We start from the raw sequence: 54,795 nt of genomic DNA on the forward strand, positions 1-54,795 counted from the left end.
CAAACGCTACAACCGCCTCATCGCGCGCCGACGAGCCCAGGTTGAGACCACCTTCGCCACTCTCAAACGCCGCATGCGACTGACCTGCATCCGCTACGTTGGTCTGATGAAGGCAAGCGGGCAGGTCCTGCTCGCCTCGATCGCTTTCAACATGAGGCGGTGGGCCACGATCGCGGCCTGAACCGCCCGCCGAGGGCGAACACTAGAGACCTCGCTGGCAATTGCCGTGACCGCGCCCCTCTCTCCTCATGTCCTCAGCCTCCAAGACCGATAACGCAACAGGCCCCCTGTGGGAGAGGGTGGCTCGCCGCGAAGCGGCGAGACGGGTGAGGGGTCTCTTTCCGCGAGTCCAATTCTCATTTGAGTGCGCGGATGCAACCCCTCATCCGGCGCTTCGCGCCACCTTCTCCCGCAAGCAAGGGGAGAAGGAAGAAATTACGTCGCCTGCTTCCGCGACGCCACGAACACGCCCGACAGCACCAGCGCGAAGCCGATGAAGTGGAATGCCTGCGGGTGTTCGCCCAGGAACGCCATCGCCATGATCGAACCGAACACCGGCACGACGTGGAAGAACGGCGCGGCACGGTTGGCGCCGATCAGGCGGACGCCGCGATTGAAGCAGAGATAGGCCAGCGTCGAGGGAAACACCGCGACGTAGAACAGCGTCAAGAGGTTCGGCCCGTCGAGCTTCATGACTGGGCGCGCGGACAATTCCCAGATCTCCAGCGGAATGAGGCAGGCCGCGCCGGCCCCGAAGGTGAAGGCGAGGAACGACAGGCCGTGCATCGGCGGCCGTTTCAAGGTCAGCACCGAATACAGCGCGAAGATGACGAGCGCGACGATGAAGATGAGGTCGCCTTTGTTGAACTCGATGTTCGACAGCGTGGTGAAATCGCCGTGCAGCAGAATGGTCAGCACGCCGCACATCGACAGGAGCACGCCGAACGCCTGCGCGGCGGTGAGGCGGATGCCGAGGATGGCCAGCGACCACAGCGCCACGATTAGCGGCGCGGCCGACTGCAGCAGCAGCGTATTGAGTGCCTGGGTATGCTCCAGCGCCCAGTATTGCAGCGTGTTGAAGGCGCCGATGCCGGTGACCGAGAGCGTGATCATCAGGCCAAGCCTGCCGCGGATCGCGGGCCAGTCCTGGGTGAGATGTTTCCAGGCGAACGGCAGCACCAGCAGGAAGGCGAAGAACCAGCGCAGGAACGATAGCGTGACCGGCGGGATGTGGCCGGCGGCGAGCCGCCCGACGATGGCGTTGCCGGCCCAGCACAGCGCGGTGATGCTGAGCAGCAGATAAGGCTGGTTGGCGATCCAGCTGTGACCGGATGTCTCCGTGCTGGTGGTCTGGCCGGTGGCGGACATTGGGATTGGCGTGCCCCGCATGCGCCGAGGCTTCCAGCCCGGCGGGATCCGGGCCGGCTGATCGCCCGGCGCTGTCCAAAGACACGGAAATCGGGGCTGCATCAACGGGGGGCGGACGCATCGCGACCATGCAGCGGCGGATTGAGCCTCTCACGCTTTGGTCGAAGCCTCGCGCGCCCCCGCGAAGGTTTCTGGATTTTCCGGGGATATCAAAGGCTTGGAGTGGCCTCGAAGCCCTGAAAATGCCCCGTTCTTGCTTGCCTAGAGAGGCTGCTTCCTTTATCCGGTTGGGCTGCCTCGCGTGCGAACGGCCTCTGGCCGGGAATTTGGGCTGGGCGCAGGCATGATTCCGGAAAAGTGGGTACCAATTTTCCGTTCGGATCATGCCACCTACAGAGAAATCTTCGAAGGATTACCCGCGAATGGCCAATGTTGTCGTCGTCGGCGCCCAGTGGGGCGACGAAGGAAAGGGCAAGATCGTCGACTGGTTGTCGGAGCAGGCGGACATCGTCGTCCGCTTCCAGGGCGGTCATAACGCCGGCCACACGCTGGTGATCAACGGCAAGACCTATAAGCTCGCGCTGCTGCCCTCGGGCGTGCTGCGCGAGCAGAAGCTGTCGGTGATCGGCAACGGCGTGGTGTTCGATCCCGCCGCCTTCCTCGACGAGGTCTCCAAGCTGCGGGCGCAGGGCGTTGCGGTCTCGCCGGAGAACCTGCGTATCGCCGAGAACGTCACGCTGATCCTGCCGCTGCACCGCGAGCTCGATGCGCACCGCGAATCGGCCAGCGCCGCGACCGCGATCGGCACCACCCGCCGCGGCATCGGCCCGGCCTATGAGGACAAGGTCGGCCGCCGCGCCATCCGCCTGATGGACCTCGCCGACCTCGACACGCTCCCGCACAAGATCGACCGGCTGCTTGCCCACCACAACGCGCTGCGCCGCGGCCTCGGCCTGCCCGAATTCGACGGCAAGGTGATCCTGAAGGAGTTGAGCGCGCTGGCGCCGGAGCTGCTGCCCTACGCCGAGACGGTGTGGCGGCTGCTGGACATCAAGCGGCGCGAAGGCAAGCGCATGCTGTTCGAAGGCGCGCAGGGCGCGCTGCTCGACGTCGACCACGGCACCTATCCCTACGTCACCTCGTCCAACACGGTGGCGGCGCAAGCCGCGACCGGCGCCGGCCTCGGACCGGGTGCGGTCGGCTATGTGCTCGGCCTGTGCAAGGCCTACACCACCCGCGTCGGCCAGGGCCCGTTCCCGACCGAGCAGGACAACGAGACCGGCCGCCGGATCGGCGAGCGCGGCCGCGAGTTCGGCACCAACACCGGCCGTCCGCGCCGCTGCGGCTGGTTCGACGCCGTGCTGGTCCGCCAGGCGGTCCGGACCTGCGGCATCAACGGCCTGGCGCTGACCAAGCTCGACATCCTCGACGGCTTCGACACGATCGAGGTCTGCACCGGCTACAAGCTCGACGGCAAGGAGATCGACCACTTCCCAGCCGGCGAGGGTGCCCAGGCCCGGGTCGAGCCGATCTACGAGACCATCGAGGGCTGGAAGGAGCCGACCGCCAATGCGCGGTCCTGGGCCGACCTGCCGGCCCAGGCCATCAAATATGTCCGGCGGATCGAGGAATTGGTGGGGTGCCCGGTTGCGCTGCTTTCCACCAGCCCCGAACGCGAAGATACTATCCTGGTGCAAAATCCGTTTGAGGCTTAACGATATCTTACCGGGACGCGCGTATAGTTGAGTTGAAATGGCTGATTACTATCCGCTGATCGCCCGCGCTATTGCCGCCTTGGACCCGAACGCTCCCGGCGAAAGCCGTCGCGCGCTCTATGAGCGGGCGCGCACGGCGTTGATCGCACAGCTGCGCAGCGTGCAGCCGCCGCTCTCCGAATCCGAGATCACCCGCGAAAGGTTGTCGCTGGAGGAGGCCGTCCGCAAGGTCGAATCGGAAGCTGCCCAGCGCGCCCGCGAGGCCTCGCGCCCCGGCGGCGGCGCCCGCGGCGGCAGCAGCGGCGATGCCTTTCGCCGCGCCAGCACCCGAGCCGCCGAAGGCAGCCCGGCTGCGCCGGCCCCGCCGCGGACGCGTCCGGCGCCGCCGCCGCCGCGCGCCGACCGTCCATCCATCAATGTCGATGACCAAGGCGAGGCCCCGCGTCCGCCGCGCGCGCCCCGTTTCGACGCCCCGCGCCAACCGGGACCGTCCGCCCCGCCACCGATGCCGGAGCCGGCGGCCGGACGCGATCGCGCCGGTGCGCGCCGTCCTCCCGATGTCGGACCTCCGCCGCCGCTGCCGCCGGCACCGGGCGTGCGCGGCTTCCGCGACATCACCGCCGACGCCAACGATCTCGGCGGCGCTGCCGCGCAGGCCAGCCGCGCCGCGCGCCGCACCTATGCCAATGTGCCCTCGCCCTCGCCGGAATTCGACCGGCTCGAGCCGAGCCTGGAAAACCGCGCCGGCGAGCAGGACGCGCCTTATTCCTACGACGAGTCGGTCGAGGAGGCCGAGCGCTACGCGCCGCAGCCGCCGTCGCCGCGTCCGCGCATCGCGCCCGAGCGCGACGCCAAGAAACGCGCCCGCACGCGCTCCACCTTCCCGTTCAAGAGTGCGATCGCCGTCGGCATCGTGCTGATCCTGGTCGGTGCCGGCATCCTCTGGGGCAAGCAGCTGGTCCAGATCGCGACCAATTTGCTGAAGTCCTCGCCGACCCAGGTGGTGGAGGCGCCGAAGGATCCGTCCCAGCCGCAGAGCAAGCCCAAGATTCCGGATCGCGTCGGCCAGCCCTCGGCCAGCGACCAGCCGGTCGCGCCGGTGGCGCAGAAGGTCGTGCTCTATGACGAGGATCCGTCCGATCCGAAGGGCAAGCAATATGTCGGCTCGGTGGTGTGGCGGCTCGAGCCGATCAAGGCGTCTGGCAACCAGAAGGCCGACGTCGCCGTGCGCGCCGACATCGAGATCCCCGACCGCAAGTTCAAGATGACGATGTCGTTCCGCCGCAACACCGATTCCTCGCTGCCGGCGAGCCACACGGCGGAGCTGACCTTCATCCTGCCGCCGGATTTTCCGGGCGGCAGCGTCTCCAACGTGCCGGGCATCCTGATGAAGTCGAACGAGCAGGCGCGGGGCACGCCGCTCGCCGGCCTCGCGGTCAAGGTCACCGACGGCTTCTTCCTGGTGGGCCTGTCCAATGTCGACGCCGACCGCTCCCGCAACGTCCAGCTCCTGAAGGAGCGCTCGTGGTTCGACGTGCCGCTGGTCTATGCCAACCAGCGCCGCGCCATCATTGCCATCGAGAAGGGCGCCCCCGGTGAGCGCGCCTTCAACGACGCCTTCGCCCAGTGGGGCGATTAGGGGCTCAAGCTGCGACTGAGTCGATGCGAGCCGAGGGGATACCTCCCCCGCTTGCGGAAGGGCTATCGCGTTTGAGAGCTTTTCCCTGCAGCCATCCTTCGAGACGCCCGCTTAGGCGGGCTCCTCAGGATGAGGGCGGAGTGTGAGGCAGCAGTTTCAAGGGCACTGACGCCAATTAGCCTCATCCTGAGGAGGCGCGTAAGCGCCGTCTCGAAGGACGAGGCGCGCGCGCCGGCCGCCGCCAACAGTCACATGCGAGAACCTTGTCCGGCGGGAGGAGGCGAACCGGGCCTCAACGATCCAGCCGAACTCGACCCGACTACTGCGCCGCCGCTTCCCGCTTGCGCGATGCTGATGCCGCGGCTTCGCGGTCCATCACGGCGCGGCAGCCGGGGCTGACCTGGGCCTTGTTCCGCACCATGCAGGCCCTGACCCTGGGAATGTCGGGGATCTCACTGGAGCACAGACGCATCGCGTCACCCGTGCACATCTGCTGCGCTTCGGATGAGAAGGCGAGGCCGGGTGAAGTCTGGAGTGCGATGGCCGTGGTTGCGACGGCGAAGAGCGAAGCGGTGGTCTTAAGCAGCGAAGCGATGGTTTGATAGCGTGTCATGCAGAATGCGTCCCCGAGTTCCGTGGGCTTGAGCCACTTGGTTTTTGGGGCGCCGCACGTGGCTTGATCTGCCGCATGTCACAGCCTTCACGTCGGGAACTTTGGTCCCGCATGTGGTCGCTCGATTTCTTGAAGTTCGAATCGAAAGGTGCTGCGCCGCCCGAGCGAAGTATGCGCCATTGTCACGCGGCTGCAATGGCAGGTGCAAAGGAATTTGCAATTGTTGCGTGGACGTCACGCACAAAGCTTGCGCGCGCGATCAGATCATCCGATCAAAGGATGCGCTCGCTTGTTCCACGTCGCTCGCGCCGAGCGCGGCGGCGTGTTCCTCGACGGCGGTGACGCCCTTGGCGGTCAGCTCGAACAGATCGCCGTCCTTCATCACGTAGCCGTCGGCGATGAGCTCGCCGATCTTGCCGTGGCGGTCGTCGGCGAAGGCAACGGACTGGCTGATGTCCCGCAGGATCGAGAGCTGTTCGTCGCGCAACATGGCTTCACTCTCCGTTCGCTGGGGATGGTCGCGGTCCTCACATGCCGTGGCTCTGAAACACCTTGCTGCAAGAGCGCGACAGCTTGGCCCGGTTGGCCTGCAAGCAACCCTGCACGGCGCCGTCATTGCCGAGGTCCTTGCGACAGAAGCGCGAGGCGTCGCGTGAGCACGCCTGCTGTTCCTGCGGCGAGCCCATGTGGCCCTGCGCAAGAGCGGGTGCGTTCGACAGGCCACTCAGGGCTGCCAGCGTGATCGTCGCCAGGAGAAATTTGCGGGCCATCGGCGGCTCCAATCTGACAGGGATAATTCAGGTCCTGTCTGAACTCGTCGCCTTGCCACTTGTTCCCCCAATGGCCGAGCCCGCCCCGCTATTCAAGGTTCCCGCGGCGCTGCTATAAACATCGGCGAAGTGAAAGGGTGTTTGATGAAACGCTATCTGGTGTTTGCCCTGGTTGGCCCGTTCGTCGGCGGGTTCCTGCTGCTGCTGACGACGACCTATCAGTCCGGCTATTGGGCCCAGACCAGTCTCGGCGAGGTCGGCAAGCTGTTCGCGGTGTTCTTCAAGACCCTGCAGTACAGCTATCTGTTCGGCTTCCTGCCCTCGCTGATGATCGGCGCGGTCGATGACATCCTGACCCATGTCAGGCGGATCGGCCCGGGCTTGCGGATGCTCCTGGTCGGCCTGTTCGCCTTCGTGCTGGCCTCGCTCACCTACAGCTCGCGCGGGCCGGATTCGGGCGCGGTGCAGTTCATCCTGTATGGCCTCGTCGGGTTCGTGCCGGCGGTGATTTCGTCCTGGCTCGTGCATAGATACATCAAGGAGCCGCAAGCAGTGGCGGCGCCGACCTGAGCGCGCGACGTTCGGGCGCGGCGCAGCAACCTCTGCCGTCCCAGCGCGTTCCCTGAAGGCCATGACCATGTCCGACGACGATATCCTTGCTCCACACAGATCCCGTACGGGGAGTTCGCGCGCGACCGCTTCCGGCCCGGAGGCACGCGGGCCGATCATCGACCAGGATGGTCGGGAAATCCGCCCTGAAACGCTGGAGCAGGGCTTTCGCGAGTTCGGTTTCGAGCTGGGCAAGGATCATCCGTTCGCCGGGACCCCGTTCGGCAATCTGACGCGCGAGCAGCGGATCGCGCGGATCGAGGCGATCGCAAAGCTGCTCGACGTCGCCTTCATCCTGCCCGGCACCAACATACGCTACGGCATCGACGGGTTGATCGGCCTGATCCCCGTCGTCGGCGACATCATCACCACGGCGATCTCGCTGTGGCTGGTGCGCGAGGCCCGGGCGCTGGGGGCGCCCTGGTACATCACCACCCGCATGCTCGGCAATGTCGCGCTCGACGGCGTGGTCGGCCTGGTCCCGTTCGCGGGCGACGCTTTCGATGTCATGTTCCGCGCCAACATGCGCAACGTGCGCCTCTTGCGCCGCTGGCTCGACAAGCAGCCACGGATCTGAAGCCTCCCTTCTTCGCCTCTCCCCGTAAGAACGGGGAGAGGGAGTAGAAACGCAAAAAGCGCGACGGCCTTTTGGCCATCGCGCTTTACGCGCACATCGTAAGGCTCAGCGAAAACTTATGCCGCGTCGGCGGCGTCGGTCTCGGCCGGCGCCGGCTTGGGACGGCGGGGCAACGGGAAGGCTTCACTCTCATAGAGCGAGCGGATGCCGTTCTGGTCGAAACGCGCTTCCTCGACCTGGAGATAGGCGCCGTTCAGCGAATCCGTCGGCAATTGCTCCATCGCGAACTGCACGGCTTCGGCCGCGGTGCCGAACCGGCGATAGGTGAAGCCTGCGCGCTTCTTCTTGCGGATCGCGGCGGGGAAGAGTTCGGCAGACGTGTTGAAGTTGAACGGACGCAGTGGACGCATGGTCAAAGACCTCGTGATCTCTCTGGGGCTTTAAGCGCGTGGGGTTTGGGAGGGCAGGGGCCGCAATCGAGCGGGCCCGCCGCACATGCCATTTTCGCCCACTAATATAGGCCGTTTTGACAAAAATGCGACCCCTGCGATGGGAGATGATGAATCCGCGCATGGCAGCTCCGCGGATCAAATTAATTGAATTACTTCAACGGCTTATATGGCTTACAATTTCCCAAGAAGCAGCAGGACGACGAGCACGACCAAGACAACGCCTCCGATGCCCATGCCGGAATGGCCCATGCCATAGCCGTAGCCGCCGACGCGGCCGGACAGGCCGCCGAGCAGATAGATGATCACCAGGATGATCAGGACGGTCCCGACTGACATGGCATCCTCCCCTGGCGGCCGCCAAATGCGATGATCGGCCGCATCGCCAGAGAAGAAAAGCACATCGCGCGGTCGGGTTCCATGAAGGAACCCGACCGCGGGCAACGTTATTTGGGCTCCAGCTTCAGCGCGGCCGAGTTGATGCAGTAGCGCAGGCCGGTCGGCCCGGGGCCGTCGGGGAAGACGTGGCCGAGATGGCCGCTGCATTTGGAGCAGAGCACCTCGGTGCGGATCATGCCGTGGCTGACGTCCCGCTCCTCGTCGACATGTCTCTCGACGGCCGGCTGGGTGAAGCTCGGCCAGCCGCAGCCCGAATCGAACTTGGCGTCGGATTCGAACAGCACATTGCCGCAGCCGGCGCAGACATAGGTACCGGCGCGGTGGTCGTGCTCATACTCGCCCGAGAAGGGACGCTCGGTCGCCTTCTCGCGCAGCACCGCGTACTGCATCGGCGACAATTCGCGCCGCCACTGCTCTTCGCTCTTGATGACCTTGTCGTCCGTGGTTTTCATTTTGGTGTCGGGCATGGGTCTCCCGTTCTTGAGATGATCTCGCGATCAGTTGGTGGCCTTGCTGGCGCTCACCAGCGTCGGCTTTTCAATGTAGTTATCCGCGAACAGCTTTTTCAGGTTCTCGACCTTGGGCAGGTCGTTATAGGCGATGTAGGGCTGGTTCGGGTGCAGCGTCAGATAGTCCTGGTGGTAGGCCTCCGCCGGGTAGAACGCCTCCAGCGCGCCGACCTTGGTCACGATCGGCTTGCTGAAGACCTTGGCGCCGTTGAGCTGGGCGATATAGGCCTCCACCACCTTCTTCTGCTCGTCGGAGGTGGTGAAGACGGCCGAGCGATATTGCGTGCCGACGTCGGGGCCCTGGCGGTTGAGCTGGGTCGGGTCGTGCGCCACCGAGAAGTAGATCTGGAGGATCTTTCCGTATGAGATCTTCTTCGGGTCGTACTTGATCTCGACCGCCTCGGCATGGCCAGTCCGGCCGCTCGAGACCGTCTGGTAGTCGGCGGTCGCCTTGGTGCCGCCGGCATAGCCGGAGACCGCGTTGACGACGCCCGCGGTGTGCTGGAAGACGCCTTGGACGCCCCAGAAGCAGCCGCCGGCGATCACGGCGGTCTGGATCCCGCTCGCAGGTGCCGCATCCATGGCCGGGGCGGGGATCACGACCGCGTCCTCCGCGGCCTGAGACGGCGCGGCAAAGGCCAGCGCGAAGGTTAGCGAAAGGGCGGTGGTTGCGGCGAGCAGGGAGGCGAGGGCAGGTCGGCGCATGGCGGATCCTCTTTCGAAAGGTCTGACAGTCTAGGGCGGTCGGGGCCGGACGAACAGTTGCCCGGCTGCGTTTTCGCACCATCCGAGGTACGGACGCGGCCGCCGGTTGTTACGGCGGGACGGACACGAGTCTGTGAAACGAGCCGCGCGGGATAGAAGGGCGCCGGCGGCTTGGCGAGACCGGGAACTCCGCGCTAGATGAACCGGTGCGATCGATGATCGACTTAAGAAGAATCCGGCTGGAGCAGGCCTGACCCATGCTGCGCGTCGTTTCCCTGAGCCTTGTCATCCTGACCGCCGGCCTGTTCAGCGCGGCGGCCGACCCGCAGGCCGACGATCTCACCCTCTGCCGGGACCGCCAGGCGGAGGCCCAGGCCCGCGCGAGCGCCTGCGAGAATCTGCTGAAGGCCGACAAGCTCACCGGCAAGGACAAGGCCATCGCGCTCTCCGTGCGCGGCAACACGCTGATCAGCAAGCGCGACTACGACCGCGCGATCGAGACCCTGTCCATCGCGATCGATCTCGATCCTGATTACGTCATTGCTCTCAACCTGCGCGGCCTCGCCTATGAGCGCAAGGGCCAGGATGACCTCGCCATGGCGGACTACAACCTCGCCCTCCAAAAGCGCCCCACCTACGGTGTCCCCTACAACAATCGGGGCGTCATCCACGCGCGCCGCGGCGCGTTGCAGAGCGCGCTCGACGATTTCAGCCTGTCGATCAAATACACGCCGAAATTCCTGCTCGGCTGGACCAATCGCGCCCGCGCGCGGACGCTGATGAAGGATTTCGACGGCGCGATCGCCGATTTCGCGGAGGCCGAGAAGATCGACCCGACCGCGCCGCAGATCGCCAGCAACCGCTGCATCACTTACGGCATGATGGGCAAGTACGCGCAGGCCCTTGCCGACTGCAACGGCCTGATCGAGCGGCAGCCGAAAAACGTGTTCGCGATCAACAACCGCGCTGATGTCAGCATGATGAAGGGCGACCTCGACGCCGCGCTGAAGGATTACAACACCGCCATCCAGATCAATCCGAACAACATCCGCGCGCATTCCGGCCGCGGCCAGATCTACGAGCGGAAGAAAGATCTCGCGCAGGCGCGCGCCGATTACCGTGCGGCCGCGTATTCGTTGACGAAGTTCGACGAGCCCGACGTCGCTCGCGCCCGTGCCGTCGCGCAGGAGCGGCTCGCCGCGCTGACGCTGCAGGCGCCGGCCGGAGCAACCGGGCGCCGCGTGGCGCTGGTGATCGGCAACGGCTCCTACAAGAACGTCCATGCGTTGCCCAATCCGCCGCGCGATTCCAAACTGATCGCGAGCGTGCTGCGCGACGTCGGCTTCCAGAGCGTGATTTCCGTCAATGACCTCACCCGCGACAAGTTCTTTGACGCGCTGAAGGCCTTTGCGGAGGAAGCGGAGAAGGCCGACTGGGCCGTAGTCTATTACGCCGGCCACGGCTTCGAGATCGGCGGGGTGAACTATCTCGTTCCCGTCGACGCCAAGCTCGCCGCCGACAAGGACGCCGAGACCCAGGCGGTCGCCCTCGAGCAGGTGATCGCCGCGGTCGGTGCCGCGCGGAAAATGCGCCTCGTGGTTCTGGATGCCTGCCGCGACAATCCGTTCGCGCCGAGCATGCAGCGCACGCTGTCGCTGAAGCTGGTCGACAAGGGCTTTTCCAACATCGAGCCCGGCGCCGGCTTCATGGTGGTCTACGCCGCCAAGCACGGCGAGACCGCGATGGACGGCGACGGCAGCGCCAACAGCCCGTTTGCCACCGCGCTGGCCCGCGAGATCAAGCAGCCGCGCATCGAGATCCGAAAACTGTTCGACATCATCCGCGACGACGTCTGGGCTGCGACGAAGCACGAGCAGCAGCCATTCACGTATGGGTCACCGCCGGGACGCGAGGATTTTTACTTTGTGGCGGGGAAGTAAGGGGCGCGATTCCGGCGCCCCATTCTCCGTGCCGTAGGGTGGGCAAAGCGACTTTGTCCGCCGTAGCTCGAAGAGCGAAGGTGGAAGCGTGCCCACGCGTTTATTTGCTTATGGAGAGAGATCGTGGGCACGGCGCTACGCGCCTTTGCCCACCCTACGGGACCGGAGTTTCAGACGACGATGCTGAGCCGTTTCGCTGCGCGCGTAATCCCCGTATACAGCCACCGCGCCCGCGAGTCCTGGAACGCAAAGCTCTCGTCGAACAGCACGACGTCGTCCCATTGCGAGCCCTGCGACTTGTGCACAGTGAGCACGTAGCCGTAATCGAACTCGTCATAGGGCTTGCGCTGCTCCCAGGCGATCTGCTCGACGCCGCCCTCGAAGCAATCGGCGCGCACCGAGACCTTGGTCACCTTGTGGCCGAAATCCTCGTCCGGCGACAGCCGCATCGAAAGGATGCGCGATTTCGAGCGCGACGTGTTGCGCGATTTCACGCGCCACAGCCCGCCGTTGAACAGGCCCTTCTTGCGGTTGTTGCGCAGGCATACCAGCTTGTCGCCCGCGACCGGGAAGACGTCCTCGATGTTCTGGCGCTGCCGCACCCGCATGTTGTAGGCGCGCCGCGTGTTGTTGCGGCCGACCAGCACCTGGTCGGCGCCCATCACGCGGTCGGGATCGAGCTCCTTGCGCGAGACCACCTCGCTCTCGCCGTAGCGGCCGATGTCGAGCTCGCGTCCTTCGCGCACGTCCATCGACATCCGCACGATCGGATCGTCCTGCGCCTGGCGGTGCACCTCGGTCAGCATCGCGTCGGGCTCGGTGTTGGTGAAGAAGCCGCCGCCCTGGATCGGCGGCAGCTGCGCGGGATCCCCGAGCACGAGCAGTGGGCAGTCGAACGACATCAGGTCGCGGCCCAATTCGGCGTCGACCATCGAGCATTCGTCGATCACGATCAGCTTCGCCTTCGAGGCCGGCGCGTCGTCCCACAATTCGAAGCTCGGCTGCTCCTCGCCGGATTCGCGGGCGCGGTAGATCAGGGAGTGGATGGTGGAGGCGTCGTCGCAACCCTTGTTGCGCATGACGAGGGCGGCCTTGCCGGTGAAGGCCGCGAATTTCACCTCGCCGTCGACGCCTTCGGCGATGTGCCGGGCCAGGGTCGTCTTGCCGGTGCCGGCAAAGCCGAACAGGCGGAAGATCGGCGGCGTGCCATTGCGGCCCGGCCTGGCCTTCAGCCAGTCGCCGACGGCCTTGAGAGCGGCATCCTGATGCGGTGTGAAACTGGCCATATCTGTCTTGAGGAAGGGCGAAACGAGGCGATTCGCCATCCCCCAAAACTAACCATTCGCCCCGCCGGTTCAAGCGGGGCGAAGCCGGTTGCCTTTTGGTCCTACTGCCAGCCGGGAACGCCGCGCATGTCGGGCAGCTGGTGGGCGATGCCCTTGTGGCAGTCGATGCAGGTCTTTTCCTTCGTGAACAGGAAGCGCTGGTGCGCCACCGAGGCCCGCGGCGACTGCTTGGTGATGTCCATGGAATCAGCACTATGGCAGTTGCGGCATTCCAGTGAATCGTTGGCCTTGAAGCGCGCCCATTCGTGCGCGGCGAGCTCGAGGCGATGATCCTGGAATTTCTCGCGGGTGTCGATCGTGCCAAAAATCTTGCCCCAGACCTCCTTGGATGCCTGCATCTTGCGCGCGATCTTGTCGGTCCAGTTGTGCGGGACGTGGCAATCCGGGCAGGTCGCGCGCACGCCGGAGCGGTTGCTGAAGTGGATGGTGGATTTCAGCTCGGCGTAGACGTTGTCCTTCATCTCGTGGCAGCCGGTGCAGAATTTTTCGGTGTTGGTCAATTCCAGCGCGGTGTTGAAGCCGCCCCAGAAGATAACGCCGGCGACGAAGCCCGCGAGCACCAGCGTGCCGAGCGCGAACACCGAGCTCGGCCGGGTCAGCACACGCCAGAGCTCCAGCGCAAAGTCCCAACTTCGCGCGATGAAGCCGCGCTTGGTTTTCAGTTCTGCATTGGGCTCGTCAGCAGTCGTCGTCATCGGCGGCCACCCGGGCTTGCACGCGAGAGCAGCGTGTCGATGTCGACGAAGTCGTTGCTCACGGGCGGATTGGCGGTGTTCTGCGGCACGTGGCATTCCGTGCAGAAGAAGCGCCGCGGCGAGATCGAGGCCAGGAACTGGCCGTCGCGGTCCATGAAATGCGTGATCGAGACCATCGGCGCCTGCGATTCCGCCGTGCGTGCCCGCGCATGGCAGGACAGGCATTTGTTGCCGTTGAGGTCGATCTGATAGCCGTCGATCGTGTGCGGGATGACCGGCGGCTGCTCCGGATAATTGCGCACCTCCTTCTCGGACGTGTTGCGGTTCGGCAGCATCGGCGGCGCCGGGCCCTCGTCATTGAGCGGGGCCGGACCGCGCAGGCCCGAGGTGACGGTCTGTGCGGTCAGCGAGCTCGAGGCCGCGGCGATCGCGAAGGCGAGCAAGGCGATTGCAGATCGTTTCATCATGACAGGCTCACCCGCTCGATGCGCACGGCGCATTTCTTGAAGTCGGTCTGCAGCGAAATCGGATCGGTCGCGTCCAGAGTCACCTTGTTGATCAGCTTGGACTCGTCGAACCACGGCACGAAGACGAGGCCCTTCGGCGGCCGGTCGCGACCGCGCGTTTCGACCCGGGCGCGGATGAAGCCGCGGCGGGAGACCACCTTCACCTCGTCCCCGCGACGGAGCTTGGCATCCGCCGCGTCGTCCGGATGCATGAAGCACACGGCTTCGGGGAAGGCCTTGTAGAGCTCGGGCACGCGGCGCGTCATGGTGCCGGAATGCCAGTGCTCCAGCACGCGGCCGGTCGAGAGCCAGTAGGGATATTCGTTGTCGGGCGATTCCGCGGGCGGCTCGTAGGGCAGCGCGAAGATGCGCGCCTTGCCGTCGGGATAGCCGTAGAACTGCACGTCGGTGCCCTGCTTGACGTAGGGATCACTGCCCTCGCGGAAACGCCACTTCGTCTCCTGGCCGTTGACGACGGGCCAGCGCAGGCCGCGCTCGCGGTGATAGGTGTCGAACGGCGCGAGGTCATGGCCATGTCCGCGGCCGAACTGGGCGTATTCCTCGAACAGGCCCTTGTGCACATAGAAGCCGAAGGCCTTGGACTCGTCGTTGAGATAGCCCGGCTCGATGTCGGTCACGGGGAATTTGTCGACCTGGCCGTTCTTGTAGAGCACGTCGAACAGCGTCTTGCCGCGAACCTCGGGCTTCTTGGCGATCAGCTCCTCGGGCCAGACCTCCTCGATCTTGAAGCGCTTGGAGAACTCCATGAGCTGCCAGAGATCGGATTTCGACTCGCCGGGCGCGGGGACGAGCTGGTGCCAGAACTGGGTGCGCCGCTCGGCATTGCCGTAGGCGCCTTCCTTCTCCACCCACATCGCGGTCGGCAGGATCAGATCGGCGGCCAGTGCCGTCACCGACGGATAGGCATCCGAGACCACGATGAAATTGTCGGGGTTGCGGAAGCCGGGATAGGTCTCCTCGTTGGCATTGGGGCCGGCCTGGAGGTTGTTGTTGACCTGCACCCAATAGGCGTTGATCAGGCCGTCCTTCAGCATCCGGCTTTGCAGCACGGCGTGCGCGCCGTTCTTGTCGGGAATGGTGCCTTCGGGCAGCTGCCAGATGTGCTCGGCGTGGTCGCGATGCGCCTTGTTGGTCACGACCATGTCGGCCGGCAGCCGGTGCGAGAAGGTGCCGACCTCGCGCGCGGTGCCGCAGGCCGAGGGCTGGCCGGTCAGCGAGAACGGGCTGTTGCCGGGCGAGGAGATCTTTCCGGTCAGAAGATGGATGTTGTAGACGAGGTTGTTGCACCAGACGCCGCGGGTGTGCTGGTTGAAGCCCATGGTCCAGAACGAGACCACTTTGGTCTTGGGATCGGCGTAGAGCTCGGCGAGCGCCTCCAGCCGGTTCAGCGGCACGCCGGACATCTCGGCTGCCTTTTCCAGCGTGTATTCCGACACGAACTTGACGTACTCGTCATAGCTCATGTCGGTGGAGTCGTTGGCCTTCGCTGCACCCGTTGCCTTTTTCTGAAGCGGATGCTCCGGCCTCAAACCGTAGCCGATATCGATCTGCCCCCGCCTGAAAATCGTATGCGCGGCGACGAAGTCCTTGTTGACCCGGCCGGTCTTGATGATGTGGTTGGCGATGGCGTTGAGGATGTAGAGGTCGGTCTGCGGCTTGAACACCATGCCAATGTCGGCGAGGTCGAACGAGCGGTGCTCGAACGTCGAGAGCACGGCGACGCGGACATGCGGCGCGGACAGCCGGCGGTCGGCGAGGCGCGTCCACAGGATGGGGTGCATCTCCGCCATGTTGGAGCCCCACAGCACGAAGGCGTCGGTCGCCTCGATGTCGTCGTAGCAGCCGGGCGGCTCGTCGATGCCGAAAGTGCGCATCATGCCGGCGACGGCGGAAGCCATGCAGTGCCGCGCATTGGGATCGATGTTGTTGGTGCGGAAGCCGGCCTTGAACAGCTTCGAGGCTGCATAGCCTTCCCAGATCGTCCACTGGCCGGAGCCGAACATGGCGACGCCGTTGGGGCCGCGCTTCTTGAACGCCTCCTTCCACTTCACCTCCATGATGTCGAAGGCTTCGGTCCAGGATACGGGCGTGAACTCGCCGTTCTTGTCGTATTTGCCGCCCGTCTTGCGCAGCATCGGCTGGGTCAGGCGGTCATGGCCGTACATGATCTTGGAGAGGAAGTAGCCCTTGACGCAGTTGAGGCCGCGGTTGACTTCGGCCTTGATGTCGCCGTGGGTGGCGACGACGCGATTGTCCTTGGTCGCGACCATCACCGAGCAGCCGGTGCCGCAGAAGCGGCAGGCGGCCTTGTCCCATTTCATTTCGCTGTTGTCGCGCTCGGTGATGAGATTGGCGGCGAGCGCCGGAGCCGGCATGCCTGCTGCGGCAGCCGCAATCGCGGCGGCCTCGAGCTTCAGCATCTGGCGGCGGTCGAGCTTTGGCGATGTCATGATGGCTCTTCCTGACTCAGGCGGTTTCAATGGCGTGGAAGACCAGCGCCGCGGAATAGACGTGTTGCAGCGACTGGATGGTGTTGAGCAGGGTGCCGAGGCTGCCGGCATCGGGCGCTTCGGTCACAACGACGAGTTTGCCGCGTGGGTCGCGGCCATGGATCTCGCAGCCGGGCAGGGCGGTGATCTCAGCTTCGAGTTCAGCGAGGCGCTCGGGGCGCGCCTGCACGATGATGCTGGCGATTTCGGCGCCCGGTGGCGGCACGATGCGGTCGGTGCTGAGCACGCGGCCGGTGATCAATGCGCGGCGGTTGAGTGAAGCTTGGGCCATGATGCCGGTCTTTCGCTTGGAGGAGATCAATGCGGGGAGGGCGGCGGGCCGGGAGGGCCAGCAAACATCTGGTAGATCCAGACGCCGAGCCCATAGGAGCCGACTGTTCCGACCGCGAGGACGGGCATCACGATCGCGGTCAGGAACAGGAAAGCGAAAATCTCCATGCGCTTGCGGCGCACGCGCGAAGTCGTGTCGTCAGGGGCCGACATATTCGGTCTCTTCGGGATGGTATGGGAAGCGGGACGGCATCCGGGCCGTTGCCTTGCAGCCCTTTTGCTGCAATCGGGCCGTGGTGGCGTTGATCTGGATCAACCTGTCGACTTGCGCGGATGTCGCAGCGGCGGCGCCGAGGCGGGTATGCCTCGCCATGCCAGGCTCGGGATCAGTCTCCCGCGCGGCGGAATTGCTGCTCCGTAGACAGCTCCGCCTCACACCTTAAGATGAGCTTAACAACAATAAAGCGGGAGCGCGACGCCATGAAGTTCGGCATCTTCTACGAGCTGCAACTGCCGCGGCCCTGGGTGGCCGGCGACGAGCTCCGGCTCTACCAGAATGCCCTCTCGCAGATGGAACTCGCCGACAAGCTCGGTTACGACCATGCCTGGGTGGTCGAGCATCACTTCCTCGAGGAATATTCGCACTCGCCCTCGCCGGAATCCTTTCTCGCCGCGGCCAGCCAGCGCACGAAAAACATCCGGCTTGGCCACGGCATCCTGCAGCTCACCACCAATCACCCGGCGCGCGTTGCCGAGCGTGTCGCGGTGCTCGATCTGCTCTCGAACGGGCGCTGCGAGTTCGGTATGGGCGAGAGCGCGTCCATCACCGAGCTCACGCCGTTCGGCCGCGACATGGAGACCAAGAAGGAGGTCTTCGAAGAAGCCGTGCAGGCGATCTTCCCGATGTTCAAGGACGCGGGCAGCGAACATCACGGCAAGTATTTCGACATTCCCCTGCGCAATGTCGTGCCAAAACCGGTGCAGAAGCCGCATCCGCCGCTGTGGATGGCGTGCTCGCAGCTGCCGACCATCGAGCGTGCCGGCCGTCACGGTTTTGGCGCGCTCGGTTTTCAGTTCGTCAGTGCGGATGCCGCGCATGCCTGGGTGCACGCCTATTACAACGCGATGACCAAGCGGCTGCATAAACTGGCGGACTACCAGATCAACCCGAACATGGCGCTGGTCTCGTTCTTCATGTGCGCCAAAACGGATGAGGAGGCGCGCGCCCGCGCCGACGGCGCCACCTTCTTCCAGTTCGCGCTGCGCTTCTACGGTGCCTCGCAGAACCGCCAGCGGCCCGCGCCCTACACCGTCAACATGTGGGACGAGTACAACAAGTGGAAGCGCGACAATCCGGAGGCGCAGGAGGCGGCCTTGCGCGGCGGCCTGATCGGCTCGCCGGAGACGATCCGCAGAAAGCTGAAGCGCTTTCAGTCCTCGCATATCGACCAGGTCATCCTGCTCAACCAGGCCGGTAAGAACAGCCACGAGCACATCTGCGAATCGCTGGAGCTGTTCGGCCGCGAGGTGATGCCGGAGTTCCAGAACGATCCGGCGCAGGCGGCCTGGAAGCAGGGCGTCATGAGCGGCGAGATCAAGCTGGAGGAGATCGACACCGAGGCGTTCACGGACCGCTACGGCAAGCTTGCGGTCAACGTGGCACCGGCGAAGGCGGCGGGGTAAGGACTCTGCATCCAGCATGGGCCCCGGCTCAGCAGCGCATCACTAAAGTGCTGCATTGCGTCCGGGGCACGAGACTGTCAATCGACGCAGCCGCTCTCGTGTCCCGGACAAGCCGCAACGCGCCAGCGTCGTGGCGCAGAGCCGGGACCCAGAAGCGGCATACGCAGGCGTTGCCGGCTTTCGGCGCCCGATCGTTGCTGCTATCCTTCCCCAAAACGGCGTCTGACGGAGGAAACCAATGCGGCCCCACGGCACGGCCTCGACTGCAGCGGCTGGCGACATCACGCCCGCGGTGCTCGCCATCGGCCGCTCCGATTTCCCCAAAGTCCTCATCGACACGCTGCGCCGCCACGCCGATGTCGGCCATTGCATGGTGTTCGCGCTGAGCCGTGCAGGTGCCGCGACCTGCCTGCTCGATGCCGGCAATATCCCGATCGGCGGCGATCTCGGCGCCGCCTATGCCGGCCAGTTCCACGAATCCGATCCCAACCGCGATGCGCTGTTCGAAGGCGAGGGCACTGCGCCGATCATGCTGCCGAGCTTCGCGCCCCGCATGTACGGCGCGCGCTACCGCAAGATCTTCTTCCACGATTCCGGCATCGTCGACAAATGCGCGACCGCGATCTGGACCGGCGACACCTGCTTTTACGTCAACTTCTATCGCATCACGACCCAGGGTCGCTTCAGCGCCGCGCAACGCGAGCGGCTCCAGGCGATCGCGCCCGCGATCGGCGCCAGCGTCGCACGTCATTTCCAGCAGGCCGCGACTCCTGATCAGAACCTCGCCACATTGTTCGCGACGCGCGCGCCACTCTCGGACCTGACACCGCGCGAGCAGGAAGTCTGCCGCCGCATCCTGCTCGGTTTCAGCTCCGAAGCAATCTCGCAAGGACTCGGCATCAGCCTGCATTCGACCCTGACCTACCGCAAGCGCGCCTATCAGCGGCTCGGCATCTCCTCGCAGAACGAATTGTTCGGAATCGTGCTGGGCCTGCTGGCAGGGCCACACGGCCTGAACTGAGGGGACTGGGAGTCCGCGATACCTGCTTCCGAAAGCAAAGCGGACACGCGGTCCACCTACGGGGATCGTCGCCTTTTGACCCGAAGCCGACGCCACTCCTCGCCTCCAATGTGCTAGACTGAGACCCGGTCAAATGCTCCCGGGATCCACATGAAGCGGCGCGAGTTCGTCACGCTGATTGCTGGCGCTGCGGCATTGCCGCTCAAAGCCCGCGCACAGCGGGCTGGCCAGCGGTACCGCGTTGCGGCATTGGGGCCGGTACCGCTCAGCTTCTTCGATGAACTGGGCAGAGCCGGCTTTGTCAGAGGCAAAAACCTTGAGATCGACAGCCGTGGCGAAAGGGTGGCTGCCGCGTCTTATGCCAGTGTGGCCATTGAACTGGTCGAGGCAAGTCCACATGTGCTGATGGCAGTCGGGGCCGAAGCAGGGCGCGCAGCACAGAAAGCAACGCAGCGTATTCCAATCGTGGTGATCGCGGACGACTTGCTTGGCAGCAAGCTTGTCGCCTCGATGCCGCATCCCGAAGGTAACACCACTGGTGTTGCCATCTTTGCGTTTCAGCTCGACGCCAAGCGATTGGAGCTGCTGCATGAAGCACTGCCAGCTATCCGGCGAATAGCCGCTCTCGCGGACCGCCTGCCGATACCAAACATGAGTACTCTCGAAAGCGCCGCCAAGAGGCTCGGCGTCGAGATCGTTCCGTTTGCCGCACGATCCGAGGAAGATCTCATCCGTGTGATTGACGCTTTGAAGGTCGAAGAGATCGGGGCCGTCAACCTGCTGGCCTCGCCGATCTTGGCATCGAAATTCCAGTACCTGATCCGCGATCGGCTGGCCCTCCGCCGCCTGCCCGCCATTCTGCAGTGGCCCGAGCAGGCGGAAGAAGGCGGACTGATGGGATACGGTCCCCGCCTCAGCGCGGTTTTCCACCAATGCGCGCGTCAGGTCGCAAGACTATTGCGAGGCGCAAAGGTAGCCGAGGTGCCTGTTGAGCAGCCGACAAAGTTCGAACTGGTCATCAATCTCAAGACAGCCAAAATGCTAGGTGTCGAAATGCCGCCGATGCTACTCTCTCGTGCCGACAGGACGGTCGAGTGAGTTCTCGGCTTCCGTTTCTGGCGCCTTAGCTGCCTTCTGTTTCTGGCCTCAGAATGTCGGCTGTCGGGCTGGGAGCAGTCAAGGTCGCAGCGTGTCCGCTCCGCCGGGCTATTCAGAGAAGCGCGTTGTCCGCATCGCCAGCTCACTATCAAGCGGTGCTCCCAATTTTGATATCGTCGAACAAGAGCCCGTCGTTAACCATCCCCGACGGTTCCCGCCTAGGCGGCATCGCTTCGAAGTTTCTTAAATTTTGCTGGGTACCTCTTCAGGGCACAGTGACCTGGGGAAAGAGTATGGGTAAGCGGGCCAAACGTAAAAAGGCAGAGGCCCTCGCAATACCCATGGCCGCGAGAGTTGCAATTGGCGCCGTGGCCGTCGCCGCGTTGGGGTACGGTTTGCTGTCCGGCCCGGCGAGCGTGCAGGCGATCCGGAAGCCGTCCGCACAGGAAGCCAAGGCATCGTCAAGTCCGGTTTACGTGGCGCCCCCGGTTCATGCAGCAGCGCCGGCTCCCGCTCCGGCTCCGATTCCGGCCCCGGCCCCGGCACCTTTGGTCGAACCACCAAAAGCCGACGCTGATGGTCCCGGAGCATTGGTCCGGCAGGTGGTTGACTACGCCAGCCGCCAGACGCCGGGCACCGTGATCATCGATACCAAGAACACATTCCTCTATTTGGTTCTGAACGACACCCAGGCGTTGCGCTACGGCATCGGTGTCGGCCGCGAAGGTTTCACATGGTCGGGTGAGCAGACTGTGGCCCGCAAGGCGGAATGGCCGGATTGGCATCCGCCTGCGGAGATGGTCTCACGTCAGCCTTATCTGCCGCGGTTCATGGCAGGCGGTCCCGGCAATCCGCTCGGCGCCCGCGCGATGTATCTCGGCGAGACGGAATATAGGATTCACGGCACCAACAAGCCCGATACGATCGGCAAGCGCGTGTCGTCCGGCTGCATCCGGCTGACCAATGACGACGTCACGGATCTCTATGAGCGGGTGAAGGTCGGCGCGAAAGTGATCGTGCTTCCGGCAACCGTTCGTCGTCCATCCCAGGGCGCGCCGGCCGACGCCGCGTTCCGGTTGCCGGACCCTGCATTGCCATCGAAGCGGCCCTTGGCAGCCAACGCGCAGATGCTGCCATTTGGAGCGAAGATCGCCGAGGCGCGGTAGCTCCAAGGATCTAGCTCCAAAGGTCTGGGCTCCAACGGTGAGCAGAGCGCCGCGCAGCATCGTCCGGCACGCGCTGCTGTGCAGAGCCGGGACCCGCGGTGTCAGCTGCCGCCCTCTGCCAGTTGCCCCGCTCCAATGACGTGCTTTCCTGGTTCGCCGGCAACAGCCGCCTCGACGAGCTGCCGGGCCACGTTGGTCACCGGGCTTACACGCGCAACCCGCGGCAACAGGGGGGACGCGAAGTTTAGGACGTTCCGCACTGCTCGCTGTACCGGCCTGCTTTCGGCACGCTCGCCATCCAGGAAGCCTGGCCGCAGGATCGTCAGGGACGGGAAAGCGAGCGCCCCGATCGCCTCTTCCACCTCGCCCTTCGTCCGCGTGTAGAGAAACAGGGATCGCGGGTCGGCGCCCAAGGACGATACCAGCGCGAAACGGCCGACTCGAGCGTCGCGCAGCCGCCGCGCGATCAGCAGCACAAGTTCGTAATCGACCGCTCGAAATGCTGCTGCCGACCCTGCCGCCGCTCGCGTCGTTCCGAGCGCGCAGATTGCGCCGTCGGCTCGCCATTCCTCACCGCCGGCACCAGCAATCAGATCATCGAGCCGAGGATTGGTTACCCGCTCCTCGGCTGGCAGCGCACGCCGCGTCGGCGCGATGATGCGCGTGATGCGAGGGTCCGCACGAGCAAGCGTCATCGCGCGGCCGCCAACCAGCCCCGTCGCGCCTACGATGAGCAATGTGGTCATGACCATCCCGTCTTGGCTTTGCAGGCCAAGTGTACAGGAACCGGCTGCCACGGCAAATTCGATGCCTGCGTCGCGACAATCTCCAAGTCCGGCACATATCGAAGTTGTGAGCCACGGGGAATTCCTTGCCGTTTTGTCCCGTCAACCGGACTTACACGTAAATGCTCTCCTGCCGTGTGTCCCCTTCGCTAGGGACAGACGCCGGCCGCGGAGTTCGCTAGTCTGGCCTCTAGGATACGACATCCGGAGAGGCAGCTTTGAGCACCGCGCCGCGCATCGACATCGACCCGCCCGCATTCTGGGCCGATCCCTATCCGATGCTTGCGAAAATGCGGAAAGAGGCGCCGATCGCGTTCGTGCCGCAGCTCGGCTCGACGCTGCTGACCAGGCGCGACGACATCTCGATCTCCGAGAAGCAGATCGATGTGTTCTCCTCGCACCAGCCTGCGGGCCTGATGAACCGGCTGATGGGCCACAACATGATGCGCAAGGACGGCGAAGCGCACCAGGTCGAGCGCCGCGCGATGTTCCCGACGGTGTCGCCGAAGACGGTGAAGGCGCACTGGACCGCGTTGTTCCAGGCCCATGCCGACCGCATCCTCGACGCGATCGCGCCGGGGCGGGTCGACTTCATGCGCGACTTCGCGCTGCCGTTCTCCGGCGAATGCCTGAAGTCGATCACTGGCCTCACCAATATCGGCTTTGGCGACATGGACGCGTGGTCGCAGGGCATGATCGAGGGCATCGCCAACTACGCCGGCGATCCCGCGGTCGAGGCGCGCTGCCACGCTGCGACGTCGGGCATCGACGCCGCAATCGACGACATCCTGCCGGTGATGCGCAAGCAGCCCGACCAGAGCATTTTGGGCGTGCTGCTCGCCTCCGGCATGCCGATGGAGAGCGTGCGCGCGAACGTCAAACTCGCGATCTCGGGCGGTCAGAACGAGCCGCGCAAGGCGATCGCCGGCACGGTGTGGGCGCTGCTGACCCATCCCGAGCAGCTCGATCTGGTGCGCAAGGGCGAGGTGACCTGGCTCGAGGCGTTCGAGGAATATGCCCGCTGGATCTCACCGATCGGCATGTCGCCGCGGCGTATCGCCAAGCCCTGGAGCATCCGCGACGTCGCCTTCGAGACGGACGAGCGCGTCTTCCTGATGTTCGGTTCCGCCAATCGCGACGAGAGGCATTTCGACCGCGCCGATCAGTTCGACGTGCGGCGTGATACGACCAAGAGCGTCGCCTTTGGCGCCGGCCCGCATTTTTGCGCCGGTGCCTGGGCCTCCCGCGCCATGATCGCCGACGTCGCGCTGCCGACCGTGTTCGCGCGGGCGAGGCAGCTCGAGATCGCCGACGACGAGAAGGTGCGGATCGGCGGCTGGGCGTTTCGCGGGCTGCAGAATTTGCCGGTGCGGTGGCATTAGCTTGCAAGCGTCCTGCGTGAGGCACGCGCCCACCACGGTTTCAGTGTCATCGCCCGGCTTGACCGGGCGATCCAGTACGCCGCGGCCGTCGTGTGAGGCACTGACGCCTCTGGAATACTGGATTCCCCGCCTTCGCGGGGAATGACAGCGGAGGTGGTGGAGGCGTTTTGCCGTCCCGCTCCCTGCGCGTCTCACATTCGCGTGCAGAAAAAATCCCTCTGCATCATCGCGGCCGCTTGAAAGATTAATCATGCGCGCTGCCGCGCGCGCAGTGCGCGCATCGCTATTTTTCCGGCCGTCTCGACACCTCCGACAACCCGCACCATCATTCCCGAACTGGAATGAATGACGGCCGCGCTCGGCCGGGAGTGTGGAATGCAGCGTCGTGACTTTCTCAAGCTCTCCATCGGAACTGCGGCCGCCGCTGCGTTCGCCTCGCCTGCGATCGCACAAGGCGCGGTGAAGGAAATTCGTATCGGCTATCAGAAGAACGGCGTGCTGGTCATCACGCGCCAGCAGGCCGCGCTGGAGAAACATTTCGTGCCCCTGGGCATCGAGGTGAAATGGGTCGAGTTCTCCTCGGGCCCGCCGATGATGGAAGCGATGAATGTCGGCAGCGTCGATTACGGCGCAGTCGGCGATTCTCCGCCGGTGTTCGCGCAGGCCGCGGGCGCCGCGATCGTCTATGCCGCGGGCCAGCCCATCACCACCGGCCAGGGCATTCTGGTGCCGAAGGATTCGCCGATCCGCGCCATCACTGAGCTGAAAGGCAAGCGCGTCGGCTTCACCAAGGGCTCCAGCGCGCACAACATCGTGGTGCAAACGCTGGAGAAGGCGGGCCTGACCTATGCCGACATCACACCGGTCTATCTGACGCCGCCTGACGCGGGCCCCGCCTTTGCCAATGGCAGCATCGAGGCCTGGGCGATCTGGGATCCGTATTTCGCGATCGGCGAGACCAGACAGAACGGCCGCATTCTGATCAATGCGCGCGAGGTCACCAAGACCAATTCCTTCTACATCGCCAACCGCGACTTCGCGAAGAACCACGGCGCAATCCTGCAGCAGATCGTCGACGTCACCACCGCGACCGCCAGATGGGCCGAGCAGCATCGCGACGAGGTCGCGAAGTCTCTCGCCGCGGTGACCGGCATTCCGCTGGAGATCCAGACCATCGCGGCGAACCGGTCGTCCTTCGTCGTCGGCCCCGTCACCGACGATATCGTCACGACGCAGCAGGGCGTCGCCGATCGCTTCTACAAGCTCGGCTTGATCCCGAGGCCGATCGCGATCCGCGACATCGTCTGGCGCAATCCGGCAGCCTGATCGTGCCGACCAACCTTCCCACACACAGGGGTTTGAACATGAGGCGTATCATCCAGCGTCTGATCGCGGCCGTGGTGCTGTCGATCGGCATCGTCGCCGCCGCGGTCGGCACGTCCTATGGTCAGGACAAGGTGGTCCGCATCGGCTACCAGAAATACGGCAAGCTGGTGCTGCTCAAGAGCAAGGGCACGCTGGAGCCGAAGCTGGCTGCCGATGGCTACAAGGTGGTGTGGACCGAATTCCCCTCCGGACCGCCGCTGCTCGAAGCACTCAATGTCGGCGCGATCGATTTCGGCAACACCGGCGAAGCCCCGCCGATCTTCGCGCAGGCCGCCGGCGCGCCGATCCAGTATGTCGCCTATGAGCCGCCGGCGCCAAAGGGCGAGGCGATCCTGGTGCCGAAGGACAGCCCGCTGAAATCGGTCGCTGACCTCAAGGGCAAGAAGGTCGCGCTCAACAAGGGCTCCAACGTCCACTATCTCCTGGTCAAGGCGCTGGAGAAGGCCGGCGTGAAATATTCTGAAGTTGAGCCCGTGTTCCTGGCGCCGGCCGATGCGCGCGCCGCCTTCGAGCGCGGTGCGGTCGATGCCTGGGTGATCTGGGATCCGTTCCAGGCCGCCGCGGAAGCGGCCACAGGCGCGCGCACGCTCGCAGACGGCTCCGGCATCGTCGCCAACTACCAGTTCTACTTTGCCTCGAAGAAATTCCTCGACGCCAATCCTGAGATCGTCGACGCCGTGCTCGCCGAGCTCAGCACGGTCGACGATTGGGCCAGGGGCGACATCCATGCGGTGGCTGAGCAGCTTGCTCCGGCAATCGGTCTGTCCGTGCCGGTCGTCGAGGTGGCATTGAAGCGGCAGTCCTACGGCATCAAACCGATCACGGATGCCGTCATCGCCGACCAGCAGCAGGTGGCCGATGCGTTCTTCGCGCTGGGCCTGATCCCCAAATCCATCAAGATTTCTGACGTCGCGCGGAAATCCGGTTCGTGAGCGCAAGTCATGACAAAGCAACCCAACGCCAACATCCTCTGGTTCCTGCCGACCCACGGTGACGGCCGTTATCTCGGCACCGGCATCGGCGGACGCGAGGTCAATTTCAACTATCTGCGCCAGATCGCGCAGGCCGCCGACCAGCTCGGCTATTTCGGCGTGCTGCTGCCGACCGGGCGATCTTGCGAGGATTCCTGGATCGTCGCCTCGTCAGTTGCGCCGTTCACCGAACGGCTGCGCTATCTCGTCGCCGTCCGGCCCGGCCTGCAATCGCCTGGTGTCGCCGCGCGCATGACGGCGACGCTCGATCGCGTCACGGGCGGCCGGCTGCTCGTCAACGTCGTCACCGGCGGCGATCCCGTCGAGAACAAGGGCGACGGCATCTTCCTCGGCCATGACGAGCGCTACGAGGTCACCCGCGAGTTCCTCAACGTCTATAGCGACCTGCTCGCCGGCAAGACCGTCAATGTCGAGGGCAAGCACATCCATGTCGAGGGCGGCAAGCTGCTGTTTCCGCCGGCGCAGTCGCCGCGTCCGCCGCTCTATTTCGGCGGCTCGTCCGATGCCGGCATCGATGTCGCCGTCGATGCCGTCGACAAATATCTCACCTGGGGCGAGCCGCCGGCGCTGGTGGCCGAAAAGATCGCGAAGGTGCGGGAGGTCGCTAGCGCGCGCGGCCGCAAGCTGTCCTTCGGCATCCGCCTTCATGTCATTGTTCGCGAGACCAACGAGGAAGCCTGGCGTGCCGCGAACGAGCTGATCCAGCATGTCAGCGACGACACCATCGCGCTGGCGCAGAAGAATTTTGCCCGCATGGACTCCGTCGGCCAGCAGCGCATGGCGCAGCTTCACGGCGGCAAGCGCGACAAGCTCGAGATCGCACCGAACCTCTGGGCCGGCGTAGGCCTCGTGCGCGGCGGTGCCGGGACGGCGCTGGTCGGCGATGCCGAGACCGTCGCGGCCCGCATCAGGGAGTATCAGGACATCGGCATCGATACCTTCATCATGTCGGGCTACCCGCATCTGGAGGAGGCCTATCGCTTTGCCGAGCTGGTCTTCCCGCTGCTCTCGCTCGAGCAGCCCTCCAACGTGACCAGGCTGCACTTCAACGGCGGTCCGTTCGGCGAGACGGTCGGCAGCGATTTCCGTCCGCAGCACAGGGTGTCGCAGTCGTGAGCGTGATCGACAGCGTTTCACTCCCGCGCAGCCTTCGTTTGCCGCGGATCGACGGCCTGATCCAGTGGATCGTGCCGCTCGCCATCATCGCGCTCTGGCAGGTCGCCAGCGTCACCGGCTTCGTGCCGACCCGGGTGCTGCCGGCCCCGAGCGACGTCCTGCTCGCCGGCTGGAAGCTGCTGCTCTCCGGCGAGCTCGTTCGCAACATCTGGGTTTCGTTCTGGCGCGCTTCGATCGGCTTTTTGATCGGCGGCAGCATCGGCTTCGCGTTCGGGCTCGCCAACGGCCTGTCGCAGCTCTCGGCAAAGCTCACCGACACCACGTTGCAGATGGTGCGCAACGTGCCGCATCTGGCGCTGATCCCGCTCGTCATCCTCTGGTTCGGCATCGACGAGAGCGCCAAGCTGTTCCTGGTAGCGCTGGGCGTGTTCTTCCCGATCTACCTCAACACGCTGCACGGCATCCGCACCGTCGATCCGCAGCTGATCGAGATGGGCCGCATCTACGGCATGACCGACGGCGAATTGTTCCGCCGCGTGATCTTCCCGGGTGCGCTGCCGTCGATCTTCGTCGGCATCCGCTTCGCGCTCGGCATCATGTGGCTGACGCTGATCGTCGCCGAGACCATCGCGGCCTCGTCGGGCCTCGGCTACATGGCGATGCAGGCGCGCGAGTTCATGCTGATCGACGTCGTCGTGCTCTCGATCCTGATCTACGCCCTGCTCGGCAAGTTCGCCGACAGCGCATCCCGCGTGCTGGAGCGTTTGACGCTCTCCTGGCACCCCGCCTTCCAGAAACGTTGAGCCATACTGGGAATCACATGCAGACAGCCGTTCGTACGTCCCTTCCCGAAACCGAGCTCGCCAGCCGCGTCAATTTTGCGCCTCACGCCCGCATAGTGCGCGAGGTGCAGACCAGCGGCCTGCCGCTCAGCATCCGGGGCTTGCGCAAATCCTTCGGCAGCAACGAGGTGCTGCGCGGTATCGATTTGCACATCCCCGCCGGCCAGTTCGTCGCCATCGTGGGAAAAAGCGGTTGCGGCAAGAGCACGCTGCTGCGCTTGATCGCGGGCCTCGACAAGATCGATGCCGGCAGCATCAGCTTCGGCCAGGACACTCAGCCAAAAGACATTCAGCCCGAAGACATCCGCGTCATGTTCCAAGAGCCGCGGCTGTTACCCTGGGCTCGCGTGCTGGCCAATGTCGAGGTCGGTCTCGGCCGCGATCGCGCTTCAGGCGATGCGCATGCGCGCGCCGAGAAGGCGTTGACCGAGGTTGGTCTCGCCGACAAGCGCGACCAGTGGCCCTCGGTGCTGTCAGGTGGCCAGAAGCAGCGCGTCGCGCTCGGCCGCGCGCTGGTCTCTCGTCCCCGCGTGCTGGCCTTCGACGAGCCGCTCGGCGCGCTGGATGCTCTGACCCGGATCTCGATGCAGCGCCTTTTGGAGCGCGTCTGGCGCGATCAGGGCTTTACCGCGATTTTGGTGACCCATGACGTCGCCGAAGCCGTGGCGCTGGCGGACCGGGTGCTGGTGATCGAAGAGGGCCGCATCGCTCATGATGTCGTGGTTCACGCGGGCCGGCCGCGCCAGCGCGGCTCGGCCGAGCTTGCGGGTCTGGAAGGCTCGATCCTGAGCCACCTGTTGTCGGCGGACGATCGTACCTAAATACAAGGGAACCCCACCTCGGGGACCATGCCATGAATGTAGTACCCCGCGATCTCATGACTGAAATCCCCGTCTCGTCCGCCGATTTCCGCGGAGCCATGCGCCATCTCACCGGCGGCGTCAGCGTCATCACGGCTGGGCGGGGCAAGGACGTCACCGGCATGACGGTGACCTCGGTCACCTCGCTGTCGGTCGAGCCGCCGACGCTGCTGGTCAGCATCAACCGCGATGCCTCCTCCTTCCCCTTGATCCGGCGGCACAGCGCCTTCGGGGTGAATATCCTCAATGCCGACCAGCTCGATGTCGCCGAACGCTTTGCCGGCAAGGGCGGGCTGAAGGGCGCCGATCGTTTCAAAGGTGCCAAATGGATGACGGCGGTCTCGGGTGTTCCGCTGCTCGTCGGCGCGCTGTCGGCCTTCGATTGCGAGGTTGAGGAGATCGTGGAGCGGCATTCGCACGGCATCGTCATCGGCCGTGTCAGGGACATCAGGAGCTCGGCGCGGACTGCGGCGCTGGCCTATTGGCACGGCCAGTACGTGGCGGTCGACCAGGACGAGGACGCCGCGAGGCTCGCGGAAGTGAGCGTTCCGGCGCACGGCCGGCGCGGCCTTTGATCGCGCGGGCCGGGGGGCCGGAAGGCTGGCCTTTTCCCCGTCATCGCTCTAGAAGCGCCCGAGCCTCCCGCCGGGACGGCAATGGAGCGGATCGATGAAGCGCGTCGCGACCTGGGCGTTCTATGCCATCGGCGCGCTGGCGATCGCCTATCTCGCGCTCTACGCCTACGCGATGTTCTCGGGCCAGCCCGTGATCATCCCCGGCGATCCCATCCACATCTTCCGCAAGCCGGACGCGCCGAGTTATTCGTAGGCGAACGCGCGCGGTCCCGTAGGTGGGCAAAGCGAAGCGTGCCCACGACTTCCATCCAGAGCAGGCAAATCGTGGGCACGGCGCAAGGGCGCCTTTGCCCACCCTACGGCCCCTGCCTTCACCCCCGCAAAATCGCCAGCGCCAGCGCCTGCGCGCGCGGCACGATGCTGTCGATATCGAGATATTCCTCCGGCGTGTGCGCGAGCCCGCCGACCGGGCCCAGGCCGCAGATCGTCGGCGTACCGACCGCGGCGGTGAAGCCGGAATCGGCGCAGCCTCCAGAGAACTCGCCCTGCAGCGTGGTGAGGCCGACCTGCCTTGCTGCGGCCTGATAGTTTTCGAACAGCGCCCTTGAATCCGCGCTCTGCACCACCGGCACGAACTCACCCTTGATGGTCAGCGTCGCACGCGTGCCCGGCACGTAAGATTTCGCGACGATGGTCTGGATCGCGTCCATCACCCGGGCACGATCGGCCGGATCGACGTAGCGCAGGTCGATCTGGCCCTCGGCGTAAGGCGCCGTGGTGTTGACGGACTGCCCGCCCGAGACCAGGCCGACATTGAGCGTGATGCCCTTGTCGAGATCCGTGAGTGCGTGGATCTGCACGATTTTGTGCGCGAGCTCGCCGATCGCGCTGACGCCGGCGGCGAAATTGGCGCCGGAATGCGCGGCTTTGCCGGTGGTGGCCAGATGCATGAAGATGCCGCCCTTGCGTCCCGTCACGACGTTGCCGGTGGGGCGGCCCGGCTCGGAATTGAACACGGCGCGGGCGGTGCGGCCTTCGCGCTCGATCACGGGCCGGGAGGAGGGCGAGCCGATCTCCTCGTCCGAGGTGATCAGCAGCTTGATCGGATGCGGGTTGCCGCCGAACTTATGGAAAGCGGTGGCGACGAAGATGTTCATCACGACGCCGGACTTCATGTCGGCGACGCCAGGGCCATAGGCGCGGCCGTCCCTGATCGTGAAGGGGCGCCGCTCCGCTTCGCCCTTGCCGAACACGGTGTCGCGATGGCCCATCAACAGCACCGGCTTCTCGTTGCTGCCGGGTTTTGCGACGTCGGCATGGATGGCGTCGCCGAAGGTGTCGTGGCTCTCGCGCCGGAACGGAATGCCGTGCTCGGCAAAATGCCGCTCGAACCGCGCACCGACCGCATCGACGCCTTCCTTGTCATAGGACCCGGAATCGATGTTCACGACATCGCGCAGCAGATCGATCATCGCCTGCTTCTGCGATGCAAGCCAATCCGTGATTTGAGCTTGAGACATGGAGTTCTCCGCGTTGGTTTTCATGCAGCTTATAGGGCGTTGTGGGGGCGCGACCTAGTCGGAGAATGCGATGCCGCCATGTCCACCGCCGTCGTCCCTGCGAACGCAGGGACCCATACCGCGGAATCTATCGGTTGACGGCGGTAGGAGTACCGAACGACGAGTCTTCGCCAAACGCCTTCCCGGGGTTATGGGTCCCTGCGTTCGCAGGGACGACAGCGGGTGCGCGGTGGGTTCGGTGCACAGACAAGAATGCCCGGGACCAGCCCGGGCATTCGCGATTATCTCAACCAGAGTGGGCGCCGCCCTACGCCCCTATCATCGGCATCCGCGGATACTCGCCCGGCGTTCCCGCGGGGGTGATCGGGATGCCGCCGTCGGAATATTCGTTGAGCTTGTTGCGCAGCGTGCGGATCGAGATGCCGAGGATGTTGGCGGCATGGGTCCGGTTGCCGAGGCAATGCTTTAGCGTTTCCAGGATCAGGTCGCGCTCGACGTCCGCAACCGTGCGCCCCACCAGCGCCCGCGTCACCTGTTCGGCGGCCATCGTGGCGTGCGCCACCGCCGGCGCGGTCTTGGCGAGGTCGAGGCGGTCGCCGTCCGGGGTGATGATGGCGTCGGGGCCGATCTCGTCGCCCTGCGCCATCAGCACCGCGCGGTGCATGGTGTTCTCGAGCTCGCGGACGTTGCCCTGCCAGCGGTTGGCCGAGAGCACGCGGCGCGCCTCCGCCGAAATCGGGCGCATCGGCACGCCGTTGGCCTCGGCATATTTCTTCACGAAATGCTGGGCGAGCTCCAGAATGTCGGCGGGGCGCTCGCGCAGCGGCGGGATCTTCAGGTTCACGACGTTGAGGCGGAACAGGAGGTCCTCGCGGAACGTGCCTTCACGCACCGCTTCCGCGAGGTTGCGGTTCGAGGTCGCGATGATGCGGATGTCGACCGGCACGGGCTTGGTGCCGCCGACGCGGTCGATCACGCGCTCCTGGATGGCGCGCAAGAGCTTGGATTGCAGGCGGACGTCCATCTCGGAGATTTCGTCGAGCAGCAGCGTGCCGCCGGTTGCCTCCTCGAACTTGCCGATGCGGCGCGCGACCGCGCCGGTGAAGGCGCCCTTCTCGTGGCCGAACAGCTCGGATTCCAGCAGATGCTCGGGGATCGCGGCGCAGTTGATCGAGATGAAGGGGCGCTTGGCGCGGGCCGAGCGGGTGTGGACGTAGCGGGCCAGCACTTCCTTGCCCGTTCCGGATTCGCCGGTGACCATCACCGAAGCGTCCGAGCCGGCGATCTGCTGTGCCAGCTTGATCACCTTCGCCATCGCCTCGTCGCGATAGACCAGCTCCCGGGAATCGTTGGCGACCGCGGCCAGCACCGCGGCGATCAGCTCCGGCTCCGGCGGCAGCGGGATGTATTCCTTGGCGCCGGCGTGGATCGCGGCGACCGCGGCGCGGGCGTCGTTGGTGATGCCGCAGGCGACGATCGGGGCGTGGATGTGCTCGGCCTCGAGTCGCATCACGAGGTCGCGAATGTCGAGGGCGACGTCGACCAGCAGGAGGTCGGCGCCCTTGCCGCCGCGCAGCACGCGCATGGCCTGCTCGTGGTCCTCGGCATGGGTCACGGTGGCGCCGTTGTCCATCGCGATCTTGGTGGCGGTGGTGAGCTGGCCCTTCAATGTGCCAACGATGAGAAGCCGCATGTCAGTCTCCTGTCCGTCTGGTCGCGCGCGCTATCAGCTGCGTTCGGTCTTGATGATTTCGGTCATGGTCACGCCGAGCTTGTCCTCGACCAGGACGACTTCGCCGCGGGCGACCAGCTTGTTGTTGACGTAGATGTCGATGGCCTCGCCGACGCGGCGGTCGAGCTCGAGCACGGTGCCGGGTCCGAGCTTCAACAGCTCACTGACGTCCATCTTCGAGCGGCCGAGCACAGCCGAGACCTGCACGGGAACGTCGAACACGGCCTCGAGGTCGGCGGCGGCACGTGCCGCGTATTCGTCCTCGTTGTAGCCGACGTCCGTGCCGGTGGGCGGCATCGGGCCGTTGAGATCGGGCAGCGGGACCTGTCCGTCGGTGTCGCTCATGGCTTAGCTCCCCCTGCGGGACGCGACATAGCGTCCAACCATTTCGTCGATCTTGGCCGCGATGGCACCGCGCTCCAGCACGACGCCGCCATCGGCCCATTCGATCCGGCAGTCGCCGGTCGCAATCTCCGGCTCGGCCAGGATCACCAGCCGCCCTTCGAAGCCGCTCTGCTTGGCGAGCCGCTCGATCTTCTCGCGTGCGCTGTCGTAGAGCGCGTCGTTGATGCGGACCACCAGATGCGGCGTCGCGACCAGATGCGAGAAGCAGTCCTTGACCAGTGCGACGATCTCGCCGAGCGGCTCGGCGGCGACCAGGTCGGCGCACAGCTTGCGCGCGACTGCCACCGCGACGTCGACCGCCTCGGTTTCCATCTTGGACTCGATGTTGCCGATGCCGGATGCGATGCCGCGGATGCCGATATTGATCTCTTCCATGGCAAGCGCGACGCGGCGGTCGCTCTCGGCCTTGGCCTCCTGCTGGCCGGCGGCAAAGCCGTCCTGATAGGCGCGCGCCTCGGCTTCGGCGACCTTCTGGGCGATCTCCGCGGCGGTCGCGGCCTTCTCGCGCGTCGTCCGCTCAGGCGCCGCGAAGTCGGTATCGAACAGGAATTTTGCCGGAGCGGCCATCAGTACACCAGCTCGTCGTCGGCGCGGTTCTTGGTCAGCATGATCTCGCCCTTGGCGGCGAGATCCTTGGCGAGGTTGACCAGCAGCGCCTGGGCCTCGTCGACGTCGCGCAGCCGGACCGGGCCCATTGCCGCCATGTCGTCCTGGAGCATCTTGGCCGCGCGCGAGGACATGTTGCCGAAGAAGAAGTTGCGGACGTCCTCGTTGGCGCTCTTGAGCGCGACGCCGAGCTTGTCCTTGTCGACGTTGCGCATCAACGTCTGGGCCGAGCCGGAATCCAGCTTCACGAGGTCGTCGAAGGTGAACATCAGCGCCTTGATGCGCTCGGCCGATTCGCGGTTGTCCTCTTCCAGCGAGGTGATGAAGCGGGTCTCGGTCTGCCGGTCGAAATTGTTGAAGATTTCCGCCATCACCTCGTGGGCGTCGCGGCGGCGGGTCTGCGACAGGTTGGACATGAATTCGGTGCGCAGGGTCTTCTCCACGCTCTCGATCACCTCCTTCTGCACCGCTTCCATCTTCAGCATGCGATTGACGACGTCGAGCGCAAGCTCCTCGGGGAAGATGCCGAGCACACGCGCGGCATGCTCCGGCTTCAGCTTCGACAGCACCACTGCGATGGTCTGCGGATATTCGTTCTTGAGATAGTTGGCGAGCACCTCTTCCTGCACGTTGGAGAGCTTCTCCCACATGTTGCGCCCCGCGGGGCCGCGGATCTCGTCCATGATGCCGTTGACGCGCTCCGGCGGCAGGTATTGCTGCAGCAGCCGTTCGGTGGCGTCGAAATTGCCCATCAGCGCGCCCGATGCCGACATGCGCGAGACGAATTCCAGCAACATGTCCTCGACCGTGTCGACCTCGACGGTGCCGAGCGTCGACATCTCCAGCGAAAGCTGGCGCACCTCGTCGTCGTCGAGCATCGACCAGATCTTGCCGCCATACTGCTCGCCCAGCGCGAGCATCAGGATCGCGGCGCGCTTGGGTCCTGTCACCGCCTCGGTCTGGGCGCCGGCGCGGTTGCCAGCACGCTGGCCGAGCGTGGAGATCACGCTCGTGATGTCGTTCGAGTTGGCGTTTTGCAGACTGGCGGCCATGTCAGATCACTTCTTGATTCACTTGGCTAGGATTACTTGGCTGGGATTACTTGGCTGGTTCGGTCAGCCACTGGCGGATGATGGCGACGGTTTCGTTGGGGTTGCGCTCGGCGAGCTCGCCGACGCGATGAACGGACTGGGCGTGGACCTGGCCCTGGATGGTGGCGACGTCGATCGCGCTGGCGGTACCGCTCGGCAGCAGTGCCTGGCCGGCCGGCGCGCTCTCTTCCGAGGCCGCCGGGCCGGCAAGAACGCCGGAGATGGCGGCGGCGACTTCGTCGGAGGCCAGGATGCGCTTGACCAGCGGGCGGATCACCAGGAACAGCACGATCAGGCCGAGCAGCATCATCACGCCGAGCTCGACGAAGTACATGACGTCGTCCTTGGTGAACTGGAGCATGCCGAGGAAGCCGCCGGGCTCGCCGATCGGGGCAGTGGAGGGCGCATCCGCAAAGCGCAGATTGACGACCTCGACCTGGTCGCCGCGCTTCTGGTCGAAGCCGATCGCCGAGCGCACCAGCGTGGCGATGCGGTCGAGCTGCTCCTTGGTACGGTCCTGGTAAGCCAGCTCGCCCTTGTCGTTCTTGGAGTAGATGCCGTCGACCAGCACCGCGACCGAGATGCGGTTGACCCGGCCGGCCTCGGTCACTTCGGTCTTGGTGGTGCGGGAGATCTCGTAATTGTTGGTCTCTTCGGACTTCTTGCTCTGGTCCTTGGCCGCGACGCCGTTGTTCTGCTGGTTGCCGGGCAGCTCGTTGTTGACGGTGACCTGGCCGTTGTTGTCGGCGGTCATGCTCTGCTCTTCGCGGGTCTGGCTCGAGCGCAGCACGCGGCCCTCGGGGTCGAACTTGTCCGAGGTCTGGGTGATCTTGTTGAAGTCGAAATCGGCGGAGAGCTGGACGCGGGCGCGGCCCGAGCCGACCACGGAGGAGACGATGTCCTCGACCTGCTTGCGCATCCGCTTCTCGAAGGAGATGCGGCGCTCGTCGCCGACCGCCTGCTCCGGATCGGTGGCGGCGCCGTCGGCGAGCAGCTGGCCGGCCTCGTCGACGATCGAGACGCGCTGCGGCTTCAGCCCGTTGACGGCGGAGGCGACGAGGTGGCGGATGGCGCGGATCTGCTGGGCTTCCAGCGAGCCGCGGACGCGGACCACGATCGAGGCCGACGGCTCCGGCGCCTCGCGCGCAAACAGCGGGCGCTCGGGCAGCACCAGATGGACGCGGGCGGCCTGGATGCGGTCGATGGCGCGGATGGTGCGGGCGAGCTCGCCTTCCAGCGCGCGGAGGTGATTGATGTTCTGGACGAAGGAGGTGGTGCCGAGCGCGTCCGACTTGTCGAACACCTCGTAGCCGACGCCGCCGCCCTTGGGCAGGCCGCCCTCGGCGAGCTTTATCCGCAGGCGGGTGACCTTGTCCTTGGGCACCATGATGATGCTGCCCTCGTTGCGGATCTCGAACTGGATGCCCTGGCGCTCCAGGTCCTTGATAATGCCGGAGGAATCCTCGACGCTGAGGTCGGTGAACAGCGTCGTCATCTGCGGCGTGGTGACGCGCATGATGACGAACGCGAAAAAGCCGATGAGCGCGGCGGTGACCGCGATCATCGCCCCGAACCGGGCGGCGCCGATACTCTTCAAAAAGTCCGCAAGACCTTGCAAGCAACCGCCCCAACAGATTCGGCCGCTTTCACCGGAAAGGCCGACTGGGCAATTATTGCCTAGGTGATGGTTTCGATATGGTTAACGAAGGTTAAGAGGTCGGACAAAAGTCGCGCAAAGGGCGGATATGAAAAAAATCGGCCTCGCAGGGCGAGGCCGATTTTCGTCAAAAGCCGCAGATTTCCGGATCGCCTACTGGCGATATTGCTGGATGCGGGTGGTGCGAAGACCCGCCAGACCATGCTGGTCGATGGAAAACTGCCAGGAGAGGAATTCGTCGACCGTCAGGGTATAACGGCTACAGGCCTCCTCGAGCGAGAGAAGTCCACCACGGACGGCGGCGACGACTTCGGCCTTGCGGCGGATGACCCAGCGTTTGGTGCCGGGTGCAGGCAGATCCGCGATCGTCAACGGACTGCCGTCCGGCCCGATGACGTATTTTACCCTCGGGCGATGGGGTTCTGTCATGGCGTACTCACAAACTCTCAACCACTGAACTCACGCCCGTAACCCTACGCCCGGCGGCTTAAAAATCCGCTAAGCCTAAGGCTTCAATACAATTCTCGTTGAAAATGGCTGGAACGGCGCCGTGTCGGCCGGCGGAACGGTGGAATCCGGGCCGGTCGAGGGGGTCTACGTAAATACTTTACTAACGAATGGAGCCGCAGCGCGGTGTTGCGGAGGCCCTCAATGTCGTCCCTGCGAAAGCAGGGACCCATACCGCGTGATCTATCGATGAGACGCGGGCAGCAGTACCAAGAATGACTTCCTAACCCCTGGTCTTCGCCAAACTTCTCCCTGGGGCCATGGATCCCCGCGTTCGCGGGGATGACGTTTGGCGCGCGGCGCGTACCTTAATTGCTGCTGGTGGCGATGATGCTCTTCACCTGGCCCAGGGTGTAGCTGGCGCCGTCGATGGTGAGCAGGGGCGGCGACTGGGTCAGGTCGACAGACGATACGACGCCCTGCACCTGGGCGGCGATGCCGACAGTGTTGTTGGCGACGTCCTTACCCGTCGCCGTGATCGTGTACTTGCCGTCGGGCCATTGCGTGCCGTCATTGCCCATGCCGTTCCAGGTGAAGGGAATGTCGGTGCCGGCGGCGGCGGTATATTTGCCGGTGAACACGGTCTGGCCGCTGGCATTGGCGACGGTGATGTCGACGGTGGAGTCGGTCGGCACGTTGAGATGCCAGGTGGCTGTCGACTTGGTCATGCTCGCGGTCGAGCCGTCGACCAGGGCGGTCTTGCCGACGAAGCCCAGCGCCTGGGTCGCCTGCGTGGTCTGCTGCAGGGTGACGAGCTGCGACAGCGCATCGTTGGTCTTGAGCTGCTGCTCGACGCCGGCGAACTGCACCAGCTGCTGGGTGAACTGGTTGGTGTCGAGCGGATCCAGCGGGTTCTGGTTCTGCAGCTGCGTCGTCAGCAGCGTCAGGAAGGTCTGGAAATTGCCGGCGAGCGTCGATCCCGTGGTCGAGCTCAGCGAGTTCGACGAGGAGGATTTCGGCAGGTCGGTCGTCCCGGAGACGACAGCAGGAGCGGTAGCGCCAGTCGTAGTGGTCATGTCGGATACTCCTTTACACTCTGATGTCGACGCCGCTGCTCGGCCCGTACATGCGGCCATAGCCCCGCCCGACGGGTGCGGCGGCAACAGTGTCGTCCTCGCTGATGATCAGCCGGCGGGCATTGCCGCCATTGTCGTTGTTCTGGCCGGAGTTCTGGCCCGATGAATTCTGGTCGCGCAGGCTGAAGGACAGCCCGTTGCTGCCGGACTTGAGGCCGGCATCGTCGAGCGCGCGCTGCAATTGCGGCGCGTCCTGGCGCAGCATCTGCAGCGTCTCCGGCTTCTCCACGGTGAGATGCGAGGTGACGTTGCCGTTGCGGTCGACATTGATGCGGACGTCGATGCGGCCGAGCTCGGCCGGGTCGAGGCTGATGTCGAAGCGGGACTTGCCGGAGCGGATGGCGGCCGCGATCTCGATCGGCACGCCGTTGATCGGCACCGCCGTCGCGCTGGCCGCGGTCGCGGTCAGCGTCGCGGTCGAAGCGGACGCGGTCGAGGTCGTGTTGGTCAGCGGCGCCTGCATCGCGGAGGCGGCCTGCGCGCTGGTGTCGGCGGTGTTGAAGGCGGCATGCGCATTGGCATGGGCCTGGGCGGCGGGTGCAGCCGGAATCGCGTCGGGCGTACGGTCCGCTGCGCCGGGCTTCGCCTCGGTCGCTGCGCCATCTGCCTGCGGCTTGGCGCTTTGCGCATGCGCGGCGGCGTCGGCGGTCGCAGTGCCCGGCGCTTGCGTCACCGCGGCGTTCGCCGCGCCGGTGTCCTGGCCGATATTGGAGACGTCGGACTGTCCTTGCGCGGTGGCGACGGCGGCCTGGAACGAGGTCTTCGGCGTGCCCTGGTTGACGGGGATCAGCCCGCCGGTCGCCTTGGCGTCGGTCGTGGCCGCGTCGGTTGCTCCGGTCGCGGCATCCGCCAGCGTCGCGGTGGTGTCGGCATCGACCTTGGCGCCGGCGGTCTTGGCGCTCTTGTCGGCGGGCGTGGCGGTGTCGGTCTTGGTGCCCGCGATCTGCGCCGCGGTCGAAGCGCTGGCGGCGATGCCGGCGGCGGCGATCGTCAGCGGCGAGGCGGTGGCGGCCTGGTTCGCCGCCGCGTTGGGATCGGCCGGGACGACCGGCGCGGCAACCACGATCGCGTTCGGATCGGGCACGGCCTGCGCCGCGTCGGCCGGTGCCGTTGTCGCGGCATCGATTGCGGCGGTGAGCGTGTCGGTGCCCTCGGTCTGGTCGTCCTTGGTTTTCTCGGATGCATCAGCCGATTTGGCGTCTGACGCCTCGGACTTGTCCTTGACCTTGTCCTTGGCCGTGCCGGCGTCCTTGGCCGCATCGGTGGTCGTGTCGTTCGCCTTGTCGTTCGTCTTGTCGTTCCTGGCGGGCGCGGAGGTGTCGGTGTCGTCGCTCGCCCTGCTCTGCGAGGATTGATCGGTGGAGGAGGTGTCGCGCGGGCCCTTGTCCGCGGAGGACGAATCGTTCCGCCGCGGCGCGCTATCCTGGGCCTGCGAGGCTGCATTGGTGTTGATCGCCTGGGTGTTGCTGTCGACCAGCGACCCGAAGGAGTCGTTCGCGGACGGCTCCCTGGTGCTCTGCGACCGCGCAGGCTTTTGCTGCGCGCTCGACACTTGCACGCTGGCCGCGACATCTGACGTACGACTGACCACAGGCGACCCCTTGGAAACATCTTCGGTATCAGGGGAGCAAGGAGCGGGCCACTGCCCTTCCAAGTATATTTGTATAGCAAAATCAATATCTTAATTGTTAAAGCCCGTCGCCGCAGGGCCCATCGCCACCCCGCCATTTCTGCCTCCCCGGCAAGAATTGCCCTAAGCTGGCCGCCCCCGTGATTGCTTCACCGGAATGCCGCCTATATTAAAGAGGTTACTCTCAGCCGCTTTCGACCGGGCAGTCGTGCCTTGCGGGAACTATAGTTCCCGGGGATCGCCGACGTCCCGCGAGAAGCATGAAGTCGCGGATCGCCGCACGCCGTCACAACCCTTAAGGCCCATGCTCAACAGTCTGGATCTCGAAGGCCGTCCTGAGGACACCAGGGTCGTTGTCGCCATGTCGGGCGGCGTCGATTCCTCGACGACGGCTGCGCTTCTGAAGGCGGAAGGCTACGACGTCGTCGGCATCACGCTGCAGCTCTACGACCATGGCGCGGCGACCCACCGCAAGGGCGCCTGCTGCGCTGGCCAGGATATCCACGACGCCCGCGACGTCGCCGCCAAGCTCGGCATTCCCCATTACGTGCTCGACTACGAGGATCGTTTTCGCGAGTCCGTCATCGACAATTTCGCCGACAGCTACGCGCTCGGCGAGACGCCGGTGCCGTGCATCGAGTGCAACCGCAGCGTCAAATTCCGCGACCTCCTGAAGACCGCGCGCGAGCTCGGCGCGCAGGCGCTCGCCACCGGCCATTACGTCGCCTCGCGCCGCCGCGAAGACGGCTCGCGCGCGCTGGTCTGCGCGGCCGACGCCGACCGCGACCAGAGCTATTTCCTGTTTGCGACCACGCAGTCACAGCTCGACTTCCTGCGCTTCCCGCTCGGCGACATGACCAAGCCCGAGACGCGCGAGCTCGCGCGGCGCTTTGGCCTGTCCGTTGCCGACAAGCACGACAGCCAGGACATCTGCTTCGTGCCGACGGGCCGCTACACCGACATCATCACGCGCCTGCGCCCCAACGCGATGGACCCCGGCGATATCGTCGATCTCGATGGACGTGTGCTCGGCCGGCACAACGGCATCGCCAATTTCACCGTCGGCCAGCGCCGCGGCCTCGGCATCGCCGCCCACGCGCCGCTGTTCGTGGTGCGACTGGAGGCAGCCACCCGCCGCGTCGTCGTCGGCCCGCGCGATGCGCTGAAGATGCACCGCATCGCACTTCGCGACGTCAACTGGATCGGCGGCGGCGACATCGACCGCGCCATCGGCGCCGGCCTCGAATTGTTCGTGCGCGTGCGCTCGACACGCAGCCCCCAGCCGGCATGGCTGCGCGGCAGCGATGGTCATTACGAGGTCGAGCTCGTCGCCGGCGAGGAGGGCGTCTCGCCCGGCCAGGCCTGCGTGTTCTACGACGCGCCCTCAGGGCAGGCGCGCGTGCTCGGCGGCGGCTTTATTCAGAGCGCCGCCGCGAAGGTCGCAAGCAACGCAGCGAGGCCGCTCGCTGAAGCGGTGCGCGGCTAAGGATAATGAATCGCATCCTCGCGGCACCAGCGGTGCGCCCCCTCTCCCGCTTGCGGGGGAGGGTTGGGGAGGGGGCTCTCTCCACACGCGATATCTCGCGAGAGGAAAAAACCCTCACCCGCCACGCTCTTGCGAGCGTGTCGACCTCTCCCGCAAGCGGGAGAGGCGCTAGACCGCGCGCGGGGCTGGATTTGATCTCACCAACAGCTATTACTCTCCAGAGTTTTTGTTAGGGCAGGGGCATGGCAGCAGACATCTCGCGGGCCGGGGTCGAGAAGGCCTATGGCCGCTGGGCGCCGGTCTATGATCTCGTGTTCGGCAAGGTGTTCGACGCCGGACGGCAGTCGACCATCGCGGAGGCCGACCGCATCGGCGGCCGCATCCTCGATGTCGGCGTCGGCACCGGGCTTTCGCTCTCCGACTATTCGCGCACCACGAAAATCTGCGGCGTCGACATCTCCGAGCCGATGCTGCGCAAGGCGCAGGCGCGCGTGCGTGCGCTTCGGCTCTCCAATGTGGAAGTGCTCTCGGTGATGGATGCGAAAAACCTCGCCTTCCCCGAAAACTTCTTCGACGCGGTGGTGGCGCAATATGTCATCACCGCCGTGCCCGATCCCGAAGGCACGCTCGACGAGTTCGTGCGCGTGCTCAAGCCCGGCGGCGAGCTGATCCTGGTCAACCACATCGGCGCCGAGACCGGCCCGCGCAAACTGTTCGAGCTCGCCTTCGCCCCCGTCGCCCGCCGCCTCGGCTGGCGCCCGGAATTCCCGTGGGCCCGCCTCGAGGGCTGGGCCGCCAGGCACGGCGGCGTCACGCTGGCCGAGCGGAGGCCGATGCCGCCGATGGGGCACTTTTCGCTGATCCGCTACCACAAAGCCTGATCGCGGTTTGTCTCGATAACAGCCAAGCCGGCAGTGCGCTTCCTTCCCCGCAAGCGGGAGAGGTGCACTGAGAACGCGGCGAATAGCCCGATCACATCGCATTCCCACCGGGAACAGGCCGCGCTTCCTGCGCGTTTCCCTCCCATGCGCACGACATCAAACATCATCCTGGCCAGCCTGCTGATCGCCGCCTCCGGCAGCGCGATCGCGCAGGCGCCGCCCGCCCCGGCGACGCCGCCGCAAGCGACCGCGCCGCCATCCCCGCAACATGCGGCCAATTGCACCCCGCAGGACCGCCCGAACCGCCAGGCCGACGGCACCACCACCGGCCAGTCCCGGGAACCGCTCGGCGACAGATTGGCAAAGTCCGACGGCGTGCTGTGCCCGCCCGCGGGTGTCGACCCCGAGATGCACGCCCCGGCCCCCGAAACCGGCGGCAATACCCCGGTGATCCCGCCCCCGGGCAGCCCCGGCGGCGACCCGAACGTGCGGCCGAAATAAGCGATTTCGCGCTTCTCGCGCCCTTCGCCTCTCCCCGCCTGCGGGGAGAGGCGCAGATGCGATCCGGGTAAAGGGGATTCTCCACGAGTCCGGTCTTCAACGGGCAAATCCGGTGCCCAAATCGGCCGTTTCTCGCCGACTTGTCCCGCCGAAGCCTTGGCGAAGGCGGAAGCTTTTAGCGAAGGCGGATTGACTTACGCCCGCCCCCTTCTTTATATGCCGCGCGTTCGCGAGATCGGCCATAGCAGCCGTTCGCGGGCCCTGTGGCGGGGTAGCTCAGCTGGTTAGAGCACGGGAATCATAATCCTGGGGTCGGGGGTTCGAGTCCCTCTCCCGCTACCAAAATCCCCGAGCTTCGCATGTCCATCCTCCAAGAGGCGTTGCACGACCTGCTGCGTGTCCTGATCTTTGCGGCCTGGGGATGTGCGGTCGTAATCTTGGCGATGGCGATACGCCTGGCCTTCTTGAGAGCCGGGACGTTGCCCGAGTGGCGCGGCCTGCTGACGCTCCGGCGTCCGTTGGCGAGCGAGCTCTCGCCGGAATTCCACGCGGCCAATGGTCAGCTCATGCGCCTCATGCTCGCATTCGCCGCGGTGCTAGGCATCGGCGCCCTCCTGTTCTGGCTGGACGCCCTGTTCTTTCCTGTCTCAAGTAATTGATGAGCGCGCTATCGCCCGGCGCGCGCAACTAGGAACTCCCGCGCACGATCGAAGCTTGAATCCGCGGGCCAGCCTCGCCGCCGATCGCTGGCCTGCACGGCCCGCCTCCAAGCCCCCATACCCCCCAGGGTGGGCCGTGCTTCACCAGAGGAGACGAGAATTGTCCGACCCGACCGAGCAAGAGATCAGAGAACGCGCGCACCGCTTGTGGGAGCAGGCCGGCAAGCCCGAAGGCCGTGAAGAAGAATTTTGGAATGCGGCCGAGCAGGAGCTGCGCAACGAGGAAAAGTCGAACACGCTGCGAACGCCGGATACGCTGTGACCGACAAGACCTGCCCATTCTGCCAGGGTCTGGGATGGGTCTGCGAAAACCATCCGCTCCGGCCCTGGAGCGAGAAGCTCGGCGGCTGCCGCTGCGGTGAGGGCATGCCCTGCACTTGCAACACGACTGAGGATCCGGAAATCAGAGTGGTGATCGTCGAAGCCGACACGACGTGGCACTGAGCGGCGGCCCGCTCGGCTCGCAATGGTGCCGGGTAGGTTGGGTAGAGCGGAAGCGAAACCCATCGTGCTTCTTCTTGCCTAGCCCCCATGGGTTGCGCTCCGCTCTCCCATCCGCCGCGCCGTTGCCGAGGGAACAGACCATCCCCGAAAGGAATTCAATCTCCGAACAACTCGGGCTCTGGCAACATTCATTTCCCACGGCAGTGTCGGCGGTGGACGAGCAGAAAAAGATAGAGCACCAGATCGAACTCGCCACGCGAGCGGCCGCGCTCGTCAGGGACGAAACCACCGGCCAGCGTTTCCGAAGCTTTGCCGACGAGCTGAAGCGAAAGCTCCGCCGCATGATGCGGCGCGGCCAGGTGCGCGCACGCGCCTACGAGCTCTGGGAGCAGGCGGGCCGGCCGAGCAATCGTGACCTGGAGTTCTGGCTCGAAGCGGAACGGCAGGTGGAGGATGAGCGCGAGGATCGGAAGGGGGCGGGTGGTTCATAGGCGATAGATGCTGGCCCCGATCGAGGAGCATAGCATTCGGATCTTTGCAAGGCTGTCACGCCCGGGGCTCGTCCCGCCTGCGGCGCCGAAGCCCCTTCGGCGCGGCGAAGGTCCGGGCATCCACGTTCTCAGTGCTGCACGGCAACAAAGAAAAAAGCCGCCGGGCTCTTCACCCTGGCGGCCTCAAAAGTCCCTAGCTGTCGATCGCCTCCGCAGCCTCACGCGTACCGCCGTTACCTTGTTTGCGGCCATGCGGGGTGTTTGTAGGCGAGGGGGCGTGATTCTGCTGTGACTTGAAGCACACAGTGGAAAAGAGGATGGGGACGGCTGGGATAATGTCGCGAGAGCGGGCAGGTAGAGAGTACTTGCGAAACCCGACTTGCCTCGCATTGGATACACCCAGATGGGTTTCGCTTCGCTAGACTGCGCCGCTGTATAGAGAATGCCTTCGCGCTGATTCCACCAATTGCCGAATAATACCTGAGAAGCGGGTTCTCACTGACGGTCAGATCAATGTGCAGGCGTTTCTTCGCAAACGTCTAAGTGTCTGACGAAGCCTGAGTGGAGGCAGTACGTAGGATGGCGTCGGGCAGAACCCTACCCCTGTGTCGCCCCCCGTCAACCCCTCCCCATAAAAATATTCCACTTTACCGAAATTCGGTTTCGGCGTATGTGTCGTCCATCCCGGCTCATCCAAGAGGGGCGACTATGCGTCGTCACTGTCGCGAGCCGGGCTTGCGGTGGACGCGGCAGCGTCGGCACGAGAGGCGCGGGCAGGGCGGGTAGTCCCTGTGAGTCCGTAACCGCGTGCGACGAGCGGCGCTGTTAGGTTCGTCTCGTCGGCAGGTCGACGGCAACGTGCACAACGTCGTCGAATCCTGCGGCGAACAAGCGGGCCGTGCGTACGGCAAAACCGTGTGGTCCTGGCCGTCGTTGCTACGGTCAAGTCTTTCGCGAAGATGCGCGCGAGCCCAACCGGGCAGACGGCATCGTCAATTCGCGGGGCGAGGGAGGCCAGAAGGAAAGGTCGGCTCCCGGGAGATCACGGCATAAGCCGTCCAGCCACTGCGCAGGGAAGGCCGAGTGATCGGCGACACCTGTATGCTGCTGTGCGGTCTCCTTTGCGCATTATTCGCGCAGCAGACCGCGGGTGCCAGCTGGCACCCGGCCTTCCCTGCGCCCTCTTGGCTTTATGAGGGTGGAGCGACGAAGCAAAGCTCGGGTGGATTGAGCCGCGAGAACGCGAAGGCGTGTCTGTGAGCTGAGCTGCGTGCCACACGCTCGATCTCGTAGGGTGGGCAAAGCGCAGCGTGCCCACGCCTTGTTGCTCATGGAGGGACATCGTGGGCACGGCGCTATGCGCCTTTGCCCACCCTACGGCACTGCCGCTGGGATTTGCACCAGAGCATCGCAATGACGGTGTGGAGAAAGCGCGCGCCACACTCCGCTCCCGCGCCGTCCCCCTCAAACCCGATACCACGCCGCCAGATTCCACGTGATGGTGTCCCAGCCGGAGATGTCGATCATGAGGTTGTTGGCGCCGGCGTTGACGATGGGGCGTGAGAGCAGCGGCAGGAACACGTGGGCTTCGCAGAAGATCTCATCGACCTTCATCAGCAGCGCGGCGCGCTTGACCGGGTCGAGCTCGTTCTGCGCGGCCTTGTAGGCCTTGTCGGCTTCGGGATCGGAATAGCGCGAGTTGTTGCGGCCGAGCCATTTGTTGTCCTTGGTGGCGATCTCCCAGGACACGCACTGGTTCAAGAGGCGCTCCGGGTCGGGCTGCGGCTGCGTGGTGTTGTACATCTCCATGTCGGCATAGAATTTCGAGTAGGTGTCGGGATTGCCGACGTCGGAGGAGAAGAACACCGATGCGGTGACCGATTTGAGCTCGATGTCGATGCCGGCCTTCTGGCAGGCCTGCTTGATGATGGCCTGCGTCTTCTGGCGCGGCGCGTTGATCGAGGTCTGGAACACGTATTTGAGCTTCTTGCCGTCCTTCTCGCGGATGCCGTCCGCGCCCTTCTTCCAGCCGGCCTCGTCGAGGATCTTGTTCGCCTTGTCGATGTCGAACTCGTATTTCAGCTTGGGCGACTTGAACTGCTTGGGCGCGTTGACGAAGCTCGCGGTGGCGATGCCGCCGCGGCCGTAGATGAATTTCTGGATCGAGTCGCGGTCGATCAGGAGGTTGATCGCCCGGCGCACCGCGGGATCGGACAGCGTCGGGTGCTTGGACTTGACGCTGGAGCGCTCGCCGTCGATCTCGGTCCACGGGTCCGTCGTGTTGAGGATGATGAACTCGACATTGCCGGACGGCGTGATGTCGAGCTTGCCTTTGCCGCCCGCCTCCATGCGCTTGAGCACCTCCTCCTCCACCTGCATGTTCCAGGCGAAGTCGTACTCGCCGGTCTGCAGTACGGTGCGCGCCGCGGACACCGCATCGCCGCCGCCCTTGATCTCGAGCGTGTCGAAATGCGGCTGGTTCTTGATGTGATAGTCGGGATTGCGTTCGGCGCGGATCAGATCGCCCGGCTTGAACTCGACGAATTTGTACGGGCCGGTGCCGACCGGCTTCAGATTGGCCGGTGCCTCGCGCGACTTGGCGCCGGCATAGTCGCCGAAATGATGCTTTGGCAGGATCGGGCCGACCGAGCCGACGAACGGATCGGCCCAGAACGGCGTCGGCGCCTTGAAGATCACCTTGACGGTGTGGTCGTCGATCTTCTCGACCTTGATGTCCTTGTAGGATCCCGTGGTATAGGCCGCAGTTGCGAGATCGGCGGCGTATTGCCAGGTGAAGATGACGTCGTCGGCGGTGAAGGGCTGGCCGTCATGCCATTTGACGCCCTTCTTCAACTTCCAGACCACGCTCATGCCGTCGGCCGCAAGGCTGCCGTTCTGCTTGGTCGGGACTTCGGCGGCAAGGCAGGGAATCAGATTGCCCTCCTTGTCCCAGCCGGCGAGCGGCTCGAAGAACACGCGCGAGGCCATCTGGTCCTTGGTGCCGATCGCGAAATGCGGATTGAGCAGGGTCGGCGCCTGCCAGAACAGCAGCTTGAGCGAGCCGCCGCCGCCGGCCTTGGTCGGCTTGTACGGCAAGGTGGCATCCGCCATCGCCACGTCGTGCCAGAGCAGGATCTGGCTCGCGATCGGCGCTGCGATTCCGACCGCGGCCACCTTCTGAATGAACGAGCGCCGCGACAGCGTGCCTTGCTTCACCTCCGCGACCAGACCCCGGATTTCGTTCTCGTTCATCAGATGACCCTCCACCTCGAAGACAAATCGTCGCCGGCGGCCATCATGTTGCATCACGCACGGGGCGGCAATGCCGGCGTGACTGCCGGGCCATGCGACGAAATGACGATGGGGAGCGCCCTTGCGGGCCACGGCCCGGACCGCCACCCGGGAGCGGCGAGGGTGATCATGGCGAAACGCCGGGGCTGCTTGCGCGCCTCACGCTTGCGCAGGCGCGTTCGTTCCCCACATCGGATCGAACGGAGAAGCGTTGTCCGCACCGGGCGGCAAATATGGTTTTCCATTTCATTGATTTCATTCGACGGAGAAGCGAATACGGTTCCAATCATTCTCGCCGTGCCATGGAGACCAAGATGTCGTTTCGCCTTCCCCTGATCCTCGCAACCGCGCTCGCCGCCTGGTCGGCAGCAGCCACCGCCGAGACCATCAAGATCGGCGTGACACCGGGCCCGCATGCGCAAATCCTCGAAGCAGTGAAGCCGATCGCCGCCAAGCAGGGCCTCGACATCCAGCTGCTCGAATTCTCCGACTATGTCGTGCCGAATGCCGCGCTCGATGCCGGCGAGATCCAGGCCAATTCGTTCCAGAACCAGCCTTATCTGGACAACCAGAAAGCCGACCGCGGCTACAAGATCGAGGCCGTCGGCCTGACCGTGAATTTCCCGATCGGCGTCTATTCGAAGAAGCACAAGGCCATCGCCGACATCCCCGAGGGCGGCAAGGTCTCGATCCCGAACGATCCGACCAATGGCGGCCGCGTGCTGCTGTTGCTGCGCGACAAGGGCCTGATCAAGCTGAAGGACGGCACCGGCTTCAAGCCGACGGTGCTCGACATCACCGAGAACCCGAAGAAGCTGAAATTCATCGAGGTCGACGCGGCGCAGGCGCCGCGCGCGCTCGACGACGTCGACGCCGCCGCGATCAACACCAATTATGCAACCCAGGCGGGCCTCGATCCGGTCAAGGATCCGATCCTGCGCGAGGATCCGAAGGGCCCCTATGTCAACCTGATCGCCGTGCGCACGGCCGACAAGGACAAGCCCTGGGTCAAGATCCTCGTCGACAGCTATCACACGCCGGAGGTCAAGGAGTTCGTCCTGACGAAGTTCAAGGGCGCGGTGCTGCCGAGCTGGTAGGCAATCTGCCCAGCCAAAGTTCAGTAAAGCCTTGCGCAGGGGCGATCCCGGCGGACCATTGCGCGTATGAGCCTTGCGCAATGCCTGCTTGTCGGAAGCCGCAGTAACCGACATCATCGGCAGCCTGGCCATCCTCGCCCGACAGGGGTCGCATGAAACGCTTTGCAAATCTGAAACGCCTGGGGTTTTTCACGCGGCTTCTGGACGAGGCCCCGCCCGCCGAGCGCTATCGCTTCGCGGCCGAGCAGATCGTGCGCGCCGAAAAGGCGGGCCTCGATTCCGCGTGGATCGCCCAGCATCACTTCCACGAGCGTGAAGGCGGCCTGCCGTCGCCCTTTACGTTTCTCGGCTACGTCGCAGCCCAGACCTCGCGCATCCGCCTCGGTACCGGCATCGTCACGCTGCCTTTGGAGAATGCGGTGCGGGTGGCAGAGGACGCAGCCGTGCTCGATCTGATCTGCGACGGCCGCTTCGAGCTCGGCGTCGGCACCGGCGGCAATCCGTCGGCCTTTGCCGCCTTCGGCCTCGACAGCGCCCAGCGCAACGAGATTTTTGCGCGCAATCTGGCGGTGGTCCGCACCGCCCTGGTCGGCAAGCCGCTCGAGGGCGGCGACACGATCTATCCGCAGCGGCCGCAGCTGGACAAGCGGATCTGGCAGGCCACGTTCTCGGTGGCCGGTGGCGCGCGCGCCGGCAAGGCGGGCGATGGCCTGTTGCTCTCGCGCACCCAGCCGCGAACCAAGGAGGCGCCGCAGGCGACGCTCGCCGAGATCCAGAATCCGGTGATCGATGCTTATCTGGAAGCGCTGCCCAAGGGGGCAGAACCCCGCATCATGGCCTCGCGCAGCGTGTTCGTCGCTGACGATCATCGCGAGGCGTTGCGGCTTGCCGACATCGGTCTGCGCCGCGCGCTGCCGCAGTTCATGAAGGGCGGTCACGCCAAGCCGGGCGAGACGCTGGAGGAGATGATCACGGCGTTCGACACCCATGTCGGCGGCGCCGACGAGGTCATCGCCTCGCTGCGCACCGATGCCACGCTGGAGCGGGTGACCGATCTCGTGTTCCAGGTGCATTCGGTCGATGCCCCGCATCCCCACGTCCTGCGCTCAATCGATCTGGTCGCGGAGAAGGTCGCACCGGCGCTCGGCTGGACTCGGACGGCGCCCGACGTGGCGCTGGCGGGCTGATTGGACATGAAGAGCATCGCGTTGCACGAGGGCGAATGATGAGTACGCAGGATATCATCGACACACTCGCCGGGATCGAGCCGGGCTCGGCTCTGGACGCCATCCGCGCACGGCGCCTGCAGGCGCGCGAGAACGCGCAGAAGAGCTATCTCTCGCTGTTCGAGCCGATCGACGCCGGCGATGTCTCGCTGGCCGAACGCGCGGCGGTCGCCGCCTTCGTGACCGGGCTCCATGGCGAGTCGCCCGTTGCCACTTTCTATCGCGACAAGCTTGCCGCAAACGCGAACGGTGCGCCCCTGCTGGAGGCGATCGACGCCGAGATCGCGCGGGGCAGGACCTCGGGTCCCTATGGCTCGTATCCCGCCGGCCCACTGTCGATCGAGAACACCGCCGGCCTGATCTATCGCGTCAGTGCCGCGAGCAAGCCGGCGCTTGGTGCGAAGCTCGCAGCAGCGCTCGAGCATGCACACCTCCTGGTGTTCCGGCCCCGCGATGCCGCAGCTAGCGACATGAAAGCGCTGCTTGACGCCGGCTGGTCGACCACCGGCATCGTCACCTTCTCCCAACTCGTCGCGTTCCTGTCGTTCCAGGTGCGGGTCGTCAGCGGCTTGCGCACGCTCGCCGCCGTGAACGCATAAGAGGAGGCCGCAATCATGAGCGCCACCGTCAATCCGCCCGTCGTCTTCACCCAGGATGAGCTCGGTTGGGTGTCCTGGATCGATCCGCTGCCCGAGGCCGAATTGACCGAGCGGCATTTCGCCGGCCTCGTCGATCGCTCCCGCGCCAAGTCGGAATATTTCCGCCTGCTGGTGCGCGATCCCGAAGTGCTGGAAGCCCGCACCAAGACCGACAAGGACATCTTCTACAACGTCGCCGACGGCCTGCCGCGCGCCGAGCGCGAGCTCGCGGCGGCGGCGACCTCACGCTATAACGGCTGCATCTATTGCGCCTCCGTGCATGCGCGTTTCGCCAGCACCTATTCCAAGCGCCGCGACGACGTGCAGCGCCTGCTCGACGAAGGCATCAAGGCCGATCTCGGCGAGCGCTGGAATGCCGTGGTCAGGGCCTCGGTGGCGCTGGCCGCAACCCCGATCGCGTTCGGGCCCGACAATATCGCGGAGCTGCGCCGTGTCGGTCTCGACGATGCCGAGATCGTCGACGTCATCAACGGCGCCTCGTTCTTCAACTGGGCGAACCGGCTGATGCTGTCGCTCGGCGAGCCCTCGAAATAGGCGTTCTCACCGGCACAAGAATTGCTGTTTGTTTCAACACTTGAGTGGATGGAGCCGTGCATGAGCAACATCGATCGTCGTAGCCTGGTCAAGGGCTCGCTCGCCGTCATGATGGCGGGAGCAGCGTCACGCGCCGCCTTCGCGCAATCGTCCGAGCCGATCCTGCTCGGCGTCAGCGGTCCCCTGACGGGACCGAACGCGCAATACGGCACGCAGTGGAAGCAGGGCTTTGATCTCGCGCTCGACGAGATCATGGCGGCCGGCGGCATCAACGGGCGCAAGCTCGCCTACCAGTTCGAGGACAGTCAGAGCGATCCGCGCCAGTCGGTCGCGATCGCCCAGAAGTTCGTCTCCGATCCCCGCATCGTCATGGAGCTCGGCGACTTCTCCAGCCCGGCCTCGATGGCGGCCTCGCCGATCTATCAGCGCGGCGGCCTCGTGCAATTCGGCTTCACCAACTCGCATCCCGATTTCACCAAGGGCGGCGACTTCATGTGGAGCACGTCGGTCAGCCAGGCCGACGAGCAGCCGCTGCTGGCGGCCTATGCCGTGAAGCGTCTCGGTCTCAAGAAGCTCGCGGTGCTGCACCTCAACACCGATTGGGGCCGCACCAGCCGCGACTATTTCGTCAAGGCGGCGAAGGAGTACGGCGCCGAAATCGCGGTCACCGAGGGCTACATCGCGGAGGAGCGCGACTTCCGTTCCACGCTGGTGCGCGTGCGCGACGCCAGTCCGGACGGGCTGATCCTGATCTCCTATTATTCCGACGGCGCGCTGATCGCCCGGCAGGCGCGGCAGGTCGGCCTGAAGCAGGTGATCTGCGCCGCGAGCTCGGTCTACTCGCCGAAATTTCTGGAGCTCGGCGGCGAGGCGGTCGAGGACGTCCATCTCGGCACGCGCTATTTCCCCGAGGATCCCAGGCCCGAGGTGAAGAAATTCATCGCCGGCTTCAAGGCGAAATACGGCGGGCAGGAGCCGGACGCCTTCAACGCTTATTCCTATGATGCGATGAACATGGCGGCCGCCGTGGTCAAGATCGGCGGCACCGACCGCCGTGCGGTCCGCGATGCCTTCGCGAAAGTGAAGGATGTCTCCAGCGTCATCTTCGGCTCCGCGACGTTCGACGTCGAGAGCCGCCGCGTCAAGGGCGCCATGAATGCCGAGCTGGTCGTGCGCAAGGGCCAGTTCGCGCTCTGGGACGGCAAGCCGACCTGATCTGTAGGCTGGAGCAACCGCTTCGGCCGACTTCATTCTACGCGGGGATCACCGTTTGTCTTCCTGGCTCGACTATACGATCAACGGGCTGATCGTCGGCAATGTCTACGCCCTCGTTGCGGTCGGGCTCGCGCTGATCTTCGGCGTCAGCCGGCTGATCAACTTCGCGCAAGGCTCGATCTATCTGGTCGGTGCCTATATCGGCTGGGTCGCGGTGGTGCAGCTGCATACGCCGCTGCCGCTCACCATCATCGTGGTCGCGGTGGCTGCCGCGCTTGTCGGATTGATCATCGAGCGGTTCGGCTTGCGTCCGCTGCAGAACTCGGTGCGGATCGCGCCGTTGCTCGCCACGATCGGCATCAGCTTCGTGCTCGATCAGCTGGTCATGCTGACCTTCTCGCCCAATCCGCGCGCGCTGCCGAGCCAGTTGCCTGATGTCCGTTTTCAGGTCGGTGGCGGCACCATCGGTCCGCTCGATCTGCTCATTGCGGGAGTCGGCCTCACCAGCGCACTCTTGCTCTTCGTTTTCCTGCGCTACAGCAAGCTCGGATGGGCGGTGCGCGCGGCGTCGCAAGACCGCGACGCGGCGATGCAGATGGGCGTTGACGTCAACCGCGTCAATCAGGCGGTGTTCGGCATTGCCGCCGCGCTCGGCGGCGTCTCCGGCATGCTGGTCGGCATGTACTACAACCAGATCGACACCGCGATGAGCCTGCAGGCGACGCTCAAGGGCGTCGTCGCTGAAGTGGTCGGCGGCGCCGGCAATGTGCCCGGCGCCGTGATCGGCAGCCTGCTGCTCGGACTGGTGGAGAGCTACGGCGTTGCCGTGTTCGGCACCAGCTACCGCAATCTGTTCGCGTTCCTGCTGCTCGTCGTCGTGCTCGTGCTGCGGCCGAACGGCCTGTTCGCGAGCGCGCGGCAGGCGCCGCCCGAGCCGCTCACCGGCACCTTCATCGCGCCGAGCCGCCCGCTGCGCATTCCGCGCTGGGCCTTGGCTGTTGCGGCCGCGATCTTCGCGGTCCTCCCGTTCTTCCCAGTGTCGTTCTACGTGCTGCAGACCTTGATCAATGCCTGGCTGCTCGGCATGCTCGCGCTCAGCCTGACACTGGTTGCGGGCACGATCGGCCAGGTCTCGCTCGGTCACGCCGCGCTGCTCGCGATCGGCGCCTACACCTCGGCGCTGCTGTCGCTGACATTCTCCGTTCCCGTGGGCCTTTCGATCATCGGCGGCGGCCTGATGTGCGCCGCGCTCGGCACCGCGCTGATCTCGCCGTCGTTTCGCCTGCGCGGGCATTACGTGTCGATCGCGACACTCGCCATCGGCGAGATCGTGTCCCTGGTGATCCTGAACTGGGAGAGCGTCACGCGCGGCCCGATCGGCATCTCCGGCATCCCGCCGCTGTCGCTGTTCGGCTACGATCTGATCAGCCCGACCTCGATCTACTGGTTCAGCTTCGCGGTGATGGTCGTGCTGGCGCTGCTGCAGGGGCGGCTACTGACATCGCACCTCGGCCGCAGCTTTCGCGCCATCCGCGACGACGACATCGCCGCGCGCGCCTATGGCCTCAGCCTGAACCGCTACAAGTCGCTGGCCTTCATCTTCGGCGGGTTCGCCGCCGGCGTCAGCGGCGGCATCGCCGCGCATCTGTATTCCTACATCAACCATGAGACCTTCAACACGCAGCAATCCATCCTGGCGCTGACAGTGGTCATCCTCGGTGGCCTCGGCAATGTCGTCGGCGCGATTCTCGGATCGGTGGCGCTGGTCGGCTTGCCCGAGATGTTCCGGATCGCGGCGGAGTATCGCATCCTGATCTACGGCATCGTGCTGTTGCTGCTGGTGCGGTTCAGGCCGCAGGGCCTGCTGGGGACGATGTGATGGCGGAGCAGCACACGACCATGCTGTCCTTGCGTGGGCTGACGCGGCGCTTCGGTGGCCTCACCGCGGTCGACGCCATCGACCTCGATCTCGCCAGGGGAGAGCTCATCAGCATCATCGGCCCGAACGGCGCCGGCAAGACGACGCTGTTCAACCTCGTGACCGGGCTCGACCGGCCCGATGCCGGCAACGTGCACTTCGAAGGACAGGACATCACCGGCCTGTCGCCGGAGCGGCTGGCAGGTGAGGGCATCGCGCGCACGTTCCAGCTCGGCCGCGTCTTCGGCAATCTCAGCGTGATGGACAACGTCCTGATCGGCGCCCACACGCGGCTGCGTGCGGTGAAGCCGGCGGTGCCGGTGATCGGCCCGCTGCTGGAATTGGGGTTGGCGCTGCTGCGTCCCACCAGCGTCAGGGCTGAGGAAGAGCGGCTGCGCGAGGAGGTGAAAGCCACTCTCGCCCGCTTCGGCGAACGGCTGCTGCCGCGGATCGACCAGCCGGCCTATAGTCTGTCTTACGCCAACCGCCGCCGTGTCGAGATCGCACGCGCGCTGGCCCTGAAGCCGCGCCTGTTGCTGCTCGACGAGCCCACGGCCGGCAT

At 65.2% G+C, this 54,795-nt stretch carries 58 protein-coding genes and 1 tRNA gene (1 of these 59 only partly in view); 33 read left to right on the top strand and 26 right to left on the bottom strand.

All coding sequences use genetic code 11. The annotated features are described in order from the left end of the window. A partial coding sequence (locus A3AS_RS0114855; protein ID WP_026202006.1) for a transposase occupies positions 1-181 on the top strand: 181 nt, incomplete at its 5' end. A gap of 254 nt (positions 182-435) precedes the next feature. Here the strand turns inward: A3AS_RS0114855 and A3AS_RS0114860 are convergent. Further along, positions 436-1,368 (bottom strand): DMT family transporter, encoded by a 933-nt coding sequence (locus A3AS_RS0114860; RefSeq protein WP_018318368.1) that lies wholly within the window; start codon positions 1,366-1,368, stop codon positions 436-438. A gap of 422 nt (positions 1,369-1,790) precedes the next feature. Between A3AS_RS0114860 and A3AS_RS0114865 the strand changes: the two genes are divergently transcribed. Then, positions 1,791-3,083 carry an adenylosuccinate synthase gene (locus tag A3AS_RS0114865; protein ID WP_018318369.1) on the top strand — a complete coding sequence of 431 codons (1,293 nt, stop codon included), beginning with the start codon at positions 1,791-1,793 and terminating at the stop codon, positions 3,081-3,083. Between the two features lie 37 nt (positions 3,084-3,120). Beyond that, the gene (locus tag A3AS_RS0114870) at positions 3,121-4,722 is read left to right on the top strand and encodes a hypothetical protein (RefSeq protein ID WP_018318370.1); all 1,602 of its coding nucleotides are present in this window, start codon (positions 3,121-3,123) and stop codon (positions 4,720-4,722) included. Between the two features lie 319 nt (positions 4,723-5,041). Here A3AS_RS0114870 and A3AS_RS0114875 read toward each other — a convergent pair whose 3' ends face one another. The 3 genes from A3AS_RS0114875 to A3AS_RS0114885 all read right to left on the bottom strand — a co-directional run bounded on the left by A3AS_RS0114875 (position 5,042) and on the right by A3AS_RS0114885 (position 6,105). Then, positions 5,042-5,335 carry a hypothetical protein gene (locus A3AS_RS0114875; protein WP_026202007.1) on the bottom strand — a complete coding sequence of 98 codons (294 nt, stop codon included), beginning with the start codon at positions 5,333-5,335 and terminating at the stop codon, positions 5,042-5,044. Between the two features lie 259 nt (positions 5,336-5,594). After that, on the bottom strand, positions 5,595-5,825 hold the full coding sequence (locus A3AS_RS0114880) for a hypothetical protein (protein ID WP_026202008.1): 231 nt from the start codon (positions 5,823-5,825) through the stop codon (positions 5,595-5,597). Positions 5,826-5,862: 37 nt separating this feature from the next. After that, positions 5,863-6,105: a hypothetical protein gene (locus tag A3AS_RS0114885; RefSeq protein ID WP_018318371.1), complete on the bottom strand. Its 243-nt coding sequence runs from the start codon at positions 6,103-6,105 to the stop codon at positions 5,863-5,865. 144 nt (positions 6,106-6,249) lie between these two features. Between A3AS_RS0114885 and A3AS_RS0114890 the strand changes: the two genes are divergently transcribed. Then, positions 6,250-6,675, top strand: coding sequence for a DUF5413 family protein (locus A3AS_RS0114890; RefSeq protein ID WP_018318372.1), 426 nt, complete (start codon positions 6,250-6,252; stop codon positions 6,673-6,675). A 61-nt stretch (positions 6,676-6,736) separates the two neighbouring features. Further along, entirely contained in the window at positions 6,737-7,291 is a 555-nt protein-coding gene (locus A3AS_RS0114895) for a DUF4112 domain-containing protein (RefSeq protein ID WP_018318373.1), read from the top strand. 116 nt (positions 7,292-7,407) lie between these two features. Here A3AS_RS0114895 and A3AS_RS0114900 read toward each other — a convergent pair whose 3' ends face one another. The 4 genes from A3AS_RS0114900 to msrA all read right to left on the bottom strand — a co-directional run bounded on the left by A3AS_RS0114900 (position 7,408) and on the right by msrA (position 9,353). Then, complete coding sequence (locus A3AS_RS0114900; protein WP_018318374.1) at positions 7,408-7,701, bottom strand: hypothetical protein; 294 nt, start codon at positions 7,699-7,701, stop codon at positions 7,408-7,410. Between the two features lie 213 nt (positions 7,702-7,914). Then, positions 7,915-8,079, bottom strand: a complete 165-nt coding sequence (locus tag A3AS_RS45045) for a DUF3309 family protein (RefSeq protein ID WP_084674830.1) — start codon at positions 8,077-8,079, stop codon at positions 7,915-7,917. Between the two features lie 107 nt (positions 8,080-8,186). Then, positions 8,187-8,606 (bottom strand): peptide-methionine (R)-S-oxide reductase MsrB, encoded by a 420-nt coding sequence (gene msrB, locus A3AS_RS0114910; RefSeq protein WP_018318376.1) that lies wholly within the window; start codon positions 8,604-8,606, stop codon positions 8,187-8,189. 30 nt (positions 8,607-8,636) lie between these two features. Then, entirely contained in the window at positions 8,637-9,353 is a 717-nt protein-coding gene (gene msrA / locus A3AS_RS0114915; RefSeq protein WP_018318377.1) for a peptide-methionine (S)-S-oxide reductase MsrA, read from the bottom strand. Positions 9,354-9,610: 257 nt separating this feature from the next. Here msrA and A3AS_RS0114920 point away from each other — a divergent pair, with 257 nt between their 5' ends. Further along, complete coding sequence (locus A3AS_RS0114920; RefSeq protein ID WP_018318378.1) at positions 9,611-11,293, top strand: tetratricopeptide repeat protein; 1,683 nt, start codon at positions 9,611-9,613, stop codon at positions 11,291-11,293. 170 nt (positions 11,294-11,463) lie between these two features. Here the strand turns inward: A3AS_RS0114920 and A3AS_RS0114925 are convergent, their stop codons facing one another. The 7 genes from A3AS_RS0114925 to A3AS_RS47230 form a co-directional block, all read right to left on the bottom strand. Next, on the bottom strand, positions 11,464-12,579 hold the full coding sequence (locus A3AS_RS0114925; protein WP_026202009.1) for an ATP-dependent RecD-like DNA helicase: 1,116 nt from the start codon (positions 12,577-12,579) through the stop codon (positions 11,464-11,466). Between the two features lie 101 nt (positions 12,580-12,680). Further along, positions 12,681-13,334, bottom strand: coding sequence for a NapC/NirT family cytochrome c (locus A3AS_RS0114930; RefSeq protein WP_018318380.1), 654 nt, complete (start codon positions 13,332-13,334; stop codon positions 12,681-12,683). Further along, positions 13,331-13,801: a nitrate reductase cytochrome c-type subunit gene (locus A3AS_RS0114935; RefSeq protein ID WP_026202010.1), complete on the bottom strand. Its 471-nt coding sequence runs from the start codon at positions 13,799-13,801 to the stop codon at positions 13,331-13,333. The genes A3AS_RS0114930 and A3AS_RS0114935 overlap by 4 nt, the downstream gene beginning before the upstream one ends. Then, positions 13,798-16,311: a nitrate reductase catalytic subunit NapA gene (gene napA / locus A3AS_RS0114940; RefSeq protein WP_018318382.1), complete on the bottom strand. Its 2,514-nt coding sequence runs from the start codon at positions 16,309-16,311 to the stop codon at positions 13,798-13,800. The genes A3AS_RS0114935 and napA overlap by 4 nt, the downstream gene beginning before the upstream one ends. Before the next feature lie 16 nt (positions 16,312-16,327). After that, positions 16,328-16,642 (bottom strand): chaperone NapD, encoded by a 315-nt coding sequence (locus tag A3AS_RS0114945; RefSeq protein ID WP_026202011.1) that lies wholly within the window; start codon positions 16,640-16,642, stop codon positions 16,328-16,330. 26 nt (positions 16,643-16,668) lie between these two features. Then, positions 16,669-16,854 carry a periplasmic nitrate reductase, NapE protein gene (gene napE, locus A3AS_RS0114950; protein ID WP_018318384.1) on the bottom strand — a complete coding sequence of 62 codons (186 nt, stop codon included), beginning with the start codon at positions 16,852-16,854 and terminating at the stop codon, positions 16,669-16,671. Next, positions 16,841-17,014, bottom strand: a complete 174-nt coding sequence (locus tag A3AS_RS47230) for a hypothetical protein (protein ID WP_018318385.1) — start codon at positions 17,012-17,014, stop codon at positions 16,841-16,843. The genes napE and A3AS_RS47230 overlap by 14 nt, the downstream gene beginning before the upstream one ends. Positions 17,015-17,121: 107 nt before the next feature. Between A3AS_RS47230 and A3AS_RS0114960 the strand changes: the two genes are divergently transcribed. From A3AS_RS0114960 to A3AS_RS0114975, 4 genes are all read left to right on the top strand, one after another. Next, positions 17,122-18,324: an LLM class flavin-dependent oxidoreductase gene (locus A3AS_RS0114960; protein ID WP_026202012.1), complete on the top strand. Its 1,203-nt coding sequence runs from the start codon at positions 17,122-17,124 to the stop codon at positions 18,322-18,324. Positions 18,325-18,562: 238 nt separating this feature from the next. Then, a complete protein-coding gene (locus A3AS_RS0114965; protein ID WP_018318387.1) occupies positions 18,563-19,345 on the top strand; it encodes a helix-turn-helix transcriptional regulator in 783 nt (260 codons plus the stop codon). 150 nt (positions 19,346-19,495) lie between these two features. Then, the gene (locus A3AS_RS0114970; RefSeq protein WP_018318388.1) at positions 19,496-20,443 is read left to right on the top strand and encodes an ABC transporter substrate-binding protein; all 948 of its coding nucleotides are present in this window, start codon (positions 19,496-19,498) and stop codon (positions 20,441-20,443) included. Positions 20,444-20,736: 293 nt separating this feature from the next. Continuing rightward, the gene (locus A3AS_RS0114975; protein ID WP_018318389.1) at positions 20,737-21,609 is read left to right on the top strand and encodes a L,D-transpeptidase; all 873 of its coding nucleotides are present in this window, start codon (positions 20,737-20,739) and stop codon (positions 21,607-21,609) included. Between the two features lie 101 nt (positions 21,610-21,710). Here A3AS_RS0114975 and A3AS_RS0114980 read toward each other — a convergent pair whose 3' ends face one another. After that, a complete protein-coding gene (locus tag A3AS_RS0114980) occupies positions 21,711-22,355 on the bottom strand; it encodes an NAD-dependent dehydratase (protein ID WP_063707566.1) in 645 nt (214 codons plus the stop codon). A gap of 257 nt (positions 22,356-22,612) precedes the next feature. On the opposite strand from A3AS_RS0114980, the gene A3AS_RS0114985 reads away from it, so the two are divergent. The 8 genes from A3AS_RS0114985 to A3AS_RS48325 all read left to right on the top strand — a co-directional run bounded on the left by A3AS_RS0114985 (position 22,613) and on the right by A3AS_RS48325 (position 29,800). Further along, entirely contained in the window at positions 22,613-23,776 is a 1,164-nt protein-coding gene (locus A3AS_RS0114985) for a cytochrome P450 (RefSeq protein ID WP_018318391.1), read from the top strand. 375 nt (positions 23,777-24,151) lie between these two features. After that, entirely contained in the window at positions 24,152-25,102 is a 951-nt protein-coding gene (locus A3AS_RS0114990; RefSeq protein WP_020508684.1) for a sulfonate ABC transporter substrate-binding protein, read from the top strand. A 38-nt stretch (positions 25,103-25,140) separates the two neighbouring features. Beyond that, positions 25,141-26,094 carry a sulfonate ABC transporter substrate-binding protein gene (locus A3AS_RS0114995; protein ID WP_018318393.1) on the top strand — a complete coding sequence of 318 codons (954 nt, stop codon included), beginning with the start codon at positions 25,141-25,143 and terminating at the stop codon, positions 26,092-26,094. Between the two features lie 9 nt (positions 26,095-26,103). Further along, the gene (ssuD, locus tag A3AS_RS0115000; RefSeq protein WP_018318394.1) at positions 26,104-27,270 is read left to right on the top strand and encodes an FMNH2-dependent alkanesulfonate monooxygenase; all 1,167 of its coding nucleotides are present in this window, start codon (positions 26,104-26,106) and stop codon (positions 27,268-27,270) included. Beyond that, a complete protein-coding gene (gene ssuC / locus A3AS_RS0115005) occupies positions 27,267-28,073 on the top strand; it encodes an aliphatic sulfonate ABC transporter permease SsuC (protein ID WP_018318395.1) in 807 nt (268 codons plus the stop codon). Before ssuD ends, ssuC begins: the two co-directional genes overlap by 4 nt. Before the next feature lie 17 nt (positions 28,074-28,090). Beyond that, positions 28,091-28,933, top strand: a complete 843-nt coding sequence (locus tag A3AS_RS0115010) for an ATP-binding cassette domain-containing protein (protein ID WP_018318396.1) — start codon at positions 28,091-28,093, stop codon at positions 28,931-28,933. A gap of 32 nt (positions 28,934-28,965) precedes the next feature. Further along, a complete protein-coding gene (locus tag A3AS_RS0115015) occupies positions 28,966-29,547 on the top strand; it encodes a flavin reductase family protein (RefSeq protein ID WP_018318397.1) in 582 nt (193 codons plus the stop codon). A gap of 94 nt (positions 29,548-29,641) precedes the next feature. Continuing rightward, the gene (locus A3AS_RS48325) at positions 29,642-29,800 is read left to right on the top strand and encodes a hypothetical protein (RefSeq protein WP_018318398.1); all 159 of its coding nucleotides are present in this window, start codon (positions 29,642-29,644) and stop codon (positions 29,798-29,800) included. A 118-nt stretch (positions 29,801-29,918) separates the two neighbouring features. Here the strand turns inward: A3AS_RS48325 and A3AS_RS0115025 are convergent, their stop codons facing one another. From A3AS_RS0115025 to A3AS_RS0115065, 9 genes are all read right to left on the bottom strand, one after another. Next, positions 29,919-31,067, bottom strand: coding sequence for a M20 family metallopeptidase (locus tag A3AS_RS0115025; protein WP_026202013.1), 1,149 nt, complete (start codon positions 31,065-31,067; stop codon positions 29,919-29,921). A 307-nt stretch (positions 31,068-31,374) separates the two neighbouring features. After that, a complete protein-coding gene (locus tag A3AS_RS0115030) occupies positions 31,375-32,760 on the bottom strand; it encodes a sigma-54-dependent Fis family transcriptional regulator (protein WP_018318400.1) in 1,386 nt (461 codons plus the stop codon). A 33-nt stretch (positions 32,761-32,793) separates the two neighbouring features. Continuing rightward, positions 32,794-33,144 (bottom strand): flagellar motor switch protein FliN, encoded by a 351-nt coding sequence (fliN, locus tag A3AS_RS0115035; RefSeq protein WP_018318401.1) that lies wholly within the window; start codon positions 33,142-33,144, stop codon positions 32,794-32,796. A 3-nt stretch (positions 33,145-33,147) separates the two neighbouring features. Further along, positions 33,148-33,771 carry a FliH/SctL family protein gene (locus A3AS_RS0115040; RefSeq protein ID WP_018318402.1) on the bottom strand — a complete coding sequence of 208 codons (624 nt, stop codon included), beginning with the start codon at positions 33,769-33,771 and terminating at the stop codon, positions 33,148-33,150. Beyond that, positions 33,771-34,862: a flagellar motor switch protein FliG gene (gene fliG / locus A3AS_RS0115045; RefSeq protein ID WP_018318403.1), complete on the bottom strand. Its 1,092-nt coding sequence runs from the start codon at positions 34,860-34,862 to the stop codon at positions 33,771-33,773. The genes A3AS_RS0115040 and fliG overlap by 1 nt, the downstream gene beginning before the upstream one ends. Positions 34,863-34,908: 46 nt before the next feature. Then, positions 34,909-36,519 (bottom strand): flagellar basal-body MS-ring/collar protein FliF, encoded by a 1,611-nt coding sequence (gene fliF, locus A3AS_RS0115050; RefSeq protein ID WP_018318404.1) that lies wholly within the window; start codon positions 36,517-36,519, stop codon positions 34,909-34,911. A gap of 192 nt (positions 36,520-36,711) precedes the next feature. Continuing rightward, positions 36,712-36,987: a DUF1153 domain-containing protein gene (locus A3AS_RS0115055; protein ID WP_002714638.1), complete on the bottom strand. Its 276-nt coding sequence runs from the start codon at positions 36,985-36,987 to the stop codon at positions 36,712-36,714. A 386-nt stretch (positions 36,988-37,373) separates the two neighbouring features. Beyond that, the gene (locus tag A3AS_RS0115060; RefSeq protein ID WP_018318405.1) at positions 37,374-38,081 is read right to left on the bottom strand and encodes a flagellar hook assembly protein FlgD; all 708 of its coding nucleotides are present in this window, start codon (positions 38,079-38,081) and stop codon (positions 37,374-37,376) included. Positions 38,082-38,094: 13 nt separating this feature from the next. Beyond that, positions 38,095-39,732, bottom strand: coding sequence for a flagellar hook-length control protein FliK (locus A3AS_RS0115065; RefSeq protein WP_018318406.1), 1,638 nt, complete (start codon positions 39,730-39,732; stop codon positions 38,095-38,097). Positions 39,733-40,075: 343 nt separating this feature from the next. Between A3AS_RS0115065 and mnmA the strand changes: the two genes are divergently transcribed. From mnmA to A3AS_RS0115105, 8 genes are all read left to right on the top strand, one after another. Then, entirely contained in the window at positions 40,076-41,257 is a 1,182-nt protein-coding gene (gene mnmA, locus A3AS_RS0115070; protein ID WP_018318407.1) for a tRNA 2-thiouridine(34) synthase MnmA, read from the top strand. Positions 41,258-41,499: 242 nt separating this feature from the next. Further along, the gene (locus A3AS_RS0115075) at positions 41,500-42,138 is read left to right on the top strand and encodes a class I SAM-dependent methyltransferase (protein WP_018318408.1); all 639 of its coding nucleotides are present in this window, start codon (positions 41,500-41,502) and stop codon (positions 42,136-42,138) included. Positions 42,139-42,282: 144 nt separating this feature from the next. Beyond that, positions 42,283-42,639 (top strand): hypothetical protein, encoded by a 357-nt coding sequence (locus A3AS_RS43465; protein WP_018318409.1) that lies wholly within the window; start codon positions 42,283-42,285, stop codon positions 42,637-42,639. 265 nt (positions 42,640-42,904) lie between these two features. Then, positions 42,905-42,981: transfer RNA gene (locus tag A3AS_RS0115090), tRNA-Met, on the top strand. 17 nt (positions 42,982-42,998) lie between these two features. Then, positions 42,999-43,298, top strand: coding sequence for a hypothetical protein (locus A3AS_RS0115095; protein ID WP_020508685.1), 300 nt, complete (start codon positions 42,999-43,001; stop codon positions 43,296-43,298). A 160-nt stretch (positions 43,299-43,458) separates the two neighbouring features. Next, positions 43,459-43,620, top strand: a complete 162-nt coding sequence (locus A3AS_RS45050) for a DUF2934 domain-containing protein (protein ID WP_018318410.1) — start codon at positions 43,459-43,461, stop codon at positions 43,618-43,620. After that, positions 43,617-43,802, top strand: coding sequence for a hypothetical protein (locus A3AS_RS45055; RefSeq protein ID WP_020508686.1), 186 nt, complete (start codon positions 43,617-43,619; stop codon positions 43,800-43,802). Before A3AS_RS45050 ends, A3AS_RS45055 begins: the two co-directional genes overlap by 4 nt. 212 nt (positions 43,803-44,014) lie before the next feature. Then, on the top strand, positions 44,015-44,293 hold the full coding sequence (locus A3AS_RS0115105; protein ID WP_026202015.1) for a DUF2934 domain-containing protein: 279 nt from the start codon (positions 44,015-44,017) through the stop codon (positions 44,291-44,293). 1,464 nt (positions 44,294-45,757) lie between these two features. On the opposite strand, the gene A3AS_RS0115110 is transcribed toward A3AS_RS0115105, so the two are convergent. Continuing rightward, positions 45,758-47,545, bottom strand: coding sequence for a peptide ABC transporter substrate-binding protein (locus A3AS_RS0115110; protein ID WP_026202016.1), 1,788 nt, complete (start codon positions 47,543-47,545; stop codon positions 45,758-45,760). Positions 47,546-47,886: 341 nt separating this feature from the next. Here A3AS_RS0115110 and A3AS_RS0115115 point away from each other — a divergent pair, with 341 nt between their 5' ends. The 7 genes from A3AS_RS0115115 to A3AS_RS0115145 all read left to right on the top strand — a co-directional run. Then, positions 47,887-48,681, top strand: a complete 795-nt coding sequence (locus A3AS_RS0115115; RefSeq protein ID WP_018318413.1) for a MetQ/NlpA family ABC transporter substrate-binding protein — start codon at positions 47,887-47,889, stop codon at positions 48,679-48,681. A gap of 152 nt (positions 48,682-48,833) precedes the next feature. Next, the gene (locus tag A3AS_RS0115120; RefSeq protein WP_018318414.1) at positions 48,834-49,868 is read left to right on the top strand and encodes a putative FMN-dependent luciferase-like monooxygenase; all 1,035 of its coding nucleotides are present in this window, start codon (positions 48,834-48,836) and stop codon (positions 49,866-49,868) included. 35 nt (positions 49,869-49,903) lie between these two features. Then, positions 49,904-50,506 (top strand): CMD domain protein, encoded by a 603-nt coding sequence (locus tag A3AS_RS0115125; protein ID WP_018318415.1) that lies wholly within the window; start codon positions 49,904-49,906, stop codon positions 50,504-50,506. A gap of 15 nt (positions 50,507-50,521) precedes the next feature. Beyond that, complete coding sequence (locus tag A3AS_RS0115130; RefSeq protein WP_018318416.1) at positions 50,522-51,100, top strand: alkylhydroperoxidase domain protein; 579 nt, start codon at positions 50,522-50,524, stop codon at positions 51,098-51,100. Positions 51,101-51,160: 60 nt separating this feature from the next. Next, complete coding sequence (locus A3AS_RS0115135) at positions 51,161-52,315, top strand: ABC transporter substrate-binding protein (RefSeq protein WP_026202018.1); 1,155 nt, start codon at positions 51,161-51,163, stop codon at positions 52,313-52,315. A 55-nt stretch (positions 52,316-52,370) separates the two neighbouring features. Then, entirely contained in the window at positions 52,371-54,194 is a 1,824-nt protein-coding gene (locus A3AS_RS0115140; protein WP_018318418.1) for an ABC transporter permease, read from the top strand. Continuing rightward, positions 54,194-54,795, top strand: the 5' portion of a protein-coding gene (locus tag A3AS_RS0115145) for an ABC transporter ATP-binding protein (RefSeq protein WP_020508687.1). It continues 247 nt past the right edge of the window; only the first 602 of its 849 coding nucleotides appear in the window; its start codon is at positions 54,194-54,196; its stop codon lies off the right edge, out of view. Before A3AS_RS0115140 ends, A3AS_RS0115145 begins: the two co-directional genes overlap by 1 nt.

It is taken from the genome of Bradyrhizobium sp. WSM2793 (assembly GCF_000379585.1).
Taxonomy (GTDB): Bacteria; Pseudomonadota; Alphaproteobacteria; order Rhizobiales; family Xanthobacteraceae; genus Bradyrhizobium.

What these genes read in the sequence shown, in the direction of transcription:
- A3AS_RS0114860 (WP_018318368.1), bottom strand. Translation starts at nt 1,368, where the DNA reads ATGTCCGCCACCGGCCAGACCACCAGCACGGAGACATCCGGTCACAGC.
- A3AS_RS0114865 (WP_018318369.1), top strand. Translation starts at nt 1,791, where the DNA reads ATGGCCAATGTTGTCGTCGTCGGCGCCCAGTGGGGCGACGAAGGAAAG.
- A3AS_RS0114870 (WP_018318370.1), top strand. Translation starts at nt 3,121, where the DNA reads ATGGCTGATTACTATCCGCTGATCGCCCGCGCTATTGCCGCCTTGGAC.
- A3AS_RS0114875 (WP_026202007.1), bottom strand. Translation starts at nt 5,335, where the DNA reads ATGACACGCTATCAAACCATCGCTTCGCTGCTTAAGACCACCGCTTCG.
- A3AS_RS0114880 (WP_026202008.1), bottom strand. Translation starts at nt 5,825, where the DNA reads ATGTTGCGCGACGAACAGCTCTCGATCCTGCGGGACATCAGCCAGTCC.
- A3AS_RS0114885 (WP_018318371.1), bottom strand. Translation starts at nt 6,105, where the DNA reads ATGGCCCGCAAATTTCTCCTGGCGACGATCACGCTGGCAGCCCTGAGT.
- A3AS_RS0114890 (WP_018318372.1), top strand. Translation starts at nt 6,250, where the DNA reads ATGAAACGCTATCTGGTGTTTGCCCTGGTTGGCCCGTTCGTCGGCGGG.
- A3AS_RS0114895 (WP_018318373.1), top strand. Translation starts at nt 6,737, where the DNA reads ATGACCATGTCCGACGACGATATCCTTGCTCCACACAGATCCCGTACG.
- A3AS_RS0114900 (WP_018318374.1), bottom strand. Translation starts at nt 7,701, where the DNA reads ATGCGTCCACTGCGTCCGTTCAACTTCAACACGTCTGCCGAACTCTTC.
- A3AS_RS45045 (WP_084674830.1), bottom strand. Translation starts at nt 8,079, where the DNA reads ATGTCAGTCGGGACCGTCCTGATCATCCTGGTGATCATCTATCTGCTC.
- msrB (WP_018318376.1), bottom strand. Translation starts at nt 8,606, where the DNA reads ATGCCCGACACCAAAATGAAAACCACGGACGACAAGGTCATCAAGAGC.
- msrA (WP_018318377.1), bottom strand. Translation starts at nt 9,353, where the DNA reads ATGCGCCGACCTGCCCTCGCCTCCCTGCTCGCCGCAACCACCGCCCTT.
- A3AS_RS0114920 (WP_018318378.1), top strand. Translation starts at nt 9,611, where the DNA reads ATGCTGCGCGTCGTTTCCCTGAGCCTTGTCATCCTGACCGCCGGCCTG.
- A3AS_RS0114925 (WP_026202009.1), bottom strand. Translation starts at nt 12,579, where the DNA reads ATGGCCAGTTTCACACCGCATCAGGATGCCGCTCTCAAGGCCGTCGGC.
- A3AS_RS0114930 (WP_018318380.1), bottom strand. Translation starts at nt 13,334, where the DNA reads ATGACGACGACTGCTGACGAGCCCAATGCAGAACTGAAAACCAAGCGC.
- A3AS_RS0114935 (WP_026202010.1), bottom strand. Translation starts at nt 13,801, where the DNA reads ATGATGAAACGATCTGCAATCGCCTTGCTCGCCTTCGCGATCGCCGCG.
- napA (WP_018318382.1), bottom strand. Translation starts at nt 16,311, where the DNA reads ATGACATCGCCAAAGCTCGACCGCCGCCAGATGCTGAAGCTCGAGGCC.
- A3AS_RS0114945 (WP_026202011.1), bottom strand. Translation starts at nt 16,642, where the DNA reads ATGGCCCAAGCTTCACTCAACCGCCGCGCATTGATCACCGGCCGCGTG.
- napE (WP_018318384.1), bottom strand. Translation starts at nt 16,854, where the DNA reads ATGTCGGCCCCTGACGACACGACTTCGCGCGTGCGCCGCAAGCGCATG.
- A3AS_RS47230 (WP_018318385.1), bottom strand. Translation starts at nt 17,014, where the DNA reads ATGGCGAGGCATACCCGCCTCGGCGCCGCCGCTGCGACATCCGCGCAA.
- A3AS_RS0114960 (WP_026202012.1), top strand. Translation starts at nt 17,122, where the DNA reads ATGAAGTTCGGCATCTTCTACGAGCTGCAACTGCCGCGGCCCTGGGTG.
- A3AS_RS0114965 (WP_018318387.1), top strand. Translation starts at nt 18,563, where the DNA reads ATGCGGCCCCACGGCACGGCCTCGACTGCAGCGGCTGGCGACATCACG.
- A3AS_RS0114970 (WP_018318388.1), top strand. Translation starts at nt 19,496, where the DNA reads ATGAAGCGGCGCGAGTTCGTCACGCTGATTGCTGGCGCTGCGGCATTG.
- A3AS_RS0114975 (WP_018318389.1), top strand. Translation starts at nt 20,737, where the DNA reads ATGGGTAAGCGGGCCAAACGTAAAAAGGCAGAGGCCCTCGCAATACCC.
- A3AS_RS0114980 (WP_063707566.1), bottom strand. Translation starts at nt 22,355, where the DNA reads ATGACCACATTGCTCATCGTAGGCGCGACGGGGCTGGTTGGCGGCCGC.
- A3AS_RS0114990 (WP_020508684.1), top strand. Translation starts at nt 24,152, where the DNA reads ATGCAGCGTCGTGACTTTCTCAAGCTCTCCATCGGAACTGCGGCCGCC.
- A3AS_RS0114995 (WP_018318393.1), top strand. Translation starts at nt 25,141, where the DNA reads ATGAGGCGTATCATCCAGCGTCTGATCGCGGCCGTGGTGCTGTCGATC.
- ssuD (WP_018318394.1), top strand. Translation starts at nt 26,104, where the DNA reads ATGACAAAGCAACCCAACGCCAACATCCTCTGGTTCCTGCCGACCCAC.
- A3AS_RS0115010 (WP_018318396.1), top strand. Translation starts at nt 28,091, where the DNA reads ATGCAGACAGCCGTTCGTACGTCCCTTCCCGAAACCGAGCTCGCCAGC.
- A3AS_RS0115015 (WP_018318397.1), top strand. Translation starts at nt 28,966, where the DNA reads ATGAATGTAGTACCCCGCGATCTCATGACTGAAATCCCCGTCTCGTCC.
- A3AS_RS48325 (WP_018318398.1), top strand. Translation starts at nt 29,642, where the DNA reads ATGAAGCGCGTCGCGACCTGGGCGTTCTATGCCATCGGCGCGCTGGCG.
- A3AS_RS0115025 (WP_026202013.1), bottom strand. Translation starts at nt 31,067, where the DNA reads ATGTCTCAAGCTCAAATCACGGATTGGCTTGCATCGCAGAAGCAGGCG.
- A3AS_RS0115030 (WP_018318400.1), bottom strand. Translation starts at nt 32,760, where the DNA reads ATGCGGCTTCTCATCGTTGGCACATTGAAGGGCCAGCTCACCACCGCC.
- fliN (WP_018318401.1), bottom strand. Translation starts at nt 33,144, where the DNA reads ATGAGCGACACCGACGGACAGGTCCCGCTGCCCGATCTCAACGGCCCG.
- A3AS_RS0115040 (WP_018318402.1), bottom strand. Translation starts at nt 33,771, where the DNA reads ATGGCCGCTCCGGCAAAATTCCTGTTCGATACCGACTTCGCGGCGCCT.
- fliG (WP_018318403.1), bottom strand. Translation starts at nt 34,862, where the DNA reads ATGGCCGCCAGTCTGCAAAACGCCAACTCGAACGACATCACGAGCGTG.
- A3AS_RS0115055 (WP_002714638.1), bottom strand. Translation starts at nt 36,987, where the DNA reads ATGACAGAACCCCATCGCCCGAGGGTAAAATACGTCATCGGGCCGGAC.
- A3AS_RS0115060 (WP_018318405.1), bottom strand. Translation starts at nt 38,081, where the DNA reads ATGACCACTACGACTGGCGCTACCGCTCCTGCTGTCGTCTCCGGGACG.
- mnmA (WP_018318407.1), top strand. Translation starts at nt 40,076, where the DNA reads ATGCTCAACAGTCTGGATCTCGAAGGCCGTCCTGAGGACACCAGGGTC.
- A3AS_RS0115075 (WP_018318408.1), top strand. Translation starts at nt 41,500, where the DNA reads ATGGCAGCAGACATCTCGCGGGCCGGGGTCGAGAAGGCCTATGGCCGC.
- A3AS_RS43465 (WP_018318409.1), top strand. Translation starts at nt 42,283, where the DNA reads ATGCGCACGACATCAAACATCATCCTGGCCAGCCTGCTGATCGCCGCC.
- A3AS_RS0115095 (WP_020508685.1), top strand. Translation starts at nt 42,999, where the DNA reads ATGTCCATCCTCCAAGAGGCGTTGCACGACCTGCTGCGTGTCCTGATC.
- A3AS_RS0115110 (WP_026202016.1), bottom strand. Translation starts at nt 47,545, where the DNA reads ATGAACGAGAACGAAATCCGGGGTCTGGTCGCGGAGGTGAAGCAAGGC.
- A3AS_RS0115115 (WP_018318413.1), top strand. Translation starts at nt 47,887, where the DNA reads ATGGAGACCAAGATGTCGTTTCGCCTTCCCCTGATCCTCGCAACCGCG.
- A3AS_RS0115120 (WP_018318414.1), top strand. Translation starts at nt 48,834, where the DNA reads ATGAAACGCTTTGCAAATCTGAAACGCCTGGGGTTTTTCACGCGGCTT.
- A3AS_RS0115125 (WP_018318415.1), top strand. Translation starts at nt 49,904, where the DNA reads ATGATGAGTACGCAGGATATCATCGACACACTCGCCGGGATCGAGCCG.
- A3AS_RS0115130 (WP_018318416.1), top strand. Translation starts at nt 50,522, where the DNA reads ATGAGCGCCACCGTCAATCCGCCCGTCGTCTTCACCCAGGATGAGCTC.
- A3AS_RS0115135 (WP_026202018.1), top strand. Translation starts at nt 51,161, where the DNA reads ATGAGCAACATCGATCGTCGTAGCCTGGTCAAGGGCTCGCTCGCCGTC.